Genomic DNA, 57,395 nt, shown 5'->3' on the forward strand with positions numbered 1-57,395 from the left:
CGACGCCAAGACCGGCGAAGTACTCGCGATGGCCAACGACGGCACCTTCAACGCGTCCAAGCCGCTGTCGGAACAAACGAAGGCCGAACTCGGCAACCCGGCCGTCACCTCGCCGTTCGAGCCGGGTTCGGTGAACAAGATCGTCACCGCCTCGGCCGCAGTCGAATACGGGCTGACCACGCCGAGCGAGGTGTTGCAGGTGCCCGGCAGCATCAACATGGCCGGAGTCACCGTGAACGACGCGTGGTCGCACGGCGTCGAGCCCTACACCACGGCGGGAATCTTCAGTAAGTCGTCCAACGTCGGAACCCTGATGCTGGCCAAGCGCGTCGGTGAACAACGATTCGCCGACATGGTCAAGCGTTTCGGGCTCGGGCAGCGGACCGGCGTCGGACTTCCGGCGGAGAGCGGTGGAGCGGTTCCCGCTCTGAGTCAGTGGTCGGGTGGTTCGTTTGCCAATCTGCCCATCGGGCAGGGTCTTTCGATGTCGCTCTTGCAGATGACGGCGATGTATCAGGCGATCGCCAACGACGGGCTCCGCGTGCCACCGCGCATTCTCGAGTCCGAGCAGCACGACGGCGGGAAGGTCGAAGACGCCGATCGGCCCGCTGGTATCCGAGTGGTCAGTCCGCAGACCGCGCACACGGTCCGCGACATGTTCCGCGGGGTGTTCCAGGAGGACCCGATGGGCGTGCAGTCGGGAACTGGCTACAAGGGCGCGGTCCCCGGCTACCAGATGTCGGGCAAGACGGGGACGGCCCAGCAAGTCGACCCGGCGTGCGGGTGCTACTCGAACTCGAGCTACAACATCACGTTCGCGGGCATTGCGCCCGCCGACAACCCACGCTTCGTGGTGGGCATCATGCTCGACAACCCCAAGCGGAGCTCCGACGGCAGCGGTGGACAGTCGGCGGCGCCGCTGTACGGAACGATCGCCTCGTGGATTTTACAGCGTCAGCAAGTGCCGCTGTCTCCTACACCCACGCCGTGGATCAAGCTCGAGGCGCGCTGATTTGCCGATGGGCGCGCCCTCACGAATTGCGCTGACGGTATCGTGAGTGCGTTCCGGAGAGTGGAGCATCCGCACACACCCGGGTTCGCGCCGCACCGGCACGAACACGCGACACCGATACCACTGCTGAGGGAGGCGATCGCATCATGGCGTCGAATCGCCGGTCCGCAGGACTGAACAGACCACTTCACGTCGAACCCACGGCCGTCTCCGTGCTCTCGACCGCCACCGGCGCACGCCTCGATCTGATCGGGACGGTGCCTGCCGACGCCGCCGTGTCCGGGGTGTCGTTGCGCGCGCAGGACATCGTCGCGGGCGACCTGTTCGCGGCGCTGCCGGGTGGCCGCACCCACGGTGCGCGGTTCGCGGCCGAAGCTCTCGAGCGGGGTGCGACGGCGATCCTCACCGACGCGGCCGGCCGCGCAGAACTCGGCCGGGTGCTTCCGCCCGACGCCGCGTGTGCGGTTCTCGTGCACGCCGACCCTCGCTCGGTCCTGGGCGGGGTGAGCTCACGGATCTACGGCAACCCATCGCAGCGCCTCAAGCTGATCGGCATCACCGGCACGTCCGGCAAGACGACGACGGCCTACATGGTCGAGGCCGCGATGATGGCTGCAGGCCACACCGTCGGATTGATCGGCACGGTCGAAACCCGCGTCGACGGTGTCGCTCAGGCGAGTGCTCTGACGACTCCCGAGGCGCCGACCCTGCAGGCGCTGCTGGCCGCGATGCTCGAGCGCGGCGTCGACGTCGTGGTCATGGAGGTGTCGAGTCACGCGTTGGCGCTGGGGCGCGTCGACGGAGCCCACTTCTCGATTGGCGCGTTCACCAATCTCTCGCAGGACCACCTCGACTTCCATCCGACGATGCGCGACTACTTCGAGGCCAAGTCACAACTGTTCGCGGCGGGATCACACACGCGGGCCGTGCGTTCGGTGGTGTGCGTCGACGACGACTGGGGTCGACGCATGCTCGACGTCGCGCGGCGAGGTGAGGCCATCGCGCCGATCACGGTCTCGACGACCGACATTCCGGCCGACTGGGATGCCGGACCGTCGACGATCGAATCCGACGGTGCACAACGCGTGGAGATCACCGACGCCGCCGGGATCGGCCACGATCTCACGCTTCGGCTGCCCGGCCGCTACAACGTCGCCAACGCCACGCTCGCGGTCGCGGTGGCGGTCGCAGCGGGTGTGCCCGTCACAACGGCGACGTCGGCGATCGCCGAGGTGTCGGTTCCCGGTCGGCTGCAGCGCATCGACAGGGGGCAGGACTTCCTCGCCATCGTCGACTACGCGCACAAACCGGGAGCGCTCGAAGCCGTGCTGGCCACCCTCGACGAGCAGGCGCGCGGACGCGTCGCCGTCGTCATCGGCGCAGGTGGCGACAGAGACAGCGCCAAGCGTCCACTGATGGGCGAGGTGGCCGCGCGTCGCGCAGACTTCGTCGTGATCACCGACGACAACCCGCGGACCGAGGACCCGGCCGCGATCCGCGCCGCTGTACTCGCGGGTGCGCACGCGGTGCCCGACAACGAGCGTCGAGAAGGCGTCGAGATCAGGGAGATCGGCGACCGCCGTAATGCGATTGAGACGGCTATCGCGTGGGCACGGCCCGGCGACATCGTGCTGGTGGCAGGTAAGGGCCACGAGGCAGGCCAGGAGATCGACGGCGTGAAGCACCCGTTCGACGACAGGGACGTCGTCGCCGAGGCGCTCGCGGGCGTCGTCGAGAACGCGTCGGGGGCCGCCCGATGAGTCCTGATGGTGGCCAAGAGGAACGACGCGTCGTCATCGTGCCTGCGGATGTGGAGACGGTGTCGCGTGCGATCCGCGAGCTCGTCTCCCGCGCACGGGATTCGTCTGAGCGTGTGCGCACCTGGGCGATCATCGGTGACATGGACACACGCGACGGTCTCACCGAGAACGAGCGCGTCGTCGAACACGACAGGGTCGGCCGACTCGCCGTGCGGCTCGCCGTCGACAAGACGCTGTGTGTCGGAGAGTCGCGCGCGGTCCGTGCTTTGCATCAGGGAGCCGTGATGGAGGGTTCCTGGGGCGACGAGGCGAGGTTGGTCGAGACGGTCGACGACGCGGCCGCGACGCTTGACACCGACGAGTGGCGCCCGGCGCCCGACGACATGGTGCTCGTCGCAGGCGTCGATCCGGCATTGGCTGATCTGGCGGCGGGATCGGGTACATGAGCTGCGTGGCCTGGATGGGGCTGGGGGAGATGACGAGACAGGAACGAGGAGAGCGACGAGTGACGGTCGGGCGAACTGAGGGAGGGATGCTGCGGTGACCCAGATCCTCATTGCGGGTGCCATCGCCGTTGCGGTGTCGATCCTGCTCACTCCGGTGCTCATCCGCGTGTTCTCCCGTCAGGGATTCGGGCAGGAGATCCGCGTCGAGGGGCCACAGAGCCACCAGACCAAGCGCGGCACCCCGTCGATGGGTGGCGTGGCCATCCTGATCGCGCTGTGGGCCGGCTACTTCGGGGCGCACATCGTCGGAGTGTTCACCCACGACGGGAACGGGCCGACAGCGTCCGGGCTGCTCGTCCTCGGTCTCGCGACCGCACTCGGCGGCGTCGGATTCCTCGACGACTTCATCAAGATCCGCAAGCACCGAAATCTGGGGCTCAACAAGACGGCCAAGTCGATCGGGCAGTTCCTCGCGGCGATTCTGTTCGGCGTGCTCGTCCTGGGCTTCCGCAACGACTCGGGCTACACGCCCGCGAGTCCGCATCTGTCCTACGTCCGCGACATCGACGCGATCTCGATGGTCTCCGTCGCGTTCGTGGTGTTCTGCTGGCTCGTCGTCGCGGCATGGTCGAATGCCGTCAACTTCACCGACGGCCTCGACGGTCTCGCCGCCGGGTCGATGGCGATGGTGCTGGGAACCTACGTGTTGGTGACGTTCTTCCAGTTCGTCAACGCCTGCTCGGGTGGCGCCAAGCCCGCCGCCGACATCCCTCGGGGCTGCTACCAGGTACGCGACCCGCTTGACCTCGCACTGATCGCGGTCGCCGGGGGCGGCGCGTGTCTCGGGTTCCTCTGGTGGAACGCGGCACCGGCCAAGATCTTCATGGGCGACACCGGTTCGTTGGCTCTCGGCGGTCTGCTCGCGGGACTGTCGATCACCACCCGCACCGAGCTTCTCGCGGTGGTCATCGGCGCGCTGTTCGTCGCTGAGATCATGTCGGTCGTCATCCAGATCGCGTTCTTCCGGACGACGGGTCGTCGCGTGTTCCGCATGGCGCCGTTCCATCACCACTTCGAACTCGGTGGCTGGGCGGAGACCACGGTGATCATCAGATTCTGGCTGCTCACAGCCATCGCGTGTGCGCTCGGGCTCTCGCTGTTCTACGGCGAGTTCCTCACGGTCAACGGCTGAGCGCGATGACCTCACCGTCGGAGCTGCATCTGAGCGGCAGACGCGTACTGGTCGCGGGCGCGGGCACAGCGGGGATGTCGGCGGCACGATTCCTCCTCGGCGTCGACGCCGAGGTCACGATCGCCGACGCGAGATTCGGTGGAGCCGAGAGGACGAGCGTTGTCGGGGCGGACGCCGCGCAGACCGCCGGTGCACGCCTCACCTCGATCGCCGATCTCCTCGCCGACGAGTCCTGGCCTGCGGCGACCGACCTCGTCATCGCTTCGCCGGGATTCTCGCCCACCAATCCACTGATGGTCGCCGCGGCCGAACACGAGATCCCCGTGTGGGGCGAGGTCGAGCTCGCGTGGCGGGTCGACCGTGCCGGACTGTTGGGCGCCCCGCGCACCTGGCTGGTCGTGACCGGAACCAATGGAAAGACGACGACGACGTCGATGTTGACCGACATCGTGATCGAGGGCGGTCGCGATGCCGCAGCGTGCGGCAACATCGGGTTGCCGGTGCTCGACGCGATGCAGACGCAACCGAGGGTCGACGTTCTGTGCGCCGAGCTGTCGTCGTTCCAGCTCCACTGGGCGCCGTCGATCACTCCCGACGCTGGTGTCGTGCTCAACATCGCCGACGATCACCTCGACTGGCACGGGTCGTTCGCCGCGTACGCGGCCGACAAGCAGATCGCGCTGCACGGCGACGTGGGTGTGGTCGGCCTCGACGACGCGGTCGCCGCGGATCTACCGGTGCCGGGACGGCGCGTCGGGTTCACCCTTGGCGAGCCCGCACCGGGTGAGCTCGGTGTCGTCGACGGCGAGCTGGTCGATCGGGCGTTCACGGCTGAGCAGGACGGCTCGTCCGGAGGTACTCCTCTGATCGCCGCCACGGCCATTCATCCCTCGGGTCCATCGGGAGTGTGCGACGCACTGGCCGCGGCAGCGTTGGCGCTGGCGATCGGCATCGCACCGTCGGCGATCGGGCGGTCGTTGAGCGCTTTTCGGCCCGCGGCACATCGGGGCGAGGTCGTCGTGACGATCGACGGCATCGACTTCGTCGACGATTCGAAAGCCACCAATCCGCACGCGGCTGCGGCGGCGATCGGTGCACACCGGCGCGTCGTGCTCATCGCTGGCGGGCTGTTGAAGGGCGCGTCGGTCGACGACATGATCACCGGCTCCGCGCATCGCCTGGCCGGAGTTGTCGCGATCGGGCGAGATCGGGACATCATTGTCGACGCGATTTCGCGACACGCCCCAGAAGTCCCAACAGTCACAGTATTCACAGGAGACGATGGCGGTGTGATTGCACAGCGCGCCCTCGGATCAGAGACGGGTCCGGCGCCGAGCGAGGGACAACCCTCATTCGGCGCCCCCGGGAACTCCGACGACCTCGCGACCGCGGTGATGAACCGTGCAGTCGCAGAGGCGTGGACGCTGGCCACGGCCGACGGTCCGCGCCCCGACGCAGTGCTTCTGGCACCTGCGGCGGCGTCGCTGGACATGTTTCCCGGATACGGACGACGGGGTGATGCCTTCACGGCCGCCGCGCGCTCGTTGCCGGGGAGCGCTCCCCGGGCGACGCAGCCGTGACGGCAACACGGGAAGCGGCGACACGCGCGGCGGCGACACAAGAGGCCGGGTCGACCGACACGACGAGCGTCGACGCCGAGAGTTCGGGTGCGTCGACCTCGCGCGCCTCGTCGAAGCGACGGACCGCGGCGAAGGCCCCACGCTTGCGCAGCGATGCTGCCGCGATCCCCGCCACCATCGTCGAGGGGATCCGCAATCTCCTCAGCCGGCCGCTGGCGTCCTACCATCTGATCCTGACGATGGCCGCGCTGATGACGTCGTTCGGTCTGATCATGGTGCTCTCGGCGTCGTCGGTGGAGGGCTATTCCGCAGACGGGTCGGCCTACGGCTTGTTCGCCAATCAGGTCATCTTCGTGGTGCTCGGTGCGGTCGTCTTCTACCTCACGTTGCGCATGCCGGTGCGATTCTTTCGTCGCATGGCGGTCCCGCTGATCGCCGCCACGACGATCATGTTGGCGCTCGTCCTCGTGCCGGGAATCGGCACACTCAGCCAGGGTGCGCGCCGCTGGTTCGACATCAACGGCCTCTCGGTGCAGCCCTCCGAGCTGGTCAAGGTCGCGCTGTGTGTCTGGGGTGCGCATCTGCTCGCGTCACGTCGGCGCGACAACGCGTCGCTGCGCGAGCTGCTCGTGCCTCTCGTGCCGGTCGGTCTGCTGATCTGCCTGCTGATCATTCTCGAGCCCAACCTCTCGACGACGATCACCATCGCGATCATCGTCGGTGCGCTGCTCTGGTTCGCAGGTCTGCCGATCAAGGTGTTCGCGGCGTTCGTCATCACCGGTGTCGGCATCGCCGTCGTCCTGGCGCTCGTGGAGAGCTACCGGTCGCAGCGCGTGATGAGCTTCCTAGGCGGCATCGACGATCCGCAAGGTGCCGGCTACCAGGCGCGGCAGGCGACGTTCGCGTTGGCAAACGGCGGCGTGTTCGGAGTCGGACTCGGTCAGAGCCGCGCCAAGTGGAATTACCTGCCCAACGCGCACAACGACTTCATCTTCGCGATCATCGGCGAGGAACTCGGGTTGATCGGCGGACTTCTTGTCGTCTTCCTGTTCGTCGTGTTGGCGTTCACCGGCTTCCGCATCGCTCACCGCTGCACCGACCCCTTCCTGCGGCTGATGACGTCGACCATCACGGTCCTGATCACCGCGCAGGCCTTCATCAACATCGGATACGTCATCGGGTTGCTGCCGGTGACCGGAATCCAGTTGCCGCTGTTGTCGGCGGGCGGTACGTCGACGTTGACGGTGTTGGCGATGCTCGGCCTGTTGGCCAATGCCGCGCGTCACGAGCCCGAGGCCGTCGCCGCATTGACGACCGGCCAGCGCAGTCGCGTCAGCCGCTGGTTCCGCTTGCCGACGCCCGTTGCCTACAAGCCGACCCGCGCCGAGAGCGCGCGGAATCGTCTCGACACGCGTGACCGCCGCGCACCGGCCGCGCCCGGTGGACGACGTTCTGCGACGCCCAATCGGGTACCCGCCTGGCGTCGCGCGATCGGCGTGCGCTTCTTCGGTGCCGCGCCGGAGCCGAGTCCATCCGTCGATCGACGCGGGGCACCTCGGTCGGGTCCGGTACGTCTCGACTACCGTGTCGGGTATTCAGGCCGCCAACAGCGTCGTGACGCCCGTGGGGACGAGCGACAGAACCCATCACGACGATCGTCAGAGTCCACTCGTGCAAGCCAATCCGCCCGTCGCGCGACGGGCAGGGGAGTGCCGGGTTCGACGCGAACAGGGTCAGCGACGGGGGCGTCGCGGTCGGACTCGGGGCGCTATTCCGGTCACACCGGGCGAGCTGACAAGATGTCGGGTGGGTCGCGGTGGTCGGGCAGCGGTCGCTGATCGTCCCGATGTGAGCAGAACAGATGTGAACGGAGTGCAGACCGTATGGGTCCGGACGAAACACGGGTCACGACAACCGACCACGGGGCTGCGGGAGGCAGTGACCGAAAGCTGTCGGTTGTGGTCGCCGGTGGCGGCACCGCCGGTCACATCGAACCGGCACTTGCGGTGGCGGATGCGGTGCACAGACTCGATCCCTCAGCACGGATCACCGCACTGGGCACCTCTCGTGGACTCGAGACGACGCTCGTTCCCGAACGCGGCTACGACCTCGCGCTGATCCCGCCCGTCCCGCTACCACGTAAGCCGGGCGTCGAACTCGCGAAGACACCCGCGCGGTTGCTGCGCTCGGTGCTCGCTACCCGCAAAGTCCTCGCCGACGTGAAGGCCGACGTCGTCGTCGGATTCGGCGGATACGTCTCGATGCCCGCCTACCTTGCGGCCAGGGCACATCTGCGGCCGAGTCGACGTCTGCCGATCGTGATCCACGAAGCCAATGCCAGTGCCGGTGTCGCGAACAAGGTCGGCGCCCGCTTCGCCGACGTCGTGATGGCAGCGGTCGACGGCTCTGGACTCGACGGCGCCGAGGTGGTCGGTATCCCGGTGCGTGGCGTCATCGCCGACCTCGACCGCAAAGGTCTACGCGCCAAGGCCCGCCACTACTTCGGCCTCGACGAGGACGCCCCGACCCTGCTCGTATTCGGCGGTTCGCAGGGGGCGCAACGACTCAACGAGGCGGTCGCGGGCGCTGCTGACGCGCTGGGGCGCGCCGGGATCGGTGTGTTGCACGCGTATGGACCCAAGAACACGATCGACCCGGTCTCTCCCGAGGGCGCTCCGCCGTATCGGGCCGTCGGATATCTCAAACGCATGGACCTCGCCTATGCGGCGGCCGATCTCGTGATGTGTCGGTCTGGCGCGATGACGGTTGCCGAGGTGTCGGCGACCGGGCTCCCCGCGATCTACGTGCCCCTCCCTCACGGCAACGGCGAACAGCGGCTCAACGCGCTGCCGGTCGTCGAAGCCGGTGGTGGGGTGCTGGTGGCCGATGACGAGGTCACCGCGGACTGGGTGGCCGCGGAGGTTCCCGCACTTCTCGGCGATCCGGAACGACTCGCCGCGATGTCCGCGTCCGCGTCCGGGACGGGCCACGGCGACGCCGCGAATGCGGTGGCACGTGCAGCCCTCGACCTCGCTGCGTCGCATAGGCCGTCCCGACGTCGGGCACGTGCCGCGCAGCGCGTCGAGGCGGCAGCGGCCGATGCGAGCGCACCGGCCGCGACCGCTGATCGAGCGTCGGATGCTCGCGATGAGGGCGCACGCAAACCAGGTGATCCCGATGACGGGGCGGCGTTTCATTCGACCGAAACGGCCCGCGAGCGGTGACAATCGACGATGTGACTCCCGCACACCCCGGATCCCCAGCACAGCCCGAGCCTGGAGCTGCCCGGCTGCCCGAAGAGCTCCGTAGAGTGCACATGGTCGGGATCGGCGGGGCCGGCATGTCTGGCCTGGCGCGCATTCTGCTGTCCCGAGGTGGTCAGGTGTCGGGATCGGATGCCAAGACCAGTCGCGGAATCATCGCGCTGCGTGCGCGTGGCGCCGAGATCACGATCGGTCACGACGCCGCCGCACTCGACGTGCTGCCCGGCGGTCCGACCGTCGTCGTCACGACGCACGCCGCAATACCCAAGACCAATCCGGAACTCGTCGCGGCACGCGAGCGTGGGATCCCGATCCTGTTGCGGCCCCACGTGCTCGCGGGACTGATGGCCGACCATCGCACGCTGCTCGTCGCCGGAACACACGGCAAGACGTCGACGACGTCGATGGCTGTCGTCGCGCTGCAGCACGCAGGCCTCGATCCGTCGTTCGCGATCGGCGGCGAGCTCAACGAATCGGGCACCAACGCCCATCACGGTAGCGGCGACGTATTCGTCGCGGAGGCCGACGAGAGCGACGGGTCGCTTCTCGAGTACGCCCCCGACATAGTCGTGATCACGAACATCGAAGTCGACCATCTGGACTTCTTCGGCAGCGTCGAAGCGTACGTCGCGGTGTTCGACGAGTTCACCAAGAAGATCCGGCCGGGCGGCACGCTCATCGTCTGCCTCGACGATCCGGGAACCGTGGCACTCGCGCAGCGACGCGCCTCCGAGCTGACCGCGCGCGGTGTCCGGGTGCTCGGGTACGGCACCGACGCCGACACGGTCTCGATCCCTGACGTCATCCCGGCGGCCACTCTGCTTTCGTGGGCGCCGCAGGGCAGTGGCGGGGTGGCCGATGTGAGGTTCACACAGCCGATTGCCGACACCGCTATCGAGGTTTCGATCACTCTCACGACCCCGGGAATCCACATGGCGCGTAACAGCCTTGGCGCGATCCTCGGTGCGGTATGCGCGGGCGGCGAGCTGGCCGAGGTCGTCGCGGGAGTCGAGGCGTTCGGCGGTGTCCGACGTCGCTTCGAATACAAGGGGAGTGCCGCGGGCGTCTCGGTATACGACGACTATGCGCACCACCCGACCGAGGTCGCCGCGGTGCTCGCCGCAGCACGGGGTGTCGTGGCGCGCGGAGTCGGCGACCACCCCCGCGATGCCGGCAACGGGCGGGTGATCGCCGTGTTCCAGCCCCATCTGTATTCGCGCACAGAAGAATTCGCGGAGGAGTTCGCCTCGGCTCTCGACGCCGCAGACGAAGTGATCGTCGCAGACGTCTACGGGGCGCGTGAGGCACCGATTCCCGGTGTGAGCGGTCGGAGTATCACAGACAGACTGACCGGGAACCACCGGTTCGTTCCAGATCTCTCGACGCTGGCCGGGCTCGTCGCTTCGATCACACAGCCCGGCGACATCGTGCTGACCCTCGGCGCCGGAGACATCACCATGCAGGGACCCGAAATCCTTGCCGCACTTGATGATAGCCGCGCGGCATCGCGGACCACGAGGGGAGGCGAGGGCACCTCGTGACCCGGTTCCTGCCGGAACGTCGAGGAGCGCGCATGCTGCTCGGGGTCGGTGCTGTGGTCATCGTCGTCGTGGGACTCGTTCTCGTCGCGTTCTTCACGCCGCTGATGTCGGTGCGCAGTACCACCGTCGAGGGTGCCAAAGGTGTGCAGACCGGCGAGATTCTCCACGCCGCCGACGTCGCGTCGGGGACACCGCTGCTACGCGTGGACACCCGCGTTGTCGCGCAGCGGATCGCGGCGATCCCATCGATCGAATCCGCGCGCGTACAGCGTGAATACCCGTCGTCGCTGTTGATCACGGTTGTCGAGCGGCAACCGACCGCCAGGGTGGTCGACGGCGACAAAGTACACGTCCTCGACCGCACCGGCGTCTCGTACCTGACCTACTCCACCAGAGGACTGCCCGGCGAGTACGCCGCACTTCCCGTGTTCACCACGCCCAACCCCGGACCAACGGATCCGACAACCGTCGCAGCCATGAAGGCAACTGCGGGACTACCCGACGACATCTCGGAGCAGGTGACGGCGATCGACGCATCCTCGCCCGTCGACATCGAGTTCACCCTCAAGGGCAACCGCAAGGTCGTCTGGGGCGATTCGGCCAGAGGCGACGAGAAGGCGCGGACCCTCGGATACCTGCTGCCGCGCAAGGCCTCCGAGTACAACGTGTCGAGTCCGGACTTCCCGGCTGTGAAATAGGCGTCGGCTCCGCCGTCGCGGGCCGGCGAGGTCTAGCACCGTGCCCTTCTCCTCATGGCATCGTCGCTGCGCTCCGCGCTCTTCGTCGTGCAGGCACGGCGCGCTCGCCGGCGGGGTGTAGTTCGACGGGTGGAGTGGTTGCGTCGTCGCCCTCGTTGATCGAGCTGATCCCTCGTTGATCGAGCTTGTCGAGATCACCCACCAGGCCGAGCCCTCCGCGAGCCACAAGGCGTCGGCGGAGTGGTGCGCCGTCGCGTTCTGGACGACGAGCGAGCGCGGAGCGCAGCGACGATGCGAGGGAGGAGGAAGAACGCGACTAGGGGCGCACCGCGCAGCCGCGCCAAAAACACAGCGACGATGCGAGGGTGGAGGAAGAACGCGACTAGGGCGCACCGCGCAGCCGCGCCAAAAACACAGCGACGATGCGAGAGAGGAGGAAGAACGCGACTAGAGGCGCACCACGCAGCCGCGCCAAAAAACACAGCGACACGCCGCGCCGCCTGCTGGCTCCGGGGGCAGTGGGTGCATAGCGTTCTTGGCAACAGACCACTTGACATAACTCTAAATCTATGGTTCAGGTTTAGGGTTTTGGATCGATAAGGAAGGCGAGCGCCATGACGCCACCGCACAACTACCTGGCCGTGATCAAGGTCGTCGGCATCGGCGGCGGCGGCGTGAACGCCGTCAACCGAATGATCGAGCAGGGCCTCAAGGGCGTGGAGTTCATCGCCATCAACACCGACGCGCAGGCGTTGCTGATGAGTGATGCCGACGTCAAGCTCGACGTGGGCCGTGATTCGACGCGCGGCCTCGGAGCAGGCGCCGACCCCGAGGTCGGCCGTCGGGCCGCCGAGGACGCACGCGATGAGATCGAAGAGCTCCTCAAGGGCGCCGACATGGTTTTCGTGACCGCGGGCGAGGGCGGCGGCACCGGCACCGGAGGTGCGCCGGTGGTCGCGTCGATCGCACGCAAGCTGGGTGCCCTGACCGTCGGTGTCGTCACCCGACCCTTCGGCTTCGAGGGCAAGCGTCGCGGAGGACAGGCAGAGGCCGGTATCACCGCCCTGCGCGAGTCCTGCGACACCCTCATCGTCATCCCCAACGACCGCCTTCTGCAGTTGGGCGATGCCCAGGTCAGCCTCATGGACGCCTTCCGCAGCGCCGACGAGGTACTCCTCAACGGCGTGCAGGGCATCACGGATCTGATCACTACCCCCGGCCTGATCAACGTCGACTTCGCCGACGTCAAAGGCGTCATGAGCGACGCAGGTTCGGCGCTCATGGGCATCGGGTCGTCGCGTGGTGAGGAGCGTGCACGCAAGGCGGCCGAGGCTGCGATCAACTCGCCGCTGCTCGAGTCGTCGATGGAGGGCGCGCGTGGTGTGCTGATGTCCATCGCCGGTGGTAGCGACCTGGGTCTCTTCGAGATCCACAACGCCGCGACGCAGGTGCAGGAAGCCGCACACGAGGACGCCAACATCATCTTCGGCACGGTCATCGACGACAACCTCGGCGACGAGGTGCGCGTCACGGTCATCGCGGCAGGATTCGACGGCGGTACCCCGCGCAAGCGCACCGACGCCCCCGCGGCCGTCGGCAAGACGGCCGTCGGAGCTGGCCAGGCGGGCACCGTGAACCCCGCGGAGAAGACCGACCCGCTCTTCGGGAAGATGCCGCAGGAGGGCGCTGGTGACCCGTTCGCCGATCGCCAGGCGTCGCCGCCCCGTCGCAACAGCGTCACGCTCGACGACGATGACGTCGACGTGCCGTCGTTCATGAAGCGCTGACGAACGTGAGCGGGCCGATCACGCCCCGGGTGCGTCGTGTGGTGACCACCCGGGACGGCGGTGTGTCGAAACCGCCCTACGACTCGTTCAATCTGGGCGATCATGTCGGCGACGACCCGGATGCCGTCGCGGCGAACAGGTCTCGGCTCGCGTCGCAGTTGGGTCTCGCCGCCGACCGCGTCGTCTGGATGGAACAGATTCACAGTCGCAACGTCACAGTGGTCGACGCTCCTGTCGGCCACGCCGTCGAGGCCACCGACGCGCTGGTGACGACGACGCCAGGGCTTGCGCTGGCGGTTCTCAGTGCCGACTGTGTGCCGGTTCTGTTGAGCGACGACGAGGCGGGTGTGATCGCCGGAGTACATGCCGGACGGGTGGGAGCGCGCATCGGGATCGTCCCGGAAACGCTGCGCGTGATGATTTCGTTGGGTGCGCGCCCCGAGCGGATCGGCGCATTTCTCGGACCTGCCGCGTGTGGACGCCAATACGAGGTTCCCGCTGCGATGCAGCGCGACGTCGAAGAGCATCTACCGGGCAGTGCCTGTTTGACCGACAAGCGCACCCCGGGACTCGATCTTCGGGCTGGATTGCGTCGGCAACTGCTTGCGCTGGGTGTCGCCGCGGTGGCAGAGGATCCGCGGTGCACGATCGAAGACGCGCACCTTTTCAGTCACCGACGCGGCGCGCCGACGGGCAGGCTCGCATCGGTCATCTGGATCGACCCGAGTCCCGAGTCGTGATGACTGCACACGACGATGAGCGCACGGCCCAACTGTCGGAGTCGCTGTCGGCTGTGCGCACACGTCTCGACGCCGCGGTCGATGCTGCTGGGCGACGACGAGGTGACGTGGAGTTGCTCGTCGTGACCAAGTTCTTCCCAGCCGAAGATGTCGCGCGATTGATCACGTTGGGCGAGAAGGACTTCGGCGAGTCGCGGGAGCCTGAGGCGAGCCGCAAAATCGACGAACTGCGCGCGGATGCGGGTGGCGATCTCGGCGACGTCGCATTCGACATGATCGGTTCGGTGCAGACCAAGAAGGCGCGCACCGTCGCCCGATGGGCACGTGCGGTGCATTCGGTCGACCGCGACAAACTCATCGATCATCTGGCGACAGCAAGTAGGTCCGCCCTCGACGACGGTGAGCGGGGCACGCCGCTGGGGATCTATCTCCAACTGAGCCTCGACGGCGATCCCACCAGGGGTGGAGCGCTTGAGGAAGAGCTTCCCGAGTTGGCCGACAGGGTCGAGGCGAGCGACTCGCTGGCGCTGCGCGGGCTGATGGTGATCGCGCCGCTCGACGGCGACGTCGACGAGTGGATGGCACGAACGGCGCAGGCGCACGAACGGTTTCGGACCCGGTTTCCCCAGGCGACCGGACTCTCGGCGGGTATGTCGTCGGATCTCGAAAGTGCCGTCGCACATGGATCGACATGCGTGCGTGTCGGTACCGCAATCATGGGTCCGCGGCCGTTAATCTCTCACTAGTCACATTGGTCACATGCGAACCAACGAGAACAAACTCCACACTGACAACACTCGCGAACCCGCCGCGGGTGTCGGATGACCAGAGAGGCCCCTCACATGACCACGATGCAGAAGTTCAAGGCATATTTCGGCATGGTGCCTCCGAGCGAGTACGAGGACGACTACTTCGACGAGCCCGGACCGGGTCCGGTGCGGTCGATGTCGCGTGAGCGCGTGTACCGCGACGACTACTACGGCGAGGCTCCGCTGCGTGACGGCTACGGGGATTCCTACGCAGACCCCGGCTACCGCGAGGCTGCCGACGCAGGCTACGACGAGCGACGATTCGGACCAGGCTTCGATTCGGCACCCGGCTACGAGCAGGGGTACCAGGGCGACTACACCTACGCGGGTCCGCGACACTCCGAGCCGGTCGAGCGTCCCCGCCCGGTCTCGCGCCTCGAGCCGCTGCAGCGGTCGAGTGCGGCCCCGCACCGCGCCGCAGCGGTGTCGGCCTCTGCGAGTCCCGATCTCGAGCAGGTCTTCGCCGACGGTCCGCTGCACAAGATCACGACGCTGCGCCCCGCCGACTACAGCGAAGCACGCACGATCGGCGAGCGGTTCCGTGACGGCAACCCGGTCATCATGGATCTCGTCGACATGAGCAACGACGACGCGAAGCGCCTCGTCGACTTCGCGGCCGGTCTCGCCTTCGCGCTGCGTGGCTCGTTCGACAAAGTCGCCACGAAGGTGTTTCTCCTCTCACCGGCCGACATCGACGTCTCTGCGGAGGATCGCAAGAAGATCGCCGCGACAGGCTTCTACAACCACGGCTGACATCGACGTATTCGGCGGGCGAATCGCACTCGGTTCGCCCGCCGATGCTCGTTCGGCCCCCACATCTGCTCGCGCGCACCAGGTCAGCGGTACCTGGGGTGCAGCGCGCCCGACATATCAGGCACTCTTGACTCGTGGCGATACTGTTCGAAGTCCTCTACATCGTGCTGTTCATCTACTGGCTGCTCCTGCTTGCACGCCTCGTCATCGAATTGGTGCGCACCTTCGCGCGTGAATGGCGACCGAGGGGTATTGCAGTTGTGATCATCGAGGCGGTATTCACTGTCACCGACCCGCCGATCAAGGCGCTTAGGCGCATACTGCCTCCGATTCCGCTCGGTCCGGTTCGGCTCGATCTCTCGCTGATGATCGTGATGATCGTCGTACTCATCCTCATGTCGGTCATGCGAGGGCTGGCCAACAATGCAGCGGCCTCGGCGCTGGCGAGCGCACTCCTCTGACCAGCTGATCGGAGCTCGGGCGCTCGGTGAACGTCGGTTGAACACGATCCGACGTCATGATCCGACTGCCGCTCGTCGAGCCGATGTTCTACCGTTGAGTGTCATCATCGAGTGACTGTTGCATTGCAGGACGGCATCGAACATATGCGACAAGCGGTTCAGATGTGACAGGATGAGACGCCAGTTACGGATTTTGACTGGTATGAATATTGAGTGACAGTCTGTACACATAGGCTGTGACGTATCCGCCCAACTGAAGACCAAGCTCGGACGACACCAAGCTCGAGCCGACCCAACGCTCTAACGACAATGAGGGGAACCGACATGCGGCTGACACCAGCTGATGTGCACAACGTCGCGTTCAGCAAACCGCCGATCGGTAAGCGCGGCTACAACGAGGACGAGGTCGATCAGTTCCTCGACTTCGTCGAAGCCGAGCTCGCTCGCCTGATCGAAGAGAACAGCGACCTCAAGCAGCGCGTCGAAGAGCTCGAGGGTGAGCTCGCCGACGCCAAGTCCGGCAGTGGGACCGCCGACGCATCCTCGTCGTCCGACTCGACACCGACGACCGATGATTCGACACAGGTGTCCGACGACGACTCGAACATCCGAGCTGCTCGGGTTCTCGCTCTCGCGCAGGACACCGCCGATCGCCTGACGGGTTCGGCTCGCCAGGAAGCCGACACGTTGCTCGCGGATGCCCGTTCGCGCGCGGACGCCATGGTGTCCGAGGCGCAGACGAAGTCCGACGCTCTGCTGAACGATTCGCGTCAGCGGGCCGAAGCAATCCTCGCCGACTCGCAGACGAGGTCGGAGGCTCAGCTGCGTCAGGCGCAGGAACGTGCCGACGCGCTGCAGAGCGACGCCGAGCGTAAGCACAGCGAGATCATGGGCACCATCAACCAGCAGCGCGGCGTCCTCGAGGGACGTATCGAGCAGCTCAAGACGTTCGAGCGTGAGTACCGCACACGCCTCAAGACCTATCTCGAGTCCCAGCTCGAAGAGCTACAGCAGCGCGGCAGTGCCGCGCCTGTCGAGAACGGGCGCTCCGATCAGTCCTTCTCGTCGGATCCCGGTAACGGCGGCTTCAGCAGCTACTCGCAGAGCTGATCGGTGCCGGCGGACGGTCATTAGGCAGATGACGTGCTGAGTCTGGCGCTCGCGGCCACCCTCGTGGGCTTCGTGCTGCTCATCGTCGGGTTGATCACCGGCTCGGTGTGGCTGGCGGTGGCGTGCATCGTCGTCTGCCTCATCGGCCTGGCGTTCCTGATCGTCGACATCATCGGTTCCGGCCGAAAAGATGACCAGGTCGGCAATGATGACCAGGTCGGCAGTGATGATCAGGTCGACGAGTCCGACACAGGGGAGCGTCCCGAGGGACGTCGCTCCCGTAGCGTCGCCGCCGAGAGTGATCTCTCCGACGACGATCCCCCCGACGGTGGTAATGTGTTCGACGGCGGCTCGGGCATTTCCGGTCCGTCTCCCGCTGCACGACGCGAGTCCCCTCCGCAGTCGTCGTGGCAGGGTGTGATCAAACCCGGCGGGCGGCCGGGTTCATCCGCCGACGCAGCGTCGAATCCGGATCCCGGCGAGAATCCACGGACGAATGCATTCGGCACGGGAGAGTCTGCGCAGTCCTCGCGTGAAGGCAACTACGACGACTATCTGCGCGCTGTCGGCGGCGATCCCGCAACCGGCGGATTCCGTAGGCCGTCGACGCCGGACGAGCAGGCGCCGCCCCAGCAGGGGCGCCCCGGTCAGCGCCCGCCGGCGCAGGGGTACCAGCAGCCCCCGCGGCAAGCACCTCCCGCGCAGATGCCAACGCAGGGTCCGGCCGCGCAGGGGTACCCGCAGCAGCCGTATCCCCGGCGCCCATATCCCCAGGGGCGCGAGCCCTACAGCCAGCAGAGGCCGGGTGGCGACCAGCAGCGTCCTGGCGCGGCGCCCCGACAGCCAGAGCGTGAGCAGCCGCGAGGCATACAGCAACCGCCGTCCGACGATGGCAAACCTTCTGATCGACCCTGGGAGCAACCCGAGCGTGAGCAGGGGAGCGGAACCGGACGTTTCGATCCTCTCGATCCCAACTGGCGTCCGCCGCTCGACTGATCCCGACCGATCCAGCCCTGGGGAATCCCCTGCGGCGTCGACACCCAGGCGACGACACCCAGGGCATCGACCACGGTCGATTCGTGGCCGGGTAGCCGCGGTCGCTACACTGGAAGCGCAATGATCCGGCCATCACCGGGGAGCACCCGGAAGAACGGATTCTCGTCACGCATCGTGTGAGTCGGTGAGCGTCCCAGTAGAACCGGGCGGGAGTGGCCCGTCATAGCCGCAGGTCCATTCGGTTGGGAGTGTTGGAGCACTCCGGGTGTGTGAGCATCCGGCGTTGTTCGCCTGCCGATCCGAGAGGGCCATGAGCGGCATCGGACCAGTCCGATGCAAGCGGGGTGGTACCGCGCACACGTCGTGCGTCCCCGTGCCAAGAGCAGATGCACACGTCCTAGTGGACGTGCGAGCCAGGCACGAGGAGTCAGCGTGAGCGAGCAGTCAGAATCGGCAACACGTGTGTACCCGGTCGTCGACATGACCGGCGGCATACGTAGTGGTGCGCCATCTTTCCCCGACGTCGAGCTCAACGTTCTCGACTATTGGAAGAACGACGACACATTCGCCGCATCCATCGCCAATCGAGCCGACGCTCCGGAGTTCGTCTTCTACGACGGGCCTCCGTTCGCCAACGGCCTGCCCCACTACGGTCACCTGCTGACCGGTTACGTGAAGGATCTGGTACCGCGGTACCAGACGATGCGCGGCAAGAAGGTCGAGCGGCGATTCGGCTGGGACACCCACGGACTGCCCGCAGAACTCGAGGCCGAACGTCAACTCGGGATCACCGATAAGTCGGAGATCGAGAAGATGGGCGTCGAGAAGTTCAACGACTTCTGTCGCGACTCCGTGCTGCGCTACACCGGCGAGTGGCGCGACTACGTCACCCGTCAGGCTCGCTGGGTCGACTTCGACAACGACTACAAGACCCTCGACATCGACTTCATGGAGTCGGTGATGTGGGCATTCAAGCGGCTCTGGGACAAGGGCCTCATCTATCAGGGCTATCGCGTGCTGCCGTACTCCTGGTACGAGCAGACACCCTTGAGCAACCAGGAATCGAAGCTCGACGACGCGTACCGCATGCGCCAGGACCCCGCTCTCACCGTGAGCATGCCGCTGGTCGTCGACTCCGACGGTCCGTTGGCGGCGCTGGACGGGGTCAATGCGTTGATCTGGACCACGACGCCCTGGACTCTGCCGTCGAACCTCGCGATCGCCGTCAATCCCGATGTCTCCTATGTGCATGTGCGTGCGGCGGACGGGCGCGAGTACCTCCTCGCCGAGCCGCTGCTCGGCAGCTACGCGAAGGAGATCGTCGACCCCGAGGTGCTGGGCACGTATCAGGGGCGCGACCTGGAGGGGCTGGCGTACACACCGCCGTTCGACTTCTTCGTCGGGCACCCCAACGCTCACCGCATACTGCTCGGCGATTACGTGACCACCGACAGCGGTACCGGAATCGTCCATCTCGCACCGGCTTTCGGTGAGGAGGACATGGAGCTCTCGACGGCCAACGGCATCGAGGTCGTGCAACCACTCGACGCAGGTGGCCGATTCACCTCGCAGGTGCCGCCGTATGAGGGCCTCATGGTGTTCGACGCCAACGCGCCGATCATCAAGGACCTCAAGGCCGGTGGGTCGCGCGTCCTCGCCGGATCGGACGGGCACCAGGGGCGTGTGGTGCGGCACGAGACCATCGAGCACTCCTACCCGCACTCGTGGCGGTCGGGAAAGCCGTTGATCTACATGGCCGTTCCGTCGTGGTTCGTCGCGGTCGACCCGATCAAGGACCGCATGATCGAGCTGAACAAGCAGATCACCTGGTCGCCGGCACACATCCGCGACGGGCAGTTCGGCAAGTGGCTCGAGGGTGCACGCGACTGGAACATCAGCCGCAACCGCTACTGGGGCGCGCCGATCCCGGTGTGGATCTCCGACGACCCGGAGTACCCGCGTACCGACGTGTACGGCTCGCTCGACGAGCTCGAGCGCGACTTCGGCGTGCGCCCGAACAACCTGCATCGTCCCTACATCGACGATCTGACGCGGCCCAATCCCGATGACCCGACCGGGAATTCGACGATGCGCCGCGTTCCCGAGGTTCTCGACTGCTGGTTCGAGTCGGGCTCGATGCCGTACGCCCAGGTGCATTACCCGTTCGAGAATTCGGAATGGTTCGACGGGGCGAGTGACGGTTCGGAGCCTGCGCACAATCCGGGCGACTTCATCGTCGAGTACAACGGCCAGACGCGTGGATGGTTCTACAACCTGCACGTGCTCGCGACTGCGCTCTTCGATCGTCCGGCATTCAGAACCGTTGCGGCGCACGGCATCGTGCTCGGCGACGACGGCCAGAAGATGTCGAAGTCCAAGCGTAACTATCCCGACGTCAACGAGGTGTTCGACCGCGACGGCAGCGATGCGATGCGGTGGTTCCTGATGGCGTCGCCGATCCTGCGTGGCGGCAACCTGGTGGTGACGGAGAAGGGAATCCGCGAGGGCGTACGCCAGGCGTTGCTCCCGCTGTGGAATGCCTACAGCTTCCTGCAGCTCTACGCCGACCGGCCCGCCACGTGGCGCACCGACTCGTCGAACGTGCTCGACCGGTACATCCTGGCCAAGCTCGCCGTCACGCGTGACGCGATGACCGAGGCCCTCGACGTTTACGACGTCTCCAGCGCGTGTGATGCGTTCCGCGAGTTCGTCGAGTCACTCACCAACTGGTATGTGCGTCGATCGCGGGCGCGTTTCTGGGCGGGCCAGGATGAGGACCCGGAGGCGTTCGACACCCTGTACACGGTGCTTGAGGTTGCGAGTCGCCTTGCGGCGCCGCTGCTTCCGCTGGCGACCGAAGCCATCTGGCGTGGGCTGACGGGCGAGCGTTCGGTGCATCTGACCGACTGGCCGACGAGTGACGAACTTCCCGCCGACGCCGACCTCGTCGCTGCGATGGACGACGTGCAGGCGGTGTGCTCGACGGCGTCGAGCGTGCGCAAGGCCAACAAGCTCCGTGTGCGACTTCCGTTGCCGCAGTTGACCGTCGCGTCGCCCAACGCCAATCGTCTCGCGCCCTACACCGATCTGATCGCCGACGAGATGAACGTCAAGTCGGTCGAATTGTCCACTGAGGCAGATCGATACGGTCACTACGAGCTCGCGGTCAACGCGCGCGCCGCAGGACCACGCCTTGGCAAAGATGTACAGCGCGTCATCAAGGCGGTCAAAGCGGGGAACTGGAGCGTGCGGACCGCCGACGACGGTACCGAGATCGTGTCGGCCGACGGCATCGACCTGGAGCCGGGCGAGTACAGCAGGAAACTCGTTGCGGAGGAACCGGATTCGACGGCCGAACTCCCCGGCGGGGGCGGACTCGTCGTCCTGGATACGAACGTCACCGAAGACCTAGAGTCGGAGGGTTGGGCGAAGGACCGCGTGCGTGAACTCCAGGAGGCACGTCGCGGTCTTGGGCTCGACGTGTCGGATCGCATCGAGGTGCGCTTCGTGGTGCCCGAGCCGCGACTCGAGTGGGCTCGACGCCACGCCGACATGATCGCCGGTGAGGTGCTCGCGACGTCGTTCGTAGTCGAATCGGCAGACGACTCCGGTGCGGGAGCGATCGAACTCGGCGACGGGGTGACGGCGGACGTCAAAAAGCGAGCTGAGTAGCCCGCCGATCAACATTGGTCGTCGAAGAGCAGTGACAGGACGGCGTCGACCTGCGTGGTGAACAGCGCGTCGGGATGTGTGAAGGTGTCGGCGCCGTACTGTCCGAAGACCTCGAGGCTGATCCCGCCGATGATGGTTGCCCATAGGGTGGTCGCCGCGGCGACCACCTCTGCGGGCATGTCGACGCCGAACTCGTCGAGGATCTGGCGCATGTCGGCGGCGACCGCCGGCGAGATCGATGGCAGCTGCGCGCGCAGTGCGCCATCGCGGTGGGCTGCCGCCAACTCGACGACGAGTCGGCCGACCACGCGCGTTCCGGGGACCGTCGTACGCTCGGCCGGTGCCGAGTACCCGGGCACCGGACTGCCGTACAGCAGCGCCCATCGCGCGGGATCGGTGAGTGCCCAGGCGCGCATCGCAACGGCCATGCGCCGCAAGCGCTTCCGCGAGTCGCTGACGCCGTCCGGGCTGTCAGCGTCAGCGGCGGCGTCGACGGTGTCGGCGACGTCGTTGTAGCCCTCCACCAGAAGCAGGGTCAACAAGTCGTCGCGGCTGGGTACGTAGCGGTAGACGGCCGACGAGACGACGCCGAGGTCGCGAGCGATCGCCCGTAGCGAAAGCCCGGCAGCGCCCTGCGTGCGCAGGTGCTCGCGGCCGAGCCGCAGGATCTCGGCCTCCATCGCCGCGCGATTGTCAGCGCGCGTCTTTCCCGTTGCCATGAGGCCAGTCTGCCAGATCAGAGAGCGGTGCTCTTGCACTTCCTCGGCGAAGAGCGCATGCTCAATGGAGAGCGGTGCTCTCGGTTCGGGCAAGGTTTTCACTCGCAATGCCTTCCCATGCACTGCTTCACATACAACGTCGAGGAGTAACCGTCATGCAATCAACGCAACACCACGTCACGCCCGGCCGCTCGGACCGCGTCTTCAATTCCGTCGTTCGCTGGCTCGCCGACCGTGGGGTCAACCTCGCCGGTGCACAGACGCTGACCGTCGTCGGACGAAAGTCTGGTGCACCACAGAGCATTCCGGTGAATCCCATCGCGCTCGACGGTCGCGAGTACCTCGTGGCGGTACGCGGCAACACCCAGTGGGTGCGCAATGCCCGAGCCGCGCGGACCGCGCACCTGCGTCGTGGTCGCAACGATCGAAGGGTCACGCTCAGCGAGGTCGATGTCGCCCACCGCGGTCCGATCATCCGCGCGTACCTGAAGCGATGGGGATGGGAGGTCGGCCGATTCCTACCCGACGGCATGACCACCGACCCATCCGACGACGAACTGCACACACACGCGGCGTCGATCCCGGTTTTCGCCGTCGGCAGGGCGACCACCGGGTAAGTCCCTGACGTGACGTGAATCGGCCTGCCTAGTCTTGATGTGTGTCAGCAGTGTCCGGTTCGTCCTCAGACGGGGAACGCAGCACCCGGTGGGTGATGCATCTGGACATGGATGCCTTCTTCGCCTCGGTGGAGCAGTTGACGAGACCGACCCTCGCGGGACGCCCGGTGCTCGTCGGTGGCACCGGGGGCCGCGGTGTCGTCGCGGGCGCCAGCTACGCCGCACGTCGATTCGGTGCGCATTCGGCGATGCCGATGCATCAGGCACGACGCCTCGTCGGAGCGTCGGCGGTGGTACTGCCACCGCGCGGCTCGGTGTACCGCGTGGTGAGCAGCAAGATCTTCGGGATCGTGCGTGACGCGGTGCCGGTCATCGAGATGCTGTCCTTCGACGAGGCTTTCGGCGAACCCGTCGATCTCGTCGGTGCCTCCGCCGCCGACGCCGAGGCGTTCGCGCAAGAGATCCGTAGGCGCATCTTCGACGGCGTCGGGTTGGCGGCTTCCGTCGGTGTCGGCAGCGGTAAGCAGATCGCGAAGATCGCCTCGGGAATGGCCAAACCCGATGGGGTCATGGTCATTCCGCCGAGCAGAGAACTCGACTTCCTCCACGCACTGCCGGTACGCAAACTCTGGGGAATCGGGCCCGTCTCCGGAGAACGGTTGGCGCGCCTGGGTATTGACACGATCGGCGACCTTGCCGCGATGTCCGACCTCGAAGTAGCGTCGGTGCTCGGCTCCAGCGTCGGACCAGCACTGCATCTGCTCGCGCGTGGACACGACGACCGGCCCGTCACCGAGCGCGCAGCGGCCAAACAGATCAGCGCCGAATCGACCTTCGCGCGCGACATCGTCGACCTCGCAGGCCTGCGACCCGCAATCGACAAGTCGGCGGCCGACGCGCACCGTCGACTGCTTTCCGACGGACGCGGTGCGCGCACCGTCGTGCTGAAACTCAAGCGTTCGGATATGTCGATCCTGACCCGATCGTCGACGCTGCCCGCCGCGACGACCGATCTCGACACCCTCACATCGATGGCCCGACGACTCGCTCTGGACCCACAGACCGTCGGCCCGATACGCCTTGTCGGAGTGGGCTTCTCAGGTCTGTCGACCGTCGAGCAGTACGTGCTCTTCGGCGACGGCGATATTGCACCAATCGCCGACATCGCACGGATGCCCCCAGATCTCGACGCCCCAGATCTCGAAGCAGTGGTGTCCGTCGACACGGCTGCACCCTCGGACGGATTCGAAACCACCCACTCTGCCGTCTCCGACAGCGGTGCCGAATCGGCCCTCTCCGACAGCGGGAGCTGGGCGACGACAGGCGTCGACGTGGTGCATCCCGAGTTCGGGCACGGCTGGGTGCAGGGGAGCGGACACGGTGTGGTGACCGTGCGATTCGAAACGCGGGCAACAGGACCCGGCGTCGCGCGCACGTTCGCAGCCGACGATGGCGCGTTGCGACGCGGCGACCCGCTCGACAGTCTCGCGTGGCCCGATGTACCGCGCTGAGCCCTCAGGCCACGACGATCAGGTGGCGGGCTCGGAACGGCGGAAGAAGTCGGCGACGTCGTCGGCGTCATGTCCCGTCGACAGCAGCGCGATCAGTGCCATGCGCGCCTGTGGCGCACGCAACCACCGGGACACCACGGCGCCTGCGCGTTCGAGGTCGACGGCTCCGCCACCGCCGCCATAGGTCGCGACCACCGGGCCGTACGGCACACGGGTCGTGACGACGACGGCGACCCCCGCGCGTCGCGCGGCGACAACCTCGGCGGTGATGTCGGGATGCGTGTTGCCCGAACCCGTTGCCGCGAGCACGATTCCCGACGCACGCTGTGCGACGGCCGCGGCGATGATTCCCGCGGCGACGCCGGGGTACAACGCGTAGGTGTCCACGCGGGCGAGACGTTCGGGCATCGGGTCGCCGACCAGGGGGCGCGGCAGTGCGTCGTGCACGGTGTCGAAGGCCTCGGTCGCGGTGGTCGACACTTTGAACGCTCCCCGAACGGGCAGCACGCGTCCGCCCAATGCCAGCACTACGCCGCGGCCACGGCTAGCCGGATCGGCCGCCACCTCGATGGCCGCAGCGATGTTCGCGGGTCCGTCGGCGTCGGGGGCGTCGGCGGGGTATTGCGCCCCGGTGAACACGACGGGCCGGGGATCGTCGGAGACGAGGTCGGCCAAGAACGCTGTCTCCTCCATCGTGTCGGTGCCGTGGGTGACGACGACCCCGGTCACGTCACCGTCGTCGAGTGCGGCCTTGACCGCGCGCACCACCTGCGCCTGTTGGGTCACCGTGATCGCCGAACTGTCGACCGACATGAGGTCGACGGACTCGATGAGTGGAGTGAGAGCGTCGGGCGTCGGCGCGTCGGCGAGGAGTTCGGACGCGGTCAGCACCGGAATCGCCCCGTCCGCGCTCTGGCGAGCAGCTACCGTTCCGCCCGTGGTGATGAGCGCGATTCGGGGTTGCGTCATGCCAGACAGCGTCCCCGGAACCGATGTCGGACGTCAACCGTTGCACTCGTCGGCACTGCTCGTGCGACACCGTAATGCTCACCGACGATCGTTGTCACGCACGATCTCGGCGGGTACGTGTCGTTGGGTGGAGTCGATGTGTTTGGCATAGTGGTGTGAGTTTGTGGCCACGGGGGTGGACGCGGTGACCGGAGTGACGGTCGCTGTGAACCGCGGACGACCGCGCCCGTCACCGCCGAACACGATCATCGCCGACGTTGAAATGTGAGGAAGATCCTTGAAGTTCCCTAAATTCGTAGGTGCCGCCGTCATGACCGTGGCAGTTGCCACGTCCCTCGCGGCATGCAGCAGCAGCGACGATTCCGACGACGTCCCCACGGTCGCTGCGACGACCAGTGCTGCCGCGACGTCCGAGGCCGCCGCGTCGGGTGCCGACGCCGGGGTCACCAACCCCAACGTCCGCCCGAGTGTCGCCACGCTGAACGCGATGTTGAACAAGGCGCTCGACCCCAATGTGCCCAACTCGGAGAAGACCGATCTCGTGCAGGGTTCCGAGAAGGATCCCCAGCTCTTCGACAAGCTGGTCAAGGCGCGTGAGGACAACAAGGACGTCACCTACCAGATCTTCCCGCCCGTGATCCCGGCCGGCCCGAACAAGGCAACCGTGAAGGTTCAGGTGAAGCTCCCCGACAACCCGCCGACCAAGCTCGACGCCCAGATCGTGTACGACGGCGGACGGTGGAAGCTCGCCAGCGACTCGGTGTGCCCGATCCTGTCCGGCAACAACATCAAGAGCGCCATGTGCACCAAGTGACTCAAGTGCACGCCTGAGCGCGCATGCACCACAACGAGAGCCCCTGTCCCGCGCGGGACAGGGGCTCTCGTGTGTGTGAGGGAGCTCTCTACTTCCAGGAGTAGGAGAAGCCGATCTTCTGGAGCAGTGGATTGGCAGGGTCGGCTCCGACAAGTTCACGCGCACCCGTGTACGTGCCCGAGCCGCTGATCGGCAGACCGCGCGTCACGTCGGAGACAAGGGTTCCCGAACCGGTGTAGGAGTAGCGGGAGATGGTCAGCGTGGTGTCGGAGCCGGGAATCGCATACACCGAGTTGACCGGTGATTCTTCGGTGGTGAAGTCGATGGTCACGCGGTTGCCGTCCCACGCCTTGAGTGTCGCGGTGATCGTCTGGGTCAGCGTTGTGGCGGCCGTGATGGTCCGCTCGGTTCGCCACGTCGCACCCACCCCGATCGGCTCGGTGGGCAGAGGAATCGAGTTCTGGAACGCCTGAACCAGCGACTGCTCGATGGCACTTCTCGCCTCCGAACCCGAATCCTTCGTCGGGATCAGTCGCAGCGAGACCGGAGCGGCGCCCGGTCCGAGCGCCACACCCGCCTTCGCGTCCTTGGTCGCCTTCAGTTGGTCGTTCAACGTCGGGTCGGGCGAGGTCGACGCGCCCAGTGTCATCTCGAGATCGGTGTTGTCGGTGCAATGGAACGACGCGGTGATCGGGATGTCGACGGTCTGCTCGGTCGTGCCGTCGGCCGCTGTGACAGACGACGTCGTCGACAACGTCGAATGTTGTGGCGTTGCGCGGTTCGGGGCGCTGCCGACCACGCGGTGTGGCTGGTTTCCGGTGGATGTGACAGTGACCGCCGCGGGTGGGATCGGGATCAGGTTGGCGTCGCGTTGCCCGGAGGTCGAGGTGGTCGTGCAGCCCGCTTGGGCTCCGGACGGCTGCCCCGATCCGGCATCCGACTCCGAGTCGCTGCCGCATCCCGACACGAGGAGCACACTCGCCAGTGCCGCTGCGGTCGATCCGAGCGTGACCCGGCGGCGAACCGAGCGGCGTCGAGGGGGTGGTTCATGGACAGTTCGACGGGTCGGATCGGACACGCCAGTCAGCGTATTGCACGTGTCAGGGATGATGGTGGGGTGGATGACCGACCCGACCAGACGCACGACCTCTCCGACGACCGGGAAACCAGCGAGAACGACCGCAGTGGGATGCTGCGCAGCTCGACCTCGGTGCTGGTATTGCTCGCGGGCATCGCGTTGGCGGTGATCGCGCTCGACGTGATCACCAAGTCGCTGGTCGTCGCGCTACTCGACCCGGAGCGCCCGGTGCACATCATCGGTGATGCCGTCACGCTGCGGCTCGTGCGCAACAGCGGCGCGGCATTCTCGATGGCGTCCGGCTACACCTGGGTATTGACGCTGATCGCCCTCGCGGTCGTGGTGGTCATCTTCCGGTTCAGCCGCAAACTCCGCTCGGGGTGGTGGGTCCTCGGTCTCGGGCTGGTCCTCGGCGGTGCCATCGGCAACCTGATCGATCGGATCTTCCGTGACCCCGCACCGCTGCGCGGACACGTCGTCGACTTCATCTCGGTCGGCTGGTGGCCCGTGTTCAACGTCGCCGACTCGGCGGTTGTGTGCGGTGCCGTGCTACTCGTCGTGCTGTCGCTGCTCGGATACGACTACGACGGCTCGCGGTCGGGCTTTGCCGCTCGGCGCGCCGCGAAAGTCGAGGCCGAGAATGCGTGAATCGCGTTCCATGCCGGTTCCCGACGGGATCGCGGGCATGCGCCTCGATGCCGGGGTGTCCCGCATCCTCGGCCTCTCGCGAACCGTCGTGGCCACTCTCGCCGATGCGGGTGATGTGACCGTCGACGGCGTCGCGGTCGGCAAGTCGCACAAGCTCGCAGCGGGGAGTTGGCTCGACGTATTGCTTCCCGAGCCGGACGAGCCGTTGCGGGTCGAGCCGACGCCGGTCGAAGACCTCTCGGTGATCTACCACGACTCCGACATCATCGTCGTCGACAAGCCCGTTGGCGTCGCGGCCCATCCGTCGCTGGGATGGAGCGGGCCGACCGTGGTGGGCGCGTTGGACGCCGCGGGATTCCGGATCTCGACCTCGGGCGCGGCCGAACGGCAGGGCATCGTGTCGCGTCTCGACGTCGGAACGTCGGGGTTGATGGTGGTCGCGGCGTCGGAGCACGGATACACGTTGCTCAAGCGCGCGTTCCGCGACCGCGAGGTCGACAAGGGCTATCACGCGCTGGTGCAGGGTCACCTCGATCCGCCGACCGGAACCATCGACGCGGCGATCGGCCGTCATCGGGGAGCCGACTGGAAATTCGCGGTGACCGCGAACGGCAAGCCGAGCATCACCCACTACGACACGCTGGAGATGTTCGCCGCGGCGTCGCTGCTCGACATCCACCTCGAAACGGGACGGACGCACCAGATTCGCGTGCACTTCTCCGCTCTGCACCACCCGTGCTGCGGTGACCTGACCTACGGAGCCGATCCGGTGTTGGCGTCGCGACTCGGGCTCGAGCGCCAGTGGCTGCATGCTCGGTCGCTCGGGTTCGCCCATCCTGCCGACGGGCGTTGGGTGGAGTTCGTCAGCCCCTATCCGGCCGACCTGCAGCACGCTCTGGACGTCCTGCGCGACACGTGAGTGCGCGCCCGCGCCGACACGCCGCGGGCGACACTCCGGGATCCTCGCCTCATCTGTCACGGCCTGGCGCGGCATGTTCGTGAGTGTCAGAGGGGAGTCCTACAGTGGTTGAGGTCGATCAGTGGTCGGGATCGATCAACGCGCACACAGCAACACACTGAGCATCACGCACAGCAACACACGTACTCAGCAACACGCACATTCAGTGACGTCCTGTCCGGGACGTTCCTTCGAGGTGAGAGGCATCCGTGGCCGGTTCGTTTGTCCACCTGCACAACCACACCGAGTACTCGATGCTCGACGGTGCAGCAAAGGTGTCGCCCCTGTTCGCGGAGGCCAAACGCCTGGGCATGACCGCGATCGGCATGACCGACCACGGCAACATGTTCGGTGCGAGTGAGTTCTACAACACCGCGATCAAGAACGAGATCAAGCCGATCATCGGCATCGAGGCATACATCGCACCGGAGTCGCGGTTCAACACCAAACGCATCCAGTGGGGTACGCGCGACCAGAAGGGCGACGACGTCTCGGGCTCGGGCGCCTACACCCACATGACGATGGTCGCCGAGAACGCGACCGGTCTCCGCAACCTGTTCAAGCTGTCGTCGCTGGCGTCCATCGAAGGCCAACTCGGCAAGTGGGCCCGCATGGACGCCGACCTCATCGCCGAACACGCCGAGGGCATCATCGCCACCACGGGGTGCCCGTCCGGAGAGGTCCAGACCCGTCTGCGTCTCGGTCATGACCGCGAAGCCCTTGAAGCGGCCGCCAAATGGCAGGAGATCTTCGGTAAGGAGAACTTCTACCTCGAGTTGATGGAGCACGGACTCGAGATCGAGCGCCGGGTCCGCGACGGTCTGCTCGACATCGGCCGCAAGCTCGGCATCAAGCCGATCGTCACCAACGACTGCCACTACGTCACCAAAGACCACGCCGCGAGCCACGAGGCGCTGCTGTGTGTGCAGACCGGTAAGACGCTGACCGACCCGACACGATTCAAGTTCGACGGCGACGGCTACTACCTGAAGTCCGCCGACGAGATGCGCGCCCAGTGGGATTCGGTCATCCCCGGCGCCTGCGACAACACCCTCGAGATCGGCGAGCGGGTGCAGTCCTACGCCGACGTCTTCACCCACCGCGACCGCATGCCGATCTTCCCCGTCCCCGACGGCGAATCGCAGCAGACGTGGCTGCGCAAGGAAGTGGCCAACGGTCTCGCCGAGCGTCGTTTCCCCGGCGTCGAGGTGCCGGAGGATTACCTGCGTCGCGCCAACTACGAACTCGACGTCATCATCCAGATGGGTTTCCCCGCCTACTTTCTCGTGGTCGGCGACCTCATCCGTCATGCCCACGAGGTGGGTATCCGCGTCGGCCCCGGTCGTGGTTCCGCGGCGGGCTCGCTGGTCGCGTGGGCGCTCGGCATCACCAACATCGACCCGATCCCGCACGGACTGCTGTTCGAGCGATTCCTCAACCCCGAGCGTGTGTCGATGCCCGATATCGACATCGACTTCGACGACCGTCGCCGCGGCGAGATGGTCCGCTACGCCACCGACCGGTGGGGCAGCGACAAGGTCGCCCAGGTCATCACCTTCGGCACCATCAAGACCAAGGCCGCGATCAAGGACTCCGCGCGAGTTCAGTTCGGCCAGCCCGGCTTTGCCATCGCCGACAAGATCACCAAGGCGTTGCCGCCGCCGATCATGGCCAAGGACATCCCGGTCTGGGGTATCACGAACCCCGAACATGAGAGGTTCGGCGAGGCCACCGAGGTCCGCACCCTCATCGAGACCGATCCCGACGTCAAGAAGATCTACGACACCGCGATCGGCCTCGAAGGCCTGATCCGTAACGCGGGCGTCCACGCGTGCGCGGTGATCATGTCCTCCGAGCCACTCACCGATGCGATCCCGGTGTGGAAGCGCGCACAGGACGGCGCGATCATCACCGGCTGGGACTACCCGTCGTGTGAGGCCATCGGTCTGTTGAAGATGGACTTCCTCGGTCTGCGCAACCTGACCGTCATCGGCGACGCGCTCGAGAACATCAAGCTCAACCGAGGCATCGATCTCGACCTCGACACCCTGCCGCTCGAAGACACCAAGACCTACGAGCTGCTGGCCAAGGGCGACACCCTCGGTGTGTTCCAGCTCGACGGCGCGGCGATGCGCGAACTGCTGAAGATGATGCAGCCCACCGGCTTCGAAGACATCGTCGCCGTGCTCGCGCTGTATCGCCCGGGACCGATGGGCGTGAACGCGCACACCGACTACGCCAAGCGTAAAAACGGGCTGCAGCAGATCAAGCCGATCCATCCCGAACTCGAAGAGCCCCTCAAGGAAATCCTCGCCGAGACCTACGGTCTGATCGTCTACCAAGAGCAGATCATGCAGATCGCTCAGAAGGTCGCGGGCTATTCGCTCGGGCAAGCAGACCTGCTGCGCCGCGCGATGGGCAAGAAGAAGAAGGAGATCCTCGACGAGGCCTACGACGGCTTCGCAGAGGGGATGCGCAACAACGGCTTCTCCCAGGCTGCCATCACCGCCCTGTGGGACACGGTGTTGCCCTTCGCCGGCTACGCGTTCAACAAGTCGCACGCGGCGGGCTACGGTCTGGTCTCCTTCTGGACCGCCTACCTCAAGGCGAACTACCCAGCCGAGTACATGGCCGGCCTGCTCACCTCCGTCGGCGACGACAAAGACAAGGCGGCCATCTATCTCGCCGACTGCCGGAAACTGGGCATCACGGTGCTCCCTCCGGACGTCAACGAGTCGCAGCACAACTTCGCCGCAGTCGGAACGGACATCCGCTTCGGTCTCGCCGCGATTCGCAATGTCGGCTCGGGCGTCGTGTCGTCGATCCTCGCCGCGCGCGACGAGAAGGGGAAGTTCACCAGTTTCTCCGACTACCTCAACAAGATCGATGTCACGGCGTGCAACAAGAAGGTCACCGAGTCGCTGGTGAAGGCGGGCGCATTCGATTCGCTCGACCATCCGCGCAAGGGTCTGTTCCTGATCCACGTCGAGGCGGTCGAGTCGGTCATCGGCACCAAGAAGGCCGAAGCGATCGGACAATTCGACCTCTTCGGCGACGCGGGCGGCGGAGCCGACGACACCATGGCCGAGGTGTTCGCGGTCAAGGTGCCCGACCAGGAGTGGGATTCCAAACACAAGCTCGCACTCGAACGAGAGATGTTGGGGCTCTACGTGTCCGGGCATCCGCTCAGCGGCGTCGAACACGCGATCGCCGCCCAGACCGACACCTCGATCACGCAGTTGCTCGAGGGCAACATCTCCGACGGTGCGCAGATCACCATCGGCGGCATCATCTCGTCGGTGACCCGCAGGGTGAACAAGAAGGGCGAGCCGTGGGCGGCCGTCACACTCGAGGACATGGCCGGTGGCGTCGAGGTCTACTTCTTCCCGCGTGCGTTCCAGACCTACGGGATGGACATCGTCGCCGACAACATCGTGTTGGTGAAGGCGCGCGTCAACATGCGCGACGACTCGATGATGATCAGCGCCAACGACCTCGCCGTACCCGATCTCAATGCCGCGGGGGCCACCAAACCGGTCGCGCTGACACTTGCGGCTCGCGCCTGCACGCCCGACCGCGTACAGGCACTCAAGCAGGTGCTCACCCGACATCCGGGTCCGGCCGACGTGCACGTGACGCTGGTCAGTGATGAGCGCTCGACAGTGCTGAAGCTGACCGAGTCGTTGCGTGTCACGCCCAGTTCGGCCCTGATGGGCGATCTCAAGGCGCTACTCGGGCCGACCTGCCTGGGCTGACCAACGCGGGTACGCTCCATCAATGCCCGGCCACATCATCGTGCACGGCGATGACGCCCTCACCGAGCGCATCACCGAAGAACTACGGCTCGCGGGAGCGACGATCGTGTCGCTGCACGATCCGGCAGAACTGTCGGACGTCGGCGTCGAGACCGCCGCGGCCGTCGTCTGCGCCGGTTCCGACGACGCGCTCAACCTCGAGATCGCCCTTCTGACACGCCAACTCAGCGCCGAGGTGCGCGTCGTGACCAACCTGTCGAGCGGCGTCCTGCGCGACGCTGTCGCTCTCGGCAACGGCCCGGGGGCGGTGCTCGACGTCGCCGAGCTCGCGGGTCCGTCGGTGGTCGAGGCGTGTCTCGGCCGCACCACGCACCCGATTCCGGTGGCGGGCAACGACTTCCTCGTCGCGGGCGACTACGCGTCCCGCGACGCCACGTTGCGCGAACTCTACGGCGACCTCGCTCCAGTCGCCGTGCTGCGCGGTGAGCACAGCCCTGACGAGGGGGAGGTGGTTCCCTCGCCCGGGCGCGATCTCGCTGTGAGAGCGGGCGACTGGGTCGCGATGATCGGCACCGCCGACGAGTTGGCGCACCAGAGCATCGCTGTCAACGGCGATCCCGAGCGTGTGCACCGTCGACGCAACCGCCCCGTCTCGATGCGTCTGCTCGGCGGACTCCGGGCGTTCCGAGACGACGTGAATCCCAACCTGTTCCGTGCACTCGGTGTCTCGTTCGCCCTGTTGCTGGGCGCCACGGTCCTTCTGCGCTTCACCTACCACCGGCCAGGAATGAGCTTCGTCGACGCCCTCTACTTCTCCACCGAGACAATCGCGACCGTCGGCTACGGCGACTTCAGCTTCGTCGGTCAGCCGACGTGGCTGCGTCTCTTCGCGATCGCGTTGATGTTCGCGGGCATCACCACGACGGCGATCCTGATGGCGTTCGTTGCCGACCTGCTGCTGTCGCGCCGTATCGGGACATCGGCCGGACGCCGACGCGCGAGCCAGATGTCGGGCCACGTGATCGTGGTCGGTCTCGGCTCATTCGGAATCCGTGTCGCCACCGACCTCGTCGCGCTCGGTTATCCGGTCGCGGTGGTCGAGCGCAATGACGACAACCGTTACCTCGCTGCGGCAGCAGAACTCGACATCCCGGTCGTCTTCGGTGATGCGACGCTCCGCAGCACGTTGAACGACGCCGGACTTGCGCGGGCTCGGGCCGTCGCCGTGCTGACACACGACGACATGGTGAACATCGAGAGCGGCATCGTGCTGCGCGAACTACTCGGCGCACGGTGGTCCCGCGGCGCCGACGGACGACCTGGGGTGCCCGTCGTCATGCGCGTCTACGACCACTCGCTCGGTAAGGCCGTCGCGCATCGCTTCGGATTCCAGAACGTCCGGTCGACGGTCGAACTGGCGGCGCCGTGGTTCATCGGGGCTGCCCTGGGGCTCTTATCTGTAACTTGGTTACGGTGTATCTGACTGTGAATCACATGACGGTTTAGATTGTGGGTGACACCCCTCCAGTCGGGTGTACCCGTCGATAGGGCTTACGTGGGCGTCGAGGACCGGCGTGGAGTCGTTTGAGATTGGCAGTCGGGGGCCAGCAGAGGATTGGTTCCGTGATTCATCCGGTAAGTCGTTCCCGATGTCACACCCGGGCGAACTCTCCGGGAGTTCCCTGATGCGGTTGCCGGGTCTGGGATGCTGCAATCGAGGTATGCATGTGGGCGAGCAGGTATTGGTGAGTATTTCTCGGCAACTTGGGCGACCTGCCGGGATTCGCGGTCGAATCGTTGGCCGGGTAGTGAATCGACGCAATCGTGAACCTATCGCTGCCGCGGTGGAGGCTGCTGGAATCCGGGCGGGTCAAGTAGTCGCCGATGTCGGGTTCGGTGGTGGTGTCGGATTAGGGTTGTTGCTTGATCGTGTAGGGCAATCGGGCATGGTGCACGGATTCGAGATCTCCACAACGATGATCGACGGCGCACAGAGACGCTTCCGTCGCGAGGTCCAAACGCGGAGACTGTCACTGACTGCCGCGCCGATGGAGGCATTACCTGTTCCGGACGCTTCGATTGACGCGTTGATCAGCACAAATACGATCTACTTCATCGATGATGTGTTCGCCGCATTCAGTGAGCTCAATCGGATTCTCGCTGGCAACGGCTGCGCCGTTCTCGGCATCGCAGATCCGGATGCTTTGCGAGCGATGCCGTTCACGCAGTACGGGTTTCATGTCCGGGAGTTCGATGCGATTGTCGACGAACTCCAGCGAGCCGGCCTGCATGTCGAGGAGCGGATCCGCGCCGGCAGTGTCGACTTTCCCTACTGGTTACTCGTCGCACGCAAGTCGGGTGTCCGGTAGCGGTTTTCGATGGCTCCGCTGCCTGGGTGCGCCTGACCGCCTCACTGTGCGGTCCGGCTCGCCCCGCAGCTTCGGGTAGGCGACGTCGCTGAAGGAAACTCGTGGCGGACAACAGCATCAATGCTGTTCAGTCCAGGGCGGTGTGACGTGGGGAAGGCATCTTGGGCCGTGACGACCGAATGCCTGAAGTTGTCGGCCTGTGCCCCGGTCGGTGAATCGGCCTGGCTTTCGTTCCGTTCTTCAAGCAAGGATGGATCATCATGAACAGGAAGTATTCGCCGGAGATGCGTGAACGGGCGCTCAGGATGCTCGCGGAGACGAGACCGTCGCACCCGACGACGATGAGCGCCATCCGGCACGTCGCAGGCCTGCTGGGAATGAGCCCGGAGACGCTGCGTCTGTGGCAGCGCCGTTACGAGGTCGATGCTGGCGTGAAGCCCGGGCTCACCACCGACGCGGCCGCGGAGATCAAGCGGCTGCAGAAGGAGGTTTCGGAGCTGCGGAAGGCGAACGAGATCCTCAAGGCTGCGAGCATCTTTTTCGCGAAGGAGCTCGACCACCCCTCGACGAAATGATCCGGTTCATCAACGAACATCGAGAGCGTTTCGGGGTCGAGCTCATCTGCCGCGTCCTTCGACCGGCAGTCCAGGGGTTCCTCACCTCCCGCGGCTACCGCGCCGCTGTCGCCCGTGTGCCCTCGGCGCGGCAGCTGAAAGATGAGCTGCTGGTACCGGAGGTCAGCCGGTTGCATGCGGAAAACTACGGCGTCTACGGGCGTAGGAAGATGCATGCGCTGATGCGTCGGCACGGATGGGAGGTCGGCCGCGACCAGACCGAACGCCTTATGCGCCTGGCTGGAGTCCGAGGCGTGAAGAAGTCGAAGCGAGTGTTCACCACGCGCCCGGACAAGACCGCGGAACTACCAAGCGATCTCGTGAACCGCCGGTTCACCGCCCCCGCGCCGCGGCGGCTCTGGGTCTGCGACGTCACCTACGTCGCCACCTGGGGCGGGTTCGCCTACGTCGCGTTCGTCACCGATGTCTACTCACGACGCATCGTCGGCTGGAACGTCGCGGCGACCCTGAAAGCGGAGATCCTGCCGATGCAGGCGCTCGATATGGCCGCATGGGACGCCGGTGACGATCTCACCGGGCTCACGCACCACTCGGACCACGGGTCGAACTACATGGCGATGGTCTACACCGACCGGATCGTCGAGCTCGGCGCGGTTCCCTCGACCGGAACGGTCGGCGACTCGTTTGATAACGCGATGGCCGAGGCCGTGAACAACCTCTACAAGACCGAGCTGATCCGTCAGCGCGGTCCGTGGCGGACCGTTGAGCAGGTCGAGCTTGCGACCCTCGAGTGGGTCTGGTGGTGGAACAACTCCCGCCTCCACGGCGAGCTCGACATGCGCACCCCCATCGAGGTCGAGCAGGCGTACTACTCTGACCTGGAATCAGCCAATCCGGCCCCTGCCGGACAAGACCAACGATAGGAACGAAAGCCAGGCCGATTCACGGTGCAGGCGAGACTCGGTCTGCCACGGTCGGCGGGCGTACTGTTGGATCGACGGTGAATGAGGTGTAGCGATGATGTTCTCTAACGGCGGCCACATGGGCAGTTTCGGGCACGGTTGGATGCTGCTCGTACTGATCGCAGTCTGGGCGTTGATCGCCGTCGGAATCACTCTGGCGATCCGTTCGTCGATACGCGCCTCTTCAAAGCTGGACCCCGAGTCTGTCCTCGGCCAGCGTTTGGCGTGCGGGGAGATTTCGGACGTGGACTACACGCGGATGGTTCGGCTGATTCGCGACGACCCCCAGGGGCCTCCAAACTGGTGAGAGCCGACCAGTCGGCGCAGTGGTCAGGCCTGTGGGGCTGGTGATAGTTCCCGTTGAACAGTGAGCCAGGACATGCCGTTGTGCGTGTTCCAATGCTGGCGACGGTGAGGGGCCACATTCGTATCGTCAGCATCGGTTCAAGGTTTCCTCAAGATCGTCCGCGAGGGTCGCTACCCGGCGCGTCGGAGACGACTCTGGGAGTGGACGTCCGCGATACATGCTCGCGGATTCAGTGCGGACCAGAAAGGCTGATCAGGATGGTTGAGGTTTCGAGGCGATCGGTGCTCATCGGAGGGTTGGCGGCGCTGGGGGTCGGGGTACTCGGCGCGTGCAGCCCGGACCGCCCTCAACGCCCTGAGTCGTCGCCGTTGCCGGGACCACCGTTGCAGGCGTCGCCGAAGCCGGGGCAGAAGGTGGTGGAGGCGTCTTTGACGGCCCGACCGGTGGCTGTCGACCTCGGTGCGGGCATTATCGCGAACACCTGGGCCTACGGCGACGAGGTTCCCGGGCGAGTGGTTCGCGCCACTGCGGGCGACTTCCTGCGAGTCAACGTCGACAACCAACTTCCTGCGCCGACGACCGTTCACTGGCACGGCATCCGACTTCGCAACGAAGCCGACGGAGTCCCAGACGTCACGCAGCAGGCGATCGCACCCGGAAACCGGTTCGTGTACGCCTTCACGGCCCCCGATGCTGGGACGCACTTCTTCCACCCCCACGTCGGGGCACAGCTCGATCGAGGTCTGTACGCGCCGATCATCATCGATGATCCGGCCGATGCGGGCGACTACGACGCGGAATGGATCGTCGTCCTCGACGACTGGACGGACGGGGTCGGGAAGAGTCCCGATCAGATTCTGGCCGACTTTCAGGCCGATTCCGGACCGTTGAAGTCGGGCATGGGCGGGATGGATCACTCGTCGATGCCGGGAATGAACCACGGCAATTCGTCGCTGGGTGACGCCGGAGACGTCGCCTACCCGCACTATCTCATCAACGGCAGGGTTCCGGAGGCGCCGACCGAGTTCCGCTGCCGACCGGGTCAACGAGTCCGGGTGCGACTGATCAACGCGGCATCGGACACGGTCTTCAAGGTCGCACTCGCCGACCACACGATGACGGTGACGCACAGTGACGGACATCGGGTCAACGACAAGCAGACCGGAGCCCTGTACGTCGCGATGGGTGAGCGCTACGACGTGACCATCACCGCCGGAGATGGCGTGTTCCCGCTTGTCGCGGCGGCCGAAGGCAAGAGTGGCCAAGCCTTGGCGCTCCTGCGGACAGCTTCGGGACAGGCCCCGCCGAGCACCATCCGCCCGCGCGAACTCGAGGGTCCAGTACTTCTTGGCGCCGATGACCTGGCCGCGGCGGAATCGGCACGATTGCCCGACCGCGATCCCGACACCACACTCAAAGTCACTTTGAACGGGCAGATGTCGCCGTTTGCCTGGGGGATCAACGGCAAGAAGTACGGCCAGGACACACCGCTGACTGTCCGGCCCGGCCAGCGGCTGCGAATGCAGATCACGAACTCGACGATGATGGTGCATCCGATGCACATCCACGGCCACACCTGGTCGCTGCCCGACCGATCGGGTTTGCGCAAGGATACGGTGCTGATCCGTCCGATGGGCCGCGTCAACGTCGACCTCGACGCCGACAACCCCGGCGCCTGGGCTCTGCACTGCCACAACATCTATCACATGGAGACGGGCATGATGACCACTCTCCGATACGCGTAGACGCACCAGCCCTGCGGCACCTAGACCGGTACATCGCGGGCCGACTGAGACACCTCGATCACCCCATCTACTAAGCTGCTTAGTAGATGGGGTGGTTTCGCCCCTCGCGGTCGCGTTCTGTGCACACGAGAGGTCGTATCCCATGGTCAAATTCCCTAGAGGCGGTACTGCCGCCTTCCTTCTTGCTGCCGTGATCATCGCAGGGTGTTCGCAGCCATCCCGGGATCTGGTGGCCGATCCGTCGGTTGCGTCGGCCGCGCCGTCGATCGAGCTCACCCCCGACGACGGGGCGAGCGGAGTCGATCCCCTTGCCCCGGTCGTGGCCACTGTGCGCGGCGGCACCCTGGAGAACGTGACGCTCGTCAACGATGGGGGGCGGCCTGTCGTCGGCATCATGACACCGGACCGCTCCTCCTGGAAGGTCGGTGAACCGCTCGGTTATGGCCGGACGTACACCGTGACCGCCACGGCTCGCGGCGGCGGACAGCGCGCCTCGCGCACCGGGTCGTTCACCACGCTCACCCCCGACAATCAGGCCGGCGTCACCCTGCAGACGACCGGCGGCACGCCACTGTCGACCGGAGGGACCTACGGCGTCGGAATCGTCATCGTTGCTCACTTCGACGAGCCGATTGGTGACCGCGCCGCAGCCGAGCGGCGACTGTCGGTCCGCACCACGCCCGGAGTCGAGGGCTCCTGGTACTGGCTCGACGACCAGAACGCTCACTGGCGGCCGCGCGAGTACTACCGTCCTGGCACCGAGGTCACCGTTGAGGCGCGGATCTACGGCGCCGACCTCGGCGGCGGCCTCTACGGTCAAGAAGATGCCGAGGCGACTTTCACGATCGGTGACTCGCACGTAGCGATCGCCGACGATCGCACCAAGCAGGTCAAGGTGTACGAGAACGGCAACCTCGTCCGCACGATGCCGACCTCGATGGGGATGGGTGGCACTGAGGTCATCGGGGGCACCGAGATCAGCTTCTGGACTCAGCGTGGCATCTATACGGTGCTGGATAAGGCGAATCCGGTCGTCATGGACTCGTCCACCTACGGTCTGCCGATCAACTCCAGGCTCGGCTACAAGCAAACCATCGCCTACGCCACGAGGATCAGCACCGACGGTGTCTATCTGCATCAACTGGACGAGACCGTCTGGGCGCAAGGAAACACGAATCTCTCGCATGGCTGCCTCAACCTCAACGGCGCCAACGCCCGCTGGTTCTACCAGTTCTCGATCCCGGGCGACGTCGTCGAGGTCCGCAACACCGGCGGGGCGCCGCTGGAGCTCTGGCAGAACGGCGACTGGGGCGTGCCCTGGGAGCAATGGCGAGCAGGCAGTGCGCTGGCCTGATCAGAACTCCTGCGAGACGATCACGAATAGATCTCACTCCCGCAACGATCTACTAAGGCGCTTAGTAGATCATTGGGTCGACATCGACGGCGTTGCAGCCCGCGCTGACATCGACCTGTCGACCGCGCTGACCTCCATGTTCTGCGATTGAAGGCGGCCCGCACACGCATTGCCCATTCCGTCGAATGTCCGGTTTGGTGCTGGTGGTGCCAGTGGTGCGCAAGTGTCATAGTGGCGTCCATGACTAGAGATCCCCTCGTCGGACTCACCTCCTCGCCATCATCGGCAACGCTCGCACCTCGGGTGCGGCACTGGGTGGGCACCGCCCCTGTCGCTCTTGGTCTGGCCGCGGCGGTTGCGGCGGGGACGCTGAGTCCAGCGCCCGCCGTGGCTGAGACCGCCAACGGTGTTGACGGTCACGTCGTGGTCGAGCTGGCGGCCATCGTTAAAGACAGCGTGCGGGCCGTGGCCGGACCTGACGGACTGGTGAAGCTGCTGGCCCCGATGGCCACCGTGACCTCATGTCTGACCGTCTCTGCCGAGACCGACCCCGCCGCAGGCGATCGGGTCGGAGCTCTGGGGTGCTTCGCGGCCGCCGGGACTGCCTTCGGTGGGCAGGCGCCATTGATCCTCGACGCGGTCCCTGTGGGGCGCCTACTGGCGACACTCGCTGCCGCGGTCGCGCCGCACGACCCGTCGATTTCGCACGGGGGATCCTCCGATCACCTCGCCCCGGACGGCGCCCGCCCCGCTCCCGGGCAGACTGCGGCCACCCCCACCCCCGGCGGTGTCCTGACCTCCACGTTCGGTGACGGTCGCGGTCATCAGGGCATCGACATCGGCAACCGCCTGGGAGCGCCCATCCTGGCGGTCGAGGACGGCGAGGTCATCAACTCAGGGCCTGCGGAGGGGTTCGGCCTGTGGATCCGTATCCGTCACGCGGACGGTGCTGTCACGACCTACGGTCACAACGATCAGAATTCGGTCAACGTCGGCGACCGTGTGCGTATGAGTCAGCAGATCGGCACTGTCGGCAGCCGCGGGGTGTCGAGCGGGCCGCACGTGCACTTCGAGGTCGCCGACCCCGCCGGGACGGCGATCGATCCGCTGCCGTGGCTGCAGGCCCGCGGCGTCACCATCGCCACCGAGGCATCGCCGCCGCCGACTGCGACGCCTCCGGACGTGTCGGTGCTGGCTCGGGGGCAGGTGCGCGACCGCCGACACTGACCTACTATGTTGCTTAGTAGATGGAGGGGTTGGCAGTGACGCGAACAAGGGTCAGTCATCGACTCGCCGTGGCGGTCGGCGTTCTCGCAGCAGTCCTCAGCGGTGCAATGATCTTGGTCTATGCCGAGACCGTTGACTTGCGAGGGCGCCCGCATGCGCACCGCCTCGGCTGGCCGCCGACCTGGCATTGGGTGTGGGCGGCAATAGTAGCGGCGATCGTGGCGCTCGCCGCGCGAGCGCTGCTGCGGCGACTGGTATTCACCGCGCACGTTCGCCGTGATTCGACGACTGCCGACCCGGCGGACGAGACCGACTCGACTCGACGGGCCGAGACACAGATGCTGACCAAGACAAGAAGGAGTGGCCATGCTGCGTGAGTGGTCCCTGGTGCGCTGGGTGGTGGCAGCAGTCACGGCCATCGCGATCGGATTGGCCGTCGGTATTCCGTCCGGACTGATCGACACGCCGTGGTATTCACGCATGACGCCGACCCTGTGGTGGAACTACCCGATTTGGCTGGCGACCGCGGTGTTGGGCGGCCTGATCGCGGCCACCTACATTCAAGCCCGGACGGCGCCGCGGATGGAGAAGAAACTCTGGGCGACGGTCGGTTCGGCGTTGGCTGTCGGATGCCCGGTGTGCAACAAGGTGGTGGTCGCGGTCGTCGGTGTCAGTGGAGCATTGACCGTCTGGGCGCCGTTGCAGCCGATCCTGGCTGTGGTGTCCGTGGCATTGTTGGGTTGGGCCCTGCAGCGACGGCTGCAGGGCGAACGGCGATGCGCGGTCGCGGCCTGACTGCGCGGTTTGCCGCAGTCAGTGCAGTGGCGTGAGGGAAAGGTGTGCGATGCACGGTCTGGGCGAGCTGGAGGCACGCATCATGGAGGTCTTCTGGCGCGATGACGCGGACAAACGTGTCCGCGACGTGCTCGAAGGGCTGGACGCGGAGCGCGAACCCGCGTACACGACGGTGATGACGGTGATGGACAACCTGTACCAGAAGGGGTGGCTGGGACGCGACCGGCGCGGCCGGGCGTACTGGTATCACTCGCTCAAGTCGCGTGAGCAGACCGTCAGCGATGCCTTGCGTGCGGTGCTGGCCGACGCCGGCGACCCGTCTGGGGCGCTGCTGCATTTCGTGCGGCACGCCTCCGACCAGGAAAGCGCAGCAATCGCTCAGGGCCTGCGGGAACGGGACTGACGCGGTGGTCACGGCAGCACTGTTGGGCGTGAGTGCGCTGGCTGCGGCTCTGATCGGTGACCGGGTCCTCGACGTCCTGATCGCGCGTGATCGACTCACGGCCAGGACCCTGCTGCGGGTGTGGGCGGCGCTGACCGCTGGCGTGTTCGTCGCCGCTGCGAGCTCGGTGGCCATCGTCGCCATTCCCGGCCACGCGAGCGTCGTGGGTGGGGTGTTGCAGACCTGCCTGAACGGACTCGACAGTGCGGTCAGCCGCACCCTCGAGTTGGTCGCCGGGCCAGGCGTGTTCGCCCTCGTCCTGGCCGTGTCCGGGTGGCGGGCTGCGGCGTTCTGGCGGACCGCCCGTCGCCGTGACCTCGAGATCGGGGCGCACCACGCACTGCTCGCGCGGTTGCTGAACCCGACGGGCGCCCGGTCGCCACTGTGGCTGCCGACGAGCACACCCATGGCCTACAGCACGCCCGGACGGACCGAGGGCCTGATCGTGGCCAGCGAAGGGCTGCGGCAGCGACTGGACCCGGCGGCGTTGTCGGCGGTGATGGCTCACGAACAGGCGCACGTCCATGGTCACCATCATCTGTTCGTCCGCGTCGCCGACTGTCTCTCGCACGCGGTGCCCTGGCTACCACTGACTCGGCAGGCGAGTCCCATCGTGCGCGCCCTGGTCGAGTTCGACGCCGACGCACACGCCGCGCATGAGCACGGCGACGCTGCCGTCGTCCGCGCGATCACGCACGTTCACCCGACCGCGCCGGCGGGCGCTCTGGGGATCGCTCGTGACTGCGTCGATCTGCGGTTGCATCGATTGGGCCGTTCCGCCGCTCCCGGCACGCGACCGTCGCGTAGTTCGTCCTACGCTGCCCCGACAGCGGCCGCGATGTTCCCCATTCTGCTATTCCTCGCCGGTCTGGCCACCGTCTTCCTGGCTGCCTGCCCCGCCTGACCCTCCTGGGAACCGGCCGGTGCTCGCCCGGCCCGTCGCATCGATCGTGATCGAGAGTCCGCACGCCGACGCGCACCGTCAGGCCGGGGCCAGGCTCGTTGGGCGCCCGGTCACACGGGCAGGACGACGTCGTTGATCAGCGCCATTCGGACCCAGTCCACGAACACATTCCACAAGCCCGTCACCAACATCACGCCGACACCGACCAGCAGGACGCCCCCGACGATCTGAATGGTGCGGGCGTGGCGGCGGAGGAAGCCAAGGCTGCGGACGGCCCATGCCGATGAGAACGCCAGGACCACGAACGGGACACCGAGGCCGAAGCAGTACGCGACGACCATCAGCGCGCCGCGGAACGGCGCGTCGCCGTTCGTGCTGATCGCTAGCCCGATGACGGCACCGAGGGTGGCACTGCTGCACGGTATCCACCCGATGGCGAACACGGCCCCCAGCAGCGGCGCGCCGACCATACCGGTGCGGCGGTGAGGCGTCATGCGGCGTTCTCGCCGGAAGAACGGAACCACGCCGACGAATACCAAGCCCATCACGATGGTCACGACCCCGCCGACGCGTTGCATCACTGCCAGGCGGGCCTGATCGAGGAAGACCGAGGTCACACCGAACAGCGCCACCGTGGCCAGGACGTAGACGAGCGTGAAGCCCAGGACGAACAGCCCTGCCGCGGCAACCACCCGCCACCGGCCGGACTTGGGGCCCTCACCGACCTGGACGGCGGGAGCTTCGGCACCGACCAGCCCCGCCAGATACGACAGGTAGCCCGGCACCAGAGGCACCACGCACGGCGAGGCGAAAGAGATGATCCCGACCAGCGCCGCGACACCCAGGCCCAGCAGCAGCGGACCACTGGTGACCGTGGCCGCGAACGTCGTTCCCAGATCCGCCAGAAACCACTGATTCACTGCGGCGCCGCCTTCTCCTCGGCCACCGTCACAACGGCAGCACGCAATTCGGCCTCGGTGATCGCTCGAAGGAACAGCTTCGCTGGGCGGTGCTGGCGGTCGAGGATCAGAGTGGTCGGGACAACACCCACGGGGACTCCGAGTGCGGCAAGGGTGGCGCCGCCGTAGTCGAAGATCGACCGATAGGGCACCTTGCGGTCGGTGGTGAAATCCTGTGCGGTCGAGCGCGAATCACGAAAGTTGATCCCCACGAACTGCACCCCACGGGCGCGGGTGTCGCGGTAGACGTTCTCCAGTGCCTGAAACTCGGTACGGCACGGTGGGCACCACGAAGCCCACACGTTCACCACAACAACGTCACCGCGGTAATCGGCGAGCCGGACAGTTCCCCGGTCGAACAAGTCCTCACCCTCGACCGCGCCGATCGCACGCCGCATGGCGGGCGCGTAGTCGATGACCGTCTGACCGTCAGGGGAGACGAACTGATTGGCGCGCACCGCAGACACGGCATCAGTGCCGGTACCGCACGCGGTCAGCACCGTGGCACCGATGAGCATCGCGCCGACGAGCGCCTGCGCGCGTCGCCGACGGCCACGCGCGCAGTCCGGCATCCTCTCGTCGATCCGGTACCTGTCCTCGGAAATGTGTCCGGGTGCCACACAACCACCTCCATCTACTAAGGAGAGTAGTACTAACTTGCTTAGTAAATGGTGAGAGTGATCGATGCCCGGGTGCTGACGGTGGCCGGCGGCGGACTAACCCGGCTAGCGGTCCAAGACTGCGCGCGTCGTTGATCCTGGATGCAGGTCGAGTCTGCGCAGCAGTTGTGCGTTCAGGGCCACGACGATGGTCGACAACGACATGAGGATCGCGCCCACCGACATCGGCATGACAAATCCGATGGGTGCAAGCACTCCGGCCGCGAGCGGGACGGAGATCAGATTGTAACCGGCCGCCCACCACAGGTTCTGTTTCATCTTGCGGTACGCCGCTCGCGACAGTTCGATCACCGAGAGCACGGAGCGGGGATCGTCGCTGGCCAGGATGACACCGGCCGAGGCGATAGCGACATCAGTACCTGCGCCGATCGCCAGACCGATGTCGGCCTGGGCGAGCGCGGGAGCATCGTTCACCCCGTCTCCGACCATCGCCACCCTGCGACCTTCGGTCTGCAGTTCCTGCACCTTGGCGGCCTTGTCTTCGGGACGGACACCGGCGAAGACACGGTCGATGCCGAGTTCATGAGCAACGGCATTCGCGACAGCTTCAGCGTCACCGGTGATCATCACGACCTCGACGCCCTGCGCATGGAGCGCATCGACAGCCTCGCGTGACTCGCGGCGGATCTCGTCGGCGAGTTTCAATGCGCCGATCAGCCGCCGGTCTTGAATGACATGCAAGATGATCGCCCCGTCCGCACGCCAGCGATCAGCGACAGGCAGTTCGTTGAGGTGTTCTTCGGCGAGCAGGTGCGGGCCCCCGACCCGCACTGTCGTTCCCTCGATCGTCGCGGTGACCCCCACTGCGGGCGATGAGGAGAAATCGCTGCTGGTCGGGACTCTGAGGCTGTGGCGATCGGCGGCGCCGACGATCGCGCGTGCGAGGGGATGCTCGCTGTCGGACTCAGCGGCCGCCGCCAACGCCAGCAACTGATCCTCGTCGACGTCGTCGACGGCAAAGACATCCGTGACAGTGGGTTCGCCCCGGGTGAGCGTGCCGGTCTTGTCGAATAGGACGCTGTCGACCGTCCGCATGCTCTCCAACGCAAGTCGGTCTTTGACGAGTACGCCGCCCCGGGCCGCACGCTCGGTCGCAATCGAGACGACGAGCGGAATCGCTAGGCCCAGAGCGTGCGGGCACGCGATCACCAAGACGGTGATCGTGCGAACCACCGCATCATCGGGCAAGCCGATCGCCGTCCACACAATCGCGGTGATCGCCGCGGCTCCGAGGGCAAACCAGAACAGCCATCCGGCCGCGGTGTCGGCGAGTCGTTGAGCACGAGACGACGAGTTCTGAGCATCGGTGACAAGCCGTTGGATCCCGGCGAGAGTCGTCTCGTCGCCGGTGGCCGTGATCACGATTCGTAGTCCTGAATCGGAAGCGACCGTCCCCGCGGTCACGGTGTCGCCAACACTGCGGGTGACCGTCTGGGACTCACCGGTGACCATCGATTCGTCCATCGCCGCACGCCCCTCGACGATCCGGCCGTCGGCTGGGATGCCCCCGCCGGGGCGAATGACGACGGTGTCGCCGACCTCCAGATCGGCGGGGGCCACGGCCTCGATTTGCCCGTCTCGGACACGTTCTGCTTGGTCGGGCAGAAGCGCGGCCAGGGAGTCCAGGGCCGAGGTGGTCTGGGCCAGCGACCGCATCTCGATCCAGTGGCCCAGCAGCATGATGACGATCAGCAGCGCCAATTCCCACCAGAACTCCAGTTGATGACTGACAAGTCCCAGCGTCGCCGCCCAGGACGCGAAGAACGCCACCGTGATCGCCAGTGCGATCAGAAGCATCATCCCGGGTTTCCGCGTCCGCAGCTCGCTCAGAGCGCCGGCCAGGAACGGCCAGCCGCCCCAGAGGTACATCACGGTGCCGAGCGCGGGCGCGATCCATTCGGCCCAGCCGGGGACCGAGTAGCCGACCAACATCGCGAACATCGGCGAGAAGGCGATTACCGGAACCGCGATGATGAGGTTGATCCAGAACAGTCGGCGAAACTCCCCGACGTGGTCACCGTGCCCACCATGCCCCCCGTGCGCACCGTGGTGGTCCCGGTGCCCACTGTGGTCTCCGTGTCCACTGTCGTGGTCCAGGTGCCCGCTACGCCCGCTGGGGGTGCCATGCTCTCCGTGATGGTCGGCGTGGTCGTTGTGATCTCGACCGTGCTCGCCGTGTTCGTTGTGCCCGCTGTGCGGTGGGTCTGCGACAGCATTGTGGCTCTCAGGCACTGCCGCGTCATGGCGGTCGACGCCGTGTATGGGGGCGCCGCCGACGTCTCGGTGGTGGTGGTGCGCGTGGGGGTCAGTCATCCTGCTGCCTTCCTCATCGTCATTCCCCAGCTGGGTTGGTGACTGTTGAAGTCGTCACCACCCCCGGCTCAAGACGTCGGTTGAATTTCGCTCTCGACGACCCACTTATGGTTGGTCATCTTCATGCCGTCCGCCTCGTAATCGACCATGTAGACGGTCTGGTCGGTGGAGCTGGCGATTGTTGCCTTCGCCCCCTTCATGCCCGTCATGTGATCGGCCTCGAGGGTGACTTCGGTGCCATCGGCCAGACGTCGATCTCCTGCGTTTTTGATCTCCTGTTGGACTACCCACTTGTGATCCTTGACCGGCTGGCCGCCGGTGGTCGGGGTGAAGTTCACCGAGTAGGTGTAGGTGTCGAAGGCGCCGACGATTGTGGCCCGCGCACCGTCCATGCCCGCCATGTGGTCTGCGGTCAGCATGACCTGGCTGCCGATCGGAAACTTGGGTGCTGAGACCGCCTTGATGCCGGCAGGTGCCGGTCCGCCGTCCATCGGGTGGTCCATCGGCGAATCGCTCATTGCTCCGGCACTGCTGGCCATGCTGCCACTGTCATGGCCTTGGTGGTCCTGGCTTTCGCCGGCACTGCAACCGGCCAGAACCAGTACTCCGACGAGTATTCCGGCCGAGACGGCCGTCATGAGAGGCTTGCGCATGTGGTCTCCTATCCACTCTGATCTCACCGAACGACGCACCGGTGTGGTGCATCGCCGTTTTCTCCGTTGTCGGCCGATTGCGCTTTGCTCGGCGGCCGCACAGGGCTGAAGGTGTAAAAGTGCGTTAACCCGCGAACGTCACGCCGACAGCAGGACGCGAGCTGGCGTCCATCAAATCCGCACTGCCGAATAGCCGGCCGCTGTGACTGCGTCGACCACCGCGGCCTCGTCGACGAGGCCGACGGCGGTGACCACGAGCCTGCCGGTCTGCGCGCTCACCTGAGCGTCCTGAACACCCTCTACGGCTGCGACTTCCTCGCGCACCGAGGCCTCGCAATGCCCGCACGTCATGCCTGTTACCTGATACTCGCTCGACGACATGTCTTCCCACCTCTCCAGTTGATACCCCATGGGGGTATGATGTTCCGATGACGATATACCTGCCGCCGGCCGTGATGCAAGAGTGCCGCCGCGCATCGCAGGTCAGGCGACCTGGCGAGAGCTGCCAGGTGTGGGGCGACTCGGTCAGTTGCGGTTGACTACGTCTGCACGTGACCGTTCGGGCGTCTCGGCGGTGTACTGATCAGTGAGACCGAGACGGAGGTGTTCGCTATGATAAACGGCCTCGTCAAGCAGTTGAGCGACGTGGGTGTCATAGAGGCTGTACACAATGCTGCGGCCGTTGCGTACCCCCGTGACCAGGCCCAGGTTCCGTAACAGTCGTAGTTGGTGCGAGACCGCGGACGGCTCCATCTGCACGGCCGCCGCAAGTTCTCCCACAGCCATGGCTCCGCCTTGAAGCTCGGATAAGATCCGCAGCCTGCTCGGAGTCGCCAAAGCCTGCAGGGTGGTGGCGACGCGGTCGGCGGTCGCCGCGTCGAGTGAGGTCGTTGTCTCGCCGCCACTGCCGATCCGGTGTCCCATGATCAACATCATACTTCGCACTACTCACATGAAGAGGTGTTCATATATTCTGATTTGGTGATTGATTCGAACCAGAGAGAGTGACCCGGGATGGACATGGCGACGACACAGGTCGACCAAAGCAGGGGTGCCGCGAGGCGTGGCTATGCCGGGGCGCGGACCCGTCCATGGGACCTTGCCGAGGTCCGATGGGCAGTGGCCGCATTGGTGTTGTTCGTGGCCGGGCTGGCCGCGCAGCTCGGCGGCACGGCGCCGGCAGTGTGGTGGACGCTATATCTGGCCTGCTATGTCGTCGGTGGGTGGGAGTCGGCGCTGTCCGGTCTGCAGGCGTTGCGCGAGAAGACTCTCGACGTCGACCTGCTGATGGTTGTGGCCGCGATCGGTGCTGCCGCGATCGGGCAGGTCACCGACGGTGCCCTGTTGATCGTCATCTTCGCGACTTCCGGCGCCTTGGAGGCCTGGGCGACGGCTCGCACCGAGGATTCGGTGCGCGGACTGCTCGACCTTGCGCCGAGTCGGGCCACGGTCCTTGGCGCCGGCGGGCACGAGCAGATCGTTGACGCCGCGGGGTTGGTCGTTGGCGACGTGATCCGGGTCCGCCCCGGTGAGCGTATCGCCGCCGACGGCACCGTCATCGACGGTGCCAGTGAAGTCGATCAGGCCACCATTACTGGGGAGCCGCTACCGGTGATCAAGCGGGTCGACGACGAGGTCTTCGCCGGTACGGTCAACGGCACCGGCGCACTGACAATCCGCGCTGACCGGCCTGCCGCCGACTCGGTCGTCGCGCGTATTGCGGCGATGGTCGCCGAAGCGTCGCAGACGAAGGCGCGAGCACAGCTGTTCATCGACAAGGTCGAACAGCGGTATTCGATCGGCATGGTGGCCTGCACGCTCCTGGTGTTCGCGATTCCGCTCGCGTTCGGTGCCGAACTGCAGCCGTCTTTGCTGCGAGCGATGACGTTCATGATCGTTGCGTCGCCGTGCGCGGTGGTCTTGGCGACCATGCCGCCGTTGCTGGCCGCCATCGCCAACGCAGGTCGCCGCGGCGTCCTTATCAAATCAGCGGTGGTCATGGAAAATCTGTCGACGATCGACACTGTCGCATTCGACAAGACGGGCACAATCACCTCCGGCCGTCCTGTCCTGGCCACCGTCGACCTCACCGGGCAGGGCCTCGACCTCGGCCACGGCATCGACACGGTCCTCAGCGTCGCCGCAGCCGTCGAGTCACTCAGTGAACACCCACTGGCGGCGGCCATCGTCTCAGCTGCCCATGAGCGAGGGCTATCGGTCCCGCCGGTGGAAGGCTTTGCCGCGCAGCCGGGGAGCGGTGTGACCGGCGTTGTTGGCGGGCACCAGATCGCGGTCGTGTCTCCACACACCTCGGACACCCCCGCGGCGGTCGAGGTCGCCGAACTCGTTGCTGCCGCCGAAACGCGAGGCGACACCGCGGTCATCGTCGTCGACAACGGGGCGGCTATCGCAGTGTTGGCTCTGGGCGACTCGCAACGCGTCGACGCGGCCGCCAGCGTGGTCGCTCTGACTGGCGATGGAGTGAGTACCGTCCTGTTGACCGGTGACAACGCAAAAGCCGCGGAACGCGTCGCGGCCGACGTGGGCATCGTTGACATCCATGCTGAATTGCTCCCGGAGGGCAAAACGGACGCCATTGCCGCCCTGCACGCTGGCGGTCGCACTGTCGCTATGGTCGGCGACGGGGTCAACGACGCGCCCGCGCTCGCTGCGGCCGAGGTTGGGATCGCGATGGGCGGCGCCGGTTCTGATCTGGCGTTGCAGGCTGCCGATGTCGTCGTCGTCCGTGATGATCTGACCGCAGTGCCCTCGGTCCTCGCTTTTGCTCGGCGGGCGCACCGTGTCGTCGTCGCCAACCTCATCATCGCGGCGACGTTCATTGCGGTACTGGTGCTCTGGGACCTGCTCGGCACGCTGCCTCTGCCACTCGGTGTCGCCGGCCACGAAGGGTCCACCATCATCGTCGGGCTCAATGGTCTGCGACTGCTCCGGCGTTCTGCGTGGCCACGAATGATTGGGCACTGATCAGCGGAGCCTCCGAAAAACGGCGGCGAATCAGGCGGCTTGTGTGTGCGACGATGACATCCATGGAATCGGTCCGGCCCTCGGTTGCCGCCGTCCACGATCGTGTGACAGTGCATCTGGACGCCCTCGACGACGCGACACTGGTCGACCAACTGCGCACGCTGCTCGGTGCGCGTTTGGTTGCGTATCTGGCCGGCGCGCCCAGCACCGCTGCGGTCAGCGACTACATCACACACGCGGCCGCAGTCCCGGACCACGTCCGAGCCCGTTTGAAGGTGGCCTACAGCGTGGCGGCCCTGCAACACCAGCTCGGCGCTACCCCATCGTTGATCCAAGCCTGGTTCCAAGGACGCAATCCGCGCCTGGATGATCGAGCACCGGCACAGGTCATCGCCGACGATCCCGGCCGCTTCCGAGGCACGCTCATCGCGGCCGCCGTAACTCTGGTGGGTGGCTAGGTGGACACTGACGCCGCGTTTGCGGCCTCCTGGCGGATCGGCAGTCGAATCAATGCCGTTGCTCAGGCCGAGATCCTCGTCGACTCCGTGGTGGGACCGCCACAGCACATTCGGCGACGACTGGATGCCGTCATTGACGACCTCCTCGATCCTGCTGACTAGGCTGGCGAACAGACGAATCAGCCGATGGCCCTACGGTTGGGCGCGATGTGCGCAATGACGTTCTCGAACCGTGGGACGGGACGTGCGCCGGTTACCCGAGAATCGTCGGCGGTCTGTCGTCACTCGTCCGCCGTGTCTAGCCGGCCGTAGAGTTTGGCGATCAGCACGTCCTTGGCGCGAAGTTCTGCGCGGAGGCGACGGAGTTCGGCATCGTTGGCCGTTAACTGAGCGCGAAGCGCCGACACGATGGAGCTGTCGGTGGCTGCAGCCTCGGGTGGCGGGGCGATGGTGGTGTGGGCGCGGATCTTCTCCCGCAGGTCCGGATGGTTGTAAATCGTCTTGCGGGTGACGCCGGCACGTACAGCGACGGCGTTGATGTTGATTGTGGCCCCCGATCTCCGCATGGCGGTGAGGGCCTTCTCAATCCGAGTCCGGACGTCGGCGGAGCGCTGCTGTGCGTGGGCGTTGAGCGCGGCGATCGCCTGATCAGTCGGTGGCGTCATACCCCATCACCTCGGTTCTCAGCTTTCCCTAGTGCGATCTCGTGCAGCCCTCGAGTCTGGATCTGCAGCAGCGGTCGCCGATCGGAGGTGCCGGCCCCGGCCACCGCAGAATCGCGATCGGCCGATGCCTGGTCCTCTTCGGCAGCGAGTCGGGCGATGATGGCATCGAGCGAGGCGATCTCGCGGAGACGTTCGTGGACCCAGACATTCTCGTCGGAAAGTTGCCGACCCGTGCGCTCGTGGTATTGGCGGCGCCGCACCTGGAGAAGCGACTCGGTACGGGTGCGCTGGTCGGCGAGTTCGTCGAGGTGTGTGCGGTCGGTGGCGAAGTGACCGCAGGTCAGGCAGGCGTTGCCTTTGTCGCAGGTCTGCAAGGGCGGCAGCAGACAGACGCCGTTCGGGAGGACGCGGTCGGTGCGTTGGGACAGTTGGGTCATGTCGTAGACGTCGGTGGGGCTGATGCCCAGGTCGGCGCCGTGGGCGCCGATCTTCTTGTGCTTGAGGAACTCCGCTTCCGCAGTGGCTGCGAGGGTGGCCGCGTATCGCAGGGTCATCTCGGGTGAGGCGTGTCCGAGGTAGCGCTGCACGACGTGGATGGGGACGCCGTCATTGAGGAGCTCGGTCGCCCGGGTGTGCCGGAGCCGGTGGGTTTGGGTGAACCTCAGAGGGTTTCCGGCGCTGTCGGTGAGTCCGTGGACTCGGTCGAGTTTGGCCAGTGCGGATCGGTAGGAGGCATACGGGCGGGGGCGTTGCCCCTGAAATTGGTGCCGGACCCCGAGAAACAGGTACTTCGGGGTCAGGTCCGGGTAGTGGTCTCGGTTGTACTGTTGTTGTTCGGCGATGATGTTCACCACGGCCTGCTCAACCAGGATCGTCGGGATGACGCCGTCGACCTTGGTCTGCTGGTACCGGAGTTTGGCGACGAACGCATCGGGGTCGTTACTGTCTACGGGACGTTCGATGCCAGGGATCGCCTCCAGGGGTTCGTGGTCGAGCATCAGGATCTCCGAGGCTCGGCGGCCGGTCAGGGCTTGAAGCAGCCAGATGCGGGCGGTCTGCGGGTCACCGAGGCCGGCAACGACCGATAGGGTTCGGTCGGGGTGGGTGATCGACACCGGGAATCCGCGGTCGGCGGACAGGACGTCGAGGTAGCACAGCATCTGCTGCAGTTCGCTGGTGCTGTACCAGGTCAACTCCCGAACGCGGGAGGAGTGCCGAGTCCGGAACGCCGGCCCCCACAGCCGGGTGTGCGCGGCCGAGACCGCCAGCCAGCGACGATCGCCGGTCGCCGCCGCGGCTTCGGGGGCGTGGTCGGCCATGAACGTGTAGAACACCTGCGTCTGGCTGCGGGCCTCGTCGACGGCCGACGCCGACAACAATCGCCCAGGCCGGGCACAGGCCTGCGGTAAGTGCAGGTAGCCGGAGAAGTCGGTGAACACCTGACGCAATACTGCGGGGTCGGTGCTGATCACTGGATCGTCGATGCCCTGAGCCTGCAGGAACGGCCCGAGAAGGCGGGACAGGGTGCGGGCCCGCTCCACCGCCGACGACCACCGCAGCAGTTCGGTGCTCAGCGCGGTCCGCAACCAGAAGCGGACACCGTCGCGGAGCCAGCGCGGTTCGAGGGTGTCCAAGCGTAGCGCTTTGTCGTGGGCCGGTTCGTGCTCGCGTTGCGGGATCCGCCGATCGGCTCGCAGATCCCAGATGTCGTGCTCCCACCACGGCTTGGTGCCGCAGCGGACACTGACGTGCAGGTGCATCTGCTCGATGAAGTTGGTGATGTTGCGGCGCGAGTTCGCCGACGCCAGGCGGGCATTGCGCTGCTCGAACCCCACCAGCGCCGACCGGGTCAGGTCCGCGACACCCAGGTCGGTCACCGACGTCGGTGGATCACCGTGGACTCGTTGATAGTCGGCGACGGCCGCGGTCAACGTCAGGGAGAACCAGCGCAGCAGGGACGGTTCGATCTTGCGGAGTCCGTCGGCACCGCACAGCCACACCCACCACGCCAGCTCTTGCTGCAAGCGCAGCGGAACCGACTGCGGGGTGAAGTCGTGCCCGTCCGGGTTCCGCAGGTACCGCCGATTGAGCAGAAACACGCGATCGGCGGGCGCCTGGTCGATGCGGTACCGCAGCTGCCGCCATTGATCGGGGACCCGCGCCCACTGCGCCTCCCACAAAGAGTCCCCGGAGGGATCTGCGGCGTCGGCAGGTATCAGCCGCGGGGTGTGGTCAGGTGTCATGGATTCCCCTCCAGCCCGCGACGTAGTTCTTCCACTGCGACAGGGACCGCATCTGCGCGTCTTCGGTCACCCATCCGTAGGTCGAGAGAGTGGTCTGCACATCCTGGTGGCCCAGGCGCCGCATCACCACGTGCGGCGGAGTCCCGTTGAGGAGCAACGCGGTCGCATGCGTATGACGCAGCCAGTGCGGCGACCAGTCGGCCGGCACTGTGTCGGGATGGTGGCGCCGCACCTGGTCGACCCGGGCGTACACGGTCTCCACCCGCATCGGCGCGAACTGCTGCCCGCGAACGAGATTGACGAACACGAAATGTGAATCCAGGTTCTCCACGAGCACGTCAGCGCACATCTGCACGAGCATCCACACGTACTCGGTGTAGAGCGCGGCCAAGTCGTCACCGATGTAGATGCGGCGAGCCCCGGTTTTGGCGCGCAGGCCGTGAGGATGATCATCGCGGCCGACGATGTCGATGGATGGGGTGACGCCGCCAGTGATGTGGAAGTCACTGTGCCGCAACGATAACGTTTCACCCAGGCGCATGCCGGTCTCGGCCAGGACCGCCATCATGAGTCGGTCGCGGAGTCCGACAGGGCCGCCGGTCCAGCCGGTGTCGGTCTGGACCGCACAGTCGTCGAGGATCGCGACCACCTGCGCTGGATCCAGGACCGGCGTCGCAGACTGGTTCGGCAGCCGAGTCCGGTACAACGGCCGCCGGTGATCGCGGTGCGGGCCGACACCGTCGAGGAAGCCCTTGTAGGGGCTCGCCCAGCGTTGGGTCCGGCGGGCACTGTAGAGCCGCTCATACGGTTCGATCAGGTGATGAGCATCGGCGTGGAAGGTGTACAGCGCCAGCACAGCAGCACTGTAGGTGGCGACCGAGGATTCGGCGAGCCACCTCTCCCGCTCGGACAGTCGCGTCACGCCGGGCAGGTCCCCGTACCGCAGGTAGGTCAGGAAGTCGCCGAACCGGGACACCGGAAACTGGTCCCACTCGTCGCCGACATGCTCAAGCAAAGTCCACCAGTATCCCAGGCCACGGGCGTAGCCGCGGACGGTATTAGGTGAGCGGTCCTGATCGCGCAGAAACCGCAGGAACTCGTGCGCAGGCAGAACGGGTAGACCGGTGTCGTCGACGACGGTGTAGGAGTCGGGCCGGTCAGGGAATCTCATTCGCTGTGCTCGGGCCATCACCGCCACCTCCGCCGACGATCACGCTTGCCGCGAACGGTGAGCGCCGGCGAAGTCGACCTCGACAACCGCGCCGCGGCGGCCGGTGACCGACGGCGCGGCCGCTGACGCCGGCGTTGCTACAGCCTTCTGAGCCGGCCCTCGCTGGCCGACCATCAACTCGCCGATCACATCGACCGGCAGGATCAATCGGCGTGCGGCCAGAGCCTGCACAGATTTGGTGCCGTACACCGCTTCGACCCACCTGCTCATCAGGCGAGGACGCTCGGGAAGCCGATCGTCCCAGCCCGGTTCGGTGCGGCCCCAGGTGAACCCGGTATCAGGATTCACCCGCGTATACAACTGCTTGCGCAGCGTCTCGTAACGATGCTCGTCCATGGCGCCGGACTCGTAGAAGTGGCGCAGCAATGCGCCGAGCGAGATGCCCCACTTCATCTTCACCGGAAGGAGATTCACCAACGACGGTGCACTACGCAACGATGCCGACGCATGCGCGTACGGCGCCAGGAACTCCGAAGCGAATCGCGAGGCCTCTTGCTCGCGTTCGTCGGTCATCTCACCGGCATTGCGATGGAGCATCAGGTGCCCGAGCTCGTGTGCGAGCGTCCACCGCGTCCGTTCCCACGAGTCCAACTCCCGCGACGCGACCAGAGGCCGTTCCCGGAATTCTCCGATCCACACCGAGCACCCGAGATGCTTCTCCAGACGTCCGCGTGAATTGCCTTCCAGGCCTTGGGATCCGAATCGTTCACTCCGCATCATCACCGGGATCCCACTTCGTTCCATCAGATGAGTCAGGTCCGCAATCGGCGCATCCGGTCCGACATTGAGCATCTCCCTGGCCGCCGCGGCCGCAGCGACAGGATCCAACGTCGGTCTGGGCTCAATCAGTAAGGGCGGCAACTTCTGCGCAGCATGCAACTGGAGCAGGAAGTCACCTGACAACGCCATCACCTGCGCCATCCGATTTTTCTCGGCAGCGGTCATCGCCTTCGGCGCCCGGAACGACAGATCCGACGGCTCGACCCGCGACACCGGTGCGGTGGTGAAGAACTCCGCAGGAAACCGCAGAACCTCACTCAAATGATCGACGTCCTGGACGGCCAACTCGACGGTCTCCGCGCGCTCCATCCGCGTCAACCGCGCACCAGACCAGCCCATCTTCGCGAGTACTTCTTTGGCGGTCATCCGTCGGAGCAGTCTCGCTTGCCGGACCCTGAGTCCGTACACCTCACATGTGGTCATAACGTCCCCGATTCAAACACTCGCCGACTGACGGTAGCGACCGGGTCTGACAGTTCCGCTAGGCCGGCGAAGGACCGTCGCCCTCCTGAGCCTTGCCCAGCAGGTCGCCGAAGTCGTCGTCGTTCTCGGCGACGACCTGACGAGGCTGCACTTGCCGCGGGAGTGGAGTCGACGCCAAAATCGCCACCGTCGACGATGAATCGATCCCGACCACCGCCGCCAGAAAAACCTCGGCCACCTGCACCGAGTCCGGCGTGAACGAGTAGAGCACGAACCATTCCACTGGGCCCGAGGGAATCTGCTGCTCCGGATCGGGAACAGGGAACGGAAGCACCCAGTCGGCCTCCGCCGGGCCGGAGTCCCGCTCGTCGGGAGTCACCGGAACCGGGCCGGTGCGCACGATTAGACGCTCGCCCTGCTCCGGGATGACCGACGC

Annotated in this window: 51 protein-coding genes and 1 pseudogene; 38 read left to right on the forward strand and 14 right to left on the reverse strand. The window is 66.1% G+C overall.

Features of this window, described 5'->3' with window-relative positions; genetic code table 11:
* From B3T59_RS00800 to ileS, 17 genes are all read left to right on the forward strand, one after another.
* Positions 1–1,012, forward strand: a 1,012-nt coding sequence (locus tag B3T59_RS00800; RefSeq protein WP_287001268.1) for a peptidoglycan D,D-transpeptidase FtsI family protein, incomplete at its 5' end; no start/stop codon positions are given.
* 146 nt (positions 1,013–1,158) lie between these two features.
* Positions 1,159–2,772 carry a UDP-N-acetylmuramoyl-L-alanyl-D-glutamate--2,6-diaminopimelate ligase gene (locus tag B3T59_RS00805; protein ID WP_251722504.1) on the forward strand — a complete coding sequence of 538 codons (1,614 nt, stop codon included), beginning with the start codon at positions 1,159–1,161 and terminating at the stop codon, positions 2,770–2,772.
* Complete coding sequence (locus B3T59_RS00810) at positions 2,769–3,218, forward strand: UDP-N-acetylmuramoyl-tripeptide--D-alanyl-D-alanine ligase (RefSeq protein WP_251722505.1); 450 nt, start codon at positions 2,769–2,771, stop codon at positions 3,216–3,218. The genes B3T59_RS00805 and B3T59_RS00810 overlap by 4 nt, the downstream gene beginning before the upstream one ends.
* Positions 3,219–3,312: 94 nt before the next feature.
* Positions 3,313–4,410, forward strand: a complete 1,098-nt coding sequence (gene mraY / locus B3T59_RS00815) for a phospho-N-acetylmuramoyl-pentapeptide-transferase (protein ID WP_005205603.1) — start codon at positions 3,313–3,315, stop codon at positions 4,408–4,410.
* A gap of 5 nt (positions 4,411–4,415) precedes the next feature.
* Positions 4,416–5,990 (forward strand): UDP-N-acetylmuramoyl-L-alanine--D-glutamate ligase, encoded by a 1,575-nt coding sequence (murD, locus tag B3T59_RS00820; protein ID WP_251722506.1) that lies wholly within the window; start codon positions 4,416–4,418, stop codon positions 5,988–5,990.
* Positions 5,987–7,828, forward strand: a complete 1,842-nt coding sequence (gene ftsW, locus B3T59_RS00825; RefSeq protein ID WP_251722507.1) for a putative lipid II flippase FtsW — start codon at positions 5,987–5,989, stop codon at positions 7,826–7,828. The genes murD and ftsW overlap by 4 nt, the downstream gene beginning before the upstream one ends.
* Before the next feature lie 45 nt (positions 7,829–7,873).
* The gene (gene murG, locus B3T59_RS00830; protein ID WP_251722508.1) at positions 7,874–9,214 is read left to right on the forward strand and encodes an undecaprenyldiphospho-muramoylpentapeptide beta-N-acetylglucosaminyltransferase; all 1,341 of its coding nucleotides are present in this window, start codon (positions 7,874–7,876) and stop codon (positions 9,212–9,214) included.
* Positions 9,215–9,306: 92 nt separating this feature from the next.
* A complete protein-coding gene (gene murC / locus B3T59_RS00835; RefSeq protein WP_287001279.1) occupies positions 9,307–10,794 on the forward strand; it encodes a UDP-N-acetylmuramate--L-alanine ligase in 1,488 nt (495 codons plus the stop codon).
* 32 nt (positions 10,795–10,826) lie between these two features.
* Positions 10,827–11,492, forward strand: coding sequence for a cell division protein FtsQ/DivIB (locus B3T59_RS00840; RefSeq protein WP_251722509.1), 666 nt, complete (start codon positions 10,827–10,829; stop codon positions 11,490–11,492).
* Positions 11,493–12,106: 614 nt separating this feature from the next.
* Positions 12,107–13,279: a cell division protein FtsZ gene (gene ftsZ / locus B3T59_RS00845; protein WP_005205614.1), complete on the forward strand. Its 1,173-nt coding sequence runs from the start codon at positions 12,107–12,109 to the stop codon at positions 13,277–13,279.
* Positions 13,280–13,308: 29 nt separating this feature from the next.
* Entirely contained in the window at positions 13,309–14,019 is a 711-nt protein-coding gene (pgeF, locus tag B3T59_RS00850; protein ID WP_197494586.1) for a peptidoglycan editing factor PgeF, read from the forward strand.
* On the forward strand, positions 14,019–14,765 hold the full coding sequence (locus B3T59_RS00855; protein WP_064863588.1) for a YggS family pyridoxal phosphate-dependent enzyme: 747 nt from the start codon (positions 14,019–14,021) through the stop codon (positions 14,763–14,765). Before pgeF ends, B3T59_RS00855 begins: the two co-directional genes overlap by 1 nt.
* Before the next feature lie 96 nt (positions 14,766–14,861).
* On the forward strand, positions 14,862–15,581 hold the full coding sequence (locus B3T59_RS00860) for a cell division protein SepF (protein ID WP_064863587.1): 720 nt from the start codon (positions 14,862–14,864) through the stop codon (positions 15,579–15,581).
* Between the two features lie 134 nt (positions 15,582–15,715).
* Positions 15,716–16,042: a YggT family protein gene (locus B3T59_RS00865; protein WP_064863586.1), complete on the forward strand. Its 327-nt coding sequence runs from the start codon at positions 15,716–15,718 to the stop codon at positions 16,040–16,042.
* A gap of 324 nt (positions 16,043–16,366) precedes the next feature.
* Positions 16,367–17,152, forward strand: coding sequence for a DivIVA domain-containing protein (locus B3T59_RS00870; protein ID WP_064863600.1), 786 nt, complete (start codon positions 16,367–16,369; stop codon positions 17,150–17,152).
* Positions 17,153–17,185: 33 nt separating this feature from the next.
* Entirely contained in the window at positions 17,186–18,148 is a 963-nt protein-coding gene (locus B3T59_RS00875; protein WP_287001269.1) for a hypothetical protein, read from the forward strand.
* A gap of 480 nt (positions 18,149–18,628) precedes the next feature.
* Entirely contained in the window at positions 18,629–21,820 is a 3,192-nt protein-coding gene (ileS, locus tag B3T59_RS00880; RefSeq protein WP_287001280.1) for an isoleucine--tRNA ligase, read from the forward strand.
* 8 nt (positions 21,821–21,828) lie between these two features.
* On the opposite strand, the gene B3T59_RS00885 is transcribed toward ileS, so the two are convergent.
* Positions 21,829–22,539 carry a TetR/AcrR family transcriptional regulator gene (locus B3T59_RS00885; RefSeq protein WP_064863599.1) on the reverse strand — a complete coding sequence of 237 codons (711 nt, stop codon included), beginning with the start codon at positions 22,537–22,539 and terminating at the stop codon, positions 21,829–21,831.
* 155 nt (positions 22,540–22,694) lie between these two features.
* Here B3T59_RS00885 and B3T59_RS00890 point away from each other — a divergent pair, with 155 nt between their 5' ends.
* Both B3T59_RS00890 and B3T59_RS00895 read left to right on the forward strand, forming a co-directional pair.
* On the forward strand, positions 22,695–23,156 hold the full coding sequence (locus B3T59_RS00890; RefSeq protein ID WP_064863583.1) for a nitroreductase/quinone reductase family protein: 462 nt from the start codon (positions 22,695–22,697) through the stop codon (positions 23,154–23,156).
* A gap of 95 nt (positions 23,157–23,251) precedes the next feature.
* The gene (locus B3T59_RS00895) at positions 23,252–24,667 is read left to right on the forward strand and encodes a DNA polymerase IV (protein ID WP_064863582.1); all 1,416 of its coding nucleotides are present in this window, start codon (positions 23,252–23,254) and stop codon (positions 24,665–24,667) included.
* 18 nt (positions 24,668–24,685) lie between these two features.
* On the opposite strand, the gene B3T59_RS00900 is transcribed toward B3T59_RS00895, so the two are convergent.
* Entirely contained in the window at positions 24,686–25,636 is a 951-nt protein-coding gene (locus B3T59_RS00900) for an asparaginase (protein WP_064863581.1), read from the reverse strand.
* A gap of 277 nt (positions 25,637–25,913) precedes the next feature.
* Between B3T59_RS00900 and B3T59_RS00905 the strand changes: the two genes are divergently transcribed.
* Entirely contained in the window at positions 25,914–26,450 is a 537-nt protein-coding gene (locus B3T59_RS00905) for a hypothetical protein (protein ID WP_064863580.1), read from the forward strand.
* 88 nt (positions 26,451–26,538) lie between these two features.
* Here the strand turns inward: B3T59_RS00905 and B3T59_RS00910 are convergent, their stop codons facing one another.
* A complete protein-coding gene (locus B3T59_RS00910; protein WP_082933726.1) occupies positions 26,539–27,528 on the reverse strand; it encodes a hypothetical protein in 990 nt (329 codons plus the stop codon).
* Between the two features lie 39 nt (positions 27,529–27,567).
* On the opposite strand from B3T59_RS00910, the gene lspA reads away from it, so the two are divergent.
* The 14 genes from lspA to B3T59_RS00980 all read left to right on the forward strand — a co-directional run bounded on the left by lspA (position 27,568) and on the right by B3T59_RS00980 (position 43,569).
* On the forward strand, positions 27,568–28,176 hold the full coding sequence (gene lspA, locus B3T59_RS00915) for a signal peptidase II (RefSeq protein WP_064863579.1): 609 nt from the start codon (positions 27,568–27,570) through the stop codon (positions 28,174–28,176).
* A complete protein-coding gene (locus B3T59_RS00920; RefSeq protein WP_287001270.1) occupies positions 28,169–29,095 on the forward strand; it encodes an RluA family pseudouridine synthase in 927 nt (308 codons plus the stop codon). Before lspA ends, B3T59_RS00920 begins: the two co-directional genes overlap by 8 nt.
* Positions 29,096–29,343: 248 nt before the next feature.
* Positions 29,344–32,889 (forward strand): DNA polymerase III subunit alpha, encoded by a 3,546-nt coding sequence (gene dnaE, locus B3T59_RS00925; RefSeq protein ID WP_287001271.1) that lies wholly within the window; start codon positions 29,344–29,346, stop codon positions 32,887–32,889.
* 22 nt (positions 32,890–32,911) lie between these two features.
* Complete coding sequence (locus B3T59_RS00930; protein ID WP_287001272.1) at positions 32,912–34,372, forward strand: NAD-binding protein; 1,461 nt, start codon at positions 32,912–32,914, stop codon at positions 34,370–34,372.
* Positions 34,373–34,733: 361 nt separating this feature from the next.
* Positions 34,734–35,258, forward strand: a complete 525-nt coding sequence (locus B3T59_RS00935; protein ID WP_287001273.1) for a class I SAM-dependent methyltransferase — start codon at positions 34,734–34,736, stop codon at positions 35,256–35,258.
* Positions 35,259–35,518: 260 nt separating this feature from the next.
* Positions 35,519–36,756 (forward strand): IS3 family transposase gene (locus tag B3T59_RS00940; RefSeq protein ID WP_287001274.1). Its coding sequence is split into 2 segments (ribosomal slippage): positions 35,519–35,804 and positions 35,804–36,756, totalling 1,239 coding nucleotides; the frame shifts between segments, so codons are not numbered across the junction.
* Between the two features lie 94 nt (positions 36,757–36,850).
* Positions 36,851–37,102: a hypothetical protein gene (locus B3T59_RS00945; protein ID WP_006898160.1), complete on the forward strand. Its 252-nt coding sequence runs from the start codon at positions 36,851–36,853 to the stop codon at positions 37,100–37,102.
* 257 nt (positions 37,103–37,359) lie between these two features.
* Positions 37,360–38,847: a multicopper oxidase family protein gene (locus B3T59_RS00950; RefSeq protein ID WP_006898159.1), complete on the forward strand. Its 1,488-nt coding sequence runs from the start codon at positions 37,360–37,362 to the stop codon at positions 38,845–38,847.
* A gap of 142 nt (positions 38,848–38,989) precedes the next feature.
* Positions 38,990–40,201, forward strand: a complete 1,212-nt coding sequence (locus tag B3T59_RS00955) for a L,D-transpeptidase (RefSeq protein WP_287001275.1) — start codon at positions 38,990–38,992, stop codon at positions 40,199–40,201.
* A gap of 303 nt (positions 40,202–40,504) precedes the next feature.
* Complete coding sequence (locus tag B3T59_RS00960; protein ID WP_006898157.1) at positions 40,505–41,428, forward strand: M23 family metallopeptidase; 924 nt, start codon at positions 40,505–40,507, stop codon at positions 41,426–41,428.
* Between the two features lie 35 nt (positions 41,429–41,463).
* Positions 41,464–41,805 (forward strand): hypothetical protein, encoded by a 342-nt coding sequence (locus B3T59_RS00965; protein WP_287001276.1) that lies wholly within the window; start codon positions 41,464–41,466, stop codon positions 41,803–41,805.
* Complete coding sequence (locus B3T59_RS00970; protein WP_006898155.1) at positions 41,795–42,223, forward strand: hypothetical protein; 429 nt, start codon at positions 41,795–41,797, stop codon at positions 42,221–42,223. Before B3T59_RS00965 ends, B3T59_RS00970 begins: the two co-directional genes overlap by 11 nt.
* A gap of 49 nt (positions 42,224–42,272) precedes the next feature.
* Entirely contained in the window at positions 42,273–42,626 is a 354-nt protein-coding gene (locus tag B3T59_RS00975) for a BlaI/MecI/CopY family transcriptional regulator (RefSeq protein WP_006898154.1), read from the forward strand.
* Positions 42,627–42,630: 4 nt separating this feature from the next.
* A complete protein-coding gene (locus B3T59_RS00980; RefSeq protein WP_006898153.1) occupies positions 42,631–43,569 on the forward strand; it encodes a M56 family metallopeptidase in 939 nt (312 codons plus the stop codon).
* A gap of 110 nt (positions 43,570–43,679) precedes the next feature.
* Here the strand turns inward: B3T59_RS00980 and B3T59_RS00985 are convergent, their stop codons facing one another.
* The 3 genes from B3T59_RS00985 to B3T59_RS00995 all read right to left on the reverse strand — a co-directional run bounded on the left by B3T59_RS00985 (position 43,680) and on the right by B3T59_RS00995 (position 47,149).
* A complete protein-coding gene (locus tag B3T59_RS00985) occupies positions 43,680–44,489 on the reverse strand; it encodes a cytochrome c biogenesis CcdA family protein (RefSeq protein ID WP_045540370.1) in 810 nt (269 codons plus the stop codon).
* On the reverse strand, positions 44,486–45,100 hold the full coding sequence (locus tag B3T59_RS00990; protein ID WP_287001281.1) for a TlpA family protein disulfide reductase: 615 nt from the start codon (positions 45,098–45,100) through the stop codon (positions 44,486–44,488). Before B3T59_RS00990 ends, B3T59_RS00985 begins: the two co-directional genes overlap by 4 nt.
* 153 nt (positions 45,101–45,253) lie before the next feature.
* Entirely contained in the window at positions 45,254–47,149 is a 1,896-nt protein-coding gene (locus tag B3T59_RS00995) for a heavy metal translocating P-type ATPase (RefSeq protein ID WP_006898150.1), read from the reverse strand.
* Between the two features lie 87 nt (positions 47,150–47,236).
* Between B3T59_RS00995 and B3T59_RS01000 the strand changes: the two genes are divergently transcribed.
* Positions 47,237–47,563 (forward strand): hypothetical protein, encoded by a 327-nt coding sequence (locus B3T59_RS01000; protein ID WP_231650302.1) that lies wholly within the window; start codon positions 47,237–47,239, stop codon positions 47,561–47,563.
* 26 nt (positions 47,564–47,589) lie between these two features.
* Here the strand turns inward: B3T59_RS01000 and B3T59_RS01005 are convergent, their stop codons facing one another.
* The 3 genes from B3T59_RS01005 to B3T59_RS01015 form a co-directional block, all read right to left on the reverse strand.
* The gene (locus B3T59_RS01005; protein ID WP_006898148.1) at positions 47,590–48,174 is read right to left on the reverse strand and encodes a YdhK family protein; all 585 of its coding nucleotides are present in this window, start codon (positions 48,172–48,174) and stop codon (positions 47,590–47,592) included.
* 171 nt (positions 48,175–48,345) lie between these two features.
* Positions 48,346–48,585, reverse strand: a complete 240-nt coding sequence (locus tag B3T59_RS01010; RefSeq protein WP_006898147.1) for a heavy-metal-associated domain-containing protein — start codon at positions 48,583–48,585, stop codon at positions 48,346–48,348.
* A gap of 114 nt (positions 48,586–48,699) precedes the next feature.
* Positions 48,700–49,098, reverse strand: coding sequence for an ArsR/SmtB family transcription factor (locus B3T59_RS01015; RefSeq protein WP_006898146.1), 399 nt, complete (start codon positions 49,096–49,098; stop codon positions 48,700–48,702).
* Positions 49,099–49,194: 96 nt separating this feature from the next.
* Here B3T59_RS01015 and B3T59_RS01020 point away from each other — a divergent pair, with 96 nt between their 5' ends.
* The 3 genes from B3T59_RS01020 to B3T59_RS01030 all read left to right on the forward strand — a co-directional run bounded on the left by B3T59_RS01020 (position 49,195) and on the right by B3T59_RS01030 (position 51,779).
* Entirely contained in the window at positions 49,195–51,159 is a 1,965-nt protein-coding gene (locus B3T59_RS01020; protein WP_039868140.1) for a heavy metal translocating P-type ATPase, read from the forward strand.
* A 62-nt stretch (positions 51,160–51,221) separates the two neighbouring features.
* Entirely contained in the window at positions 51,222–51,617 is a 396-nt protein-coding gene (locus B3T59_RS01025) for a hypothetical protein (RefSeq protein ID WP_006898143.1), read from the forward strand.
* Positions 51,618–51,779, forward strand: coding sequence for a hypothetical protein (locus tag B3T59_RS01030; protein WP_156150509.1), 162 nt, complete (start codon positions 51,618–51,620; stop codon positions 51,777–51,779).
* A gap of 119 nt (positions 51,780–51,898) precedes the next feature.
* Here B3T59_RS01030 and B3T59_RS01035 read toward each other — a convergent pair whose 3' ends face one another.
* The 5 genes and pseudogenes from B3T59_RS01035 to B3T59_RS01055 form a co-directional block, all read right to left on the reverse strand.
* Positions 51,899–52,282, reverse strand: coding sequence for a hypothetical protein (locus tag B3T59_RS01035; RefSeq protein ID WP_006898142.1), 384 nt, complete (start codon positions 52,280–52,282; stop codon positions 51,899–51,901).
* Positions 52,279–54,525, reverse strand: coding sequence for a tyrosine-type recombinase/integrase (locus tag B3T59_RS01040; RefSeq protein ID WP_287001278.1), 2,247 nt, complete (start codon positions 54,523–54,525; stop codon positions 52,279–52,281). Before B3T59_RS01040 ends, B3T59_RS01035 begins: the two co-directional genes overlap by 4 nt.
* Positions 54,515–55,714 (reverse strand): tyrosine-type recombinase/integrase, encoded by a 1,200-nt coding sequence (locus B3T59_RS01045; protein WP_006898140.1) that lies wholly within the window; start codon positions 55,712–55,714, stop codon positions 54,515–54,517. Before B3T59_RS01045 ends, B3T59_RS01040 begins: the two co-directional genes overlap by 11 nt.
* 21 nt (positions 55,715–55,735) lie before the next feature.
* Positions 55,736–56,959 carry an XRE family transcriptional regulator gene (locus tag B3T59_RS01050; RefSeq protein WP_006898139.1) on the reverse strand — a complete coding sequence of 408 codons (1,224 nt, stop codon included), beginning with the start codon at positions 56,957–56,959 and terminating at the stop codon, positions 55,736–55,738.
* Positions 56,960–57,017: 58 nt separating this feature from the next.
* Positions 57,018–57,395, reverse strand: a pseudogene (locus B3T59_RS01055) (hypothetical protein); the annotation flags it as partial.

The sequence above is a fragment of the Gordonia sp. UBA7860 genome (assembly GCF_002500165.1).
Classification (GTDB): Bacteria; Actinomycetota; Actinomycetes; order Mycobacteriales; family Mycobacteriaceae; genus Gordonia; species Gordonia sputi.

Coding starts and splice junctions, on each gene's coding strand:
- B3T59_RS00805 (WP_251722504.1), top strand. CDS start 1,159: ATGGCGTCGAATCGCCGGTCCGCAGGACTGAACAGACCACTTCACGTC.
- murD (WP_251722506.1), top strand. CDS start 4,416: ATGACCTCACCGTCGGAGCTGCATCTGAGCGGCAGACGCGTACTGGTC.
- B3T59_RS00920 (WP_287001270.1), top strand. CDS start 28,169: ATGCGTGAATCGCGTTCCATGCCGGTTCCCGACGGGATCGCGGGCATG.
- B3T59_RS01000 (WP_231650302.1), top strand. CDS start 47,237: ATGCCCCCCGTGCGCACCGTGGTGGTCCCGGTGCCCACTGTGGTCTCC.
- ileS (WP_287001280.1), top strand. CDS start 18,629: ATGACCGGCGGCATACGTAGTGGTGCGCCATCTTTCCCCGACGTCGAG.
- B3T59_RS01045 (WP_006898140.1), bottom strand. CDS start 55,714: ATGGCCCGAGCACAGCGAATGAGATTCCCTGACCGGCCCGACTCCTAC.
- B3T59_RS01040 (WP_287001278.1), bottom strand. CDS start 54,525: ATGACACCTGACCACACCCCGCGGCTGATACCTGCCGACGCCGCAGAT.
- B3T59_RS00945 (WP_006898160.1), top strand. CDS start 36,851: ATGATGTTCTCTAACGGCGGCCACATGGGCAGTTTCGGGCACGGTTGG.
- B3T59_RS00995 (WP_006898150.1), bottom strand. CDS start 47,149: ATGTTCGCGATGTTGGTCGGCTACTCGGTCCCCGGCTGGGCCGAATGG.
- B3T59_RS00895 (WP_064863582.1), top strand. CDS start 23,252: ATGCATCTGGACATGGATGCCTTCTTCGCCTCGGTGGAGCAGTTGACG.
- B3T59_RS00930 (WP_287001272.1), top strand. CDS start 32,912: ATGCCCGGCCACATCATCGTGCACGGCGATGACGCCCTCACCGAGCGC.
- B3T59_RS01010 (WP_006898147.1), bottom strand. CDS start 48,585: ATGGGGTATCAACTGGAGAGGTGGGAAGACATGTCGTCGAGCGAGTAT.
- murC (WP_287001279.1), top strand. CDS start 9,307: ATGGTCGGGATCGGCGGGGCCGGCATGTCTGGCCTGGCGCGCATTCTG.
- B3T59_RS01005 (WP_006898148.1), bottom strand. CDS start 48,174: ATGCGCAAGCCTCTCATGACGGCCGTCTCGGCCGGAATACTCGTCGGA.
- B3T59_RS00860 (WP_064863587.1), top strand. CDS start 14,862: ATGACCACGATGCAGAAGTTCAAGGCATATTTCGGCATGGTGCCTCCG.
- B3T59_RS00855 (WP_064863588.1), top strand. CDS start 14,019: ATGACTGCACACGACGATGAGCGCACGGCCCAACTGTCGGAGTCGCTG.
- B3T59_RS00900 (WP_064863581.1), bottom strand. CDS start 25,636: ATGACGCAACCCCGAATCGCGCTCATCACCACGGGCGGAACGGTAGCT.
- B3T59_RS00890 (WP_064863583.1), top strand. CDS start 22,695: ATGCAATCAACGCAACACCACGTCACGCCCGGCCGCTCGGACCGCGTC.
- B3T59_RS01020 (WP_039868140.1), top strand. CDS start 49,195: ATGGCGACGACACAGGTCGACCAAAGCAGGGGTGCCGCGAGGCGTGGC.
- B3T59_RS00840 (WP_251722509.1), top strand. CDS start 10,827: ATGCTGCTCGGGGTCGGTGCTGTGGTCATCGTCGTCGTGGGACTCGTT.
- B3T59_RS01035 (WP_006898142.1), bottom strand. CDS start 52,282: ATGACGCCACCGACTGATCAGGCGATCGCCGCGCTCAACGCCCACGCA.
- B3T59_RS01025 (WP_006898143.1), top strand. CDS start 51,222: ATGGAATCGGTCCGGCCCTCGGTTGCCGCCGTCCACGATCGTGTGACA.
- B3T59_RS01015 (WP_006898146.1), bottom strand. CDS start 49,098: ATGGGACACCGGATCGGCAGTGGCGGCGAGACAACGACCTCACTCGAC.
- B3T59_RS00950 (WP_006898159.1), top strand. CDS start 37,360: ATGGTTGAGGTTTCGAGGCGATCGGTGCTCATCGGAGGGTTGGCGGCG.
- B3T59_RS00810 (WP_251722505.1), top strand. CDS start 2,769: ATGAGTCCTGATGGTGGCCAAGAGGAACGACGCGTCGTCATCGTGCCT.
- murG (WP_251722508.1), top strand. CDS start 7,874: ATGGGTCCGGACGAAACACGGGTCACGACAACCGACCACGGGGCTGCG.
- B3T59_RS00975 (WP_006898154.1), top strand. CDS start 42,273: ATGCACGGTCTGGGCGAGCTGGAGGCACGCATCATGGAGGTCTTCTGG.
- B3T59_RS01050 (WP_006898139.1), bottom strand. CDS start 56,959: ATGACCACATGTGAGGTGTACGGACTCAGGGTCCGGCAAGCGAGACTG.
- B3T59_RS00885 (WP_064863599.1), bottom strand. CDS start 22,539: ATGGCAACGGGAAAGACGCGCGCTGACAATCGCGCGGCGATGGAGGCC.
- ftsZ (WP_005205614.1), top strand. CDS start 12,107: ATGACGCCACCGCACAACTACCTGGCCGTGATCAAGGTCGTCGGCATC.
- B3T59_RS00955 (WP_287001275.1), top strand. CDS start 38,990: ATGGTCAAATTCCCTAGAGGCGGTACTGCCGCCTTCCTTCTTGCTGCC.
- B3T59_RS00990 (WP_287001281.1), bottom strand. CDS start 45,100: ATGCCGGACTGCGCGCGTGGCCGTCGGCGACGCGCGCAGGCGCTCGTC.
- B3T59_RS00970 (WP_006898155.1), top strand. CDS start 41,795: ATGCTGCGTGAGTGGTCCCTGGTGCGCTGGGTGGTGGCAGCAGTCACG.
- B3T59_RS00870 (WP_064863600.1), top strand. CDS start 16,367: ATGCGGCTGACACCAGCTGATGTGCACAACGTCGCGTTCAGCAAACCG.